This window comes from Leucobacter sp. 7(1), assembly GCF_900163635.1.
Lineage (GTDB): Bacteria > Actinomycetota > Actinomycetes > Actinomycetales > Microbacteriaceae > Leucobacter.
On sequence record NZ_FUID01000030.1, the window covers coordinates 1 to 40,471 of the forward strand.

Here is a 40,471-nt window from a genome sequence, read left to right on the forward strand (position 1 = left end):
GGAGAGCATGGGGCGGGAGGCGGGGGGCGAGTACCCGGACCCGGGAAACCGCGGGCGCGCTAGGGCTCGGCGATGCCGGCGAGGAGAGCCCGCATTGCCTGGAGAGCGAACGCGACCTCCTCGTGCGCAAGGACCCGCTCCTCGTTCGGCTCGGCCTGCACCCCAGACTCGGCCTGCGCTTCCGTAGCGGCCTGTTCAGACGCGTGGGCGAGCGCGGGGATGAGCTCGGCGATCAGTGTTCGTACCTCGGCCCGGTGCTCGGGGACGCGGCGCCCGAAGAGCAGAGCCTCCACGCCAAGCGTTGCGATCCCCCCGAGATCGGGAGTGGTCCCCGCGGGAGCGCTGCCCACGGGAGCGCCCTCCCCCGGCTCAGCTGCCCCGTCCCACGCGTGAAGTCTGTCAATCACGGACCGCACGCTCGCGAGGAACACCTGCTCTTTCGACCCGAAGTGGGTGTAGACCGCGCCCTTCGTGAAGCCGGCGGCCTGCGCGATGTCCACGAGGGAGACTCCGGCGAAGCCGCGCTCCGCGAACAGCCGCGCCGCCTGCACGAGCAGCTGCTCGCGGGTGCTGAGCGGTTTGGCGCGCTGCTCAACCCAGGCGGAGGCCTGGGCAAGCGCCTCGGCGGCCGCGAGCAGTCCCTTCGTGACGCCGCTCTCAGCTGAGCTGCTCGCGGACAGGAAGCTCTGCCCCAGCTGACCAGCCGCGTCAGCAAGGGCTTGCGCAGCGTCCCGCAGTTGCTGTTCACCGCTGTCACCGCGGTCGTTGCGTGCTCGTCCAGCCATGCGGACAGTGTAGCCGCAAATTCTTCCGGGTATCCATATTGTTTTCAAACATACCCGTGGGTATGTTGATCCCGATGGGTATGACCGGGAGAGCCCGGCCGACGAAAGGACCACACATGCCCCACAGTAGGAACTCTGTTCCATTACCGCGCGACCCCGTGCTCCGCATCGAGCAGCTCACCAAGCGCTATCGCGGGAAACACGTCCCCGCGAACGCGGAAGTCTCCCTCACCGCTCACGCCGGACAGGTACTCGGCGTGCTCGGACACAACGGCGCCGGGAAGACGACACTGGTGAACCAGATCACGGGGCTCCTCAAGCCCGACTCAGGGTCGATCTCGCTCGCGGGCGTGGACGCCGTTGCCCACCCCGCGCGGGCGCGCGAGCTTGTGTCGGTGCAGGCACAGGCCAATGTACCGATCACGGGCCTCACACCCCGGGCCGCAATTGAGCTCGTCGGCCGGATCCGTGGCGGCCGCGCCGCAGAAATCCGCAGGCGCACCGGAGAGCTCCTTGAAGCACTGGATCTTGGCCCCTGGGCCGATACCCCGGCCCAGAAGATCTCCGGCGGTGTGGCGCGGCTCACCGCGTTCTGCATGGCTGCGGTCCGCCCGGGCGCGCTGGTCATCCTGGACGAGCCCACCAACGATGTCGACCCGGCTCGTCGCCGGCTGCTGTGGTCGGCGATCCGCGCGATGGCGACCCAGGGACCCGCAGTGCTCTTGGTCACTCACAACGTACGCGAGGCGGAGCACGCTGTTGACGAACTCGTGATCCTCGACAGGGGCGCAGTACGTGCCGCCGGCACCCCGGCACAACTCACGGCGCACCTGCGCACACAGCTTCTCCTCACGCTCGATGGCTCTACCTCGCCTGCACTGCCACCCGGGCTGCACGCGGAGCGGACCGGCCCGGCGCAGACAAGTGTCACGGTGCCGTCTGCGCGCGGCGCCGAGGTCGTGGCCTGGGCGCACGCAGCGGTGGACCGAGGGGAGCTCGAGCGGTTTGCACTCACACCGGCTTCCCTGGAGGACGCCTACCTCGAACTTGTTGCCGAAGAAACTGCCGATTCACACCGGGAGAACGCCGCATGAGCACAATTGCAACTGACCCCACCCCTACCGCGCTCACGACCGGTGGACGCACCTCCCTCGGCCTGCGCGCCACGTGGTTCCTGCTCGTCTGGCAGGTGCGCCGCCAGGCGCAGAATCTCCCACTCATGATCATCGTGCAGACCGCACTCGCCGTGTCCACTGTGCTCGGCTATGGAATTCTCATCGGCGACGTCTCCCCCGAGGCCGCGCTGTTCCTCGCGACCGGGGCACCGACGATCACCCTGATCACCGTCGGTCTGGTGATGACCCCGCAGCAGATGTCCCAGTCACGGCTTGAGGGCAGCGCCGAATGGCTGCGCACGCTCCCAGTTCCTCGGGCTGCGTTTCTCGCGTCGGATCTCAGCGTGTGGACCATCCTCGCGCTGCCCGGACTCGTGCTGGGCGCGGTGGTGGGTGCGATCCGATACGACATCAGCTATGAACTCCAGTGGTGGATCGTTCCAGTCGCACTTCTCGTGTCGCTCACCGCGGCATCGATCGGCTACGCCTTCGCGGTGCTGCTGCCACCAATGATCGCGATGCTACTCACGCAGCTCCTCATCTTCCTGCTGCTATTGTTCTCGCCCATCAGTTTCCCCGCGGCGAACCTCCCGCAGTGGCTCCAGAATGCACACGATGTGCTCCCCATTGAGCCGATGGCAAACCTCATGCGCGCGGGGCTCGCCGGGCAGACCTTCAGCGCGAGCGGGCGAGACCTCCTGCTTGTCCTGCTGTGGTGCGCGGGATCGGTGGCCGTCGCGCTATTCACCCTGCGGAAGCGAGGCTAAGGCACACGTCTGCGCTACGGCGCTTCAAACACAGTCACGGGTTCAGTGTCGACCTCTTCGTCAAGTTCGGAGAGGTCGATGCCGGCCGCCTGGACACTGCCCGTGTCGATCACGTCGCCAACCGCGTGGACGTCGATCACGATCGCGGTGACGTTGTCACGCCCGGCGTTCTCCACGGCCTGCTGCACGAGCATTGTCGCTGCCTCTTCGGCGGTGGGCTGGGTCGCCAGGAAATGCTGGATCCCGATGTCAGTGAGTTCCTTGGTCAGCCCGTCTGAGCAGATCAAGAGTCGCTGCCCCGGGATCAACGCCAGCGACGTGTACTCGGGAACCGGGGCCTCGTTGAAGCCAACGGCGCGCGTGATGACGTTCGCGTGGGGATGCGTCTCCGCTTCCTCCTCGGTGATCGCGCCGGTATCGATCAGGTGCTGCACGACTGAGTGGTCCACGGTGATCTGGCTCAGCGCGCCCTTGAAGTACTGGTACACGCGGGAGTCGCCAATATTGAAGACCTTCCACGTCGGCTGGTCATCGGTGCTCAGGCAGACCCCGGTCACCGTGGTTCCCGCACCGAGTTCGGTCTCGCCCGCGTCAAGTTCAATATCGTCGACGGCATCCGCGAGGACTTCGTCGATGTCGCTCTCGGCAACACGGGCGCTCCCGCCGAGCTCCGCGAGTCGCCGGACGACCGCGGCGGAAGCAATTTCTCCGGCGGAATGGCCGCCCATTCCGTCAGCGACCGCAAAAATCGGGGGCAGCGTGACATAGCTGTCCTGGTTGGTCTCGCGACGCCGGCCGACATCGGTCAGCCCAAACCAGGAGAGCTCGATCTCAAGGTCGCAGTCGGTGCGGTACCGCAAACGTCGCCGAGACGCGTTCTCGCCGCGCACGGTCACCGGTTCCACCTCTTAGACACCTGGATATCCTACCGTGCCTGCCCAGCAGTCGCAGACACCCCTCACGACTTCCGCACCGGGGCGCCCAGTCGCGTGATCAGGGTCAGCTCGCGGCGGGCGCTGTCCTGAACGATTTCCAGGTCTTCCGTGTCGGCCCACTCGATCAGGTCTTCGACCCGCGCGTGGACGAGCCCGGCACTCGCGAGCCGCCGCGCAAAGTCGCCCTTTGCCGCCTTGTTGAAGTGATTCAGCGCCCGCACCACCCCGTCATCACCGCGCTGCGAGACGTTGACAAACCACCCACGCCCAGCCGGAAGCGGAGCGAGCGCGACATAGTCGAGCGAGCGCAGGTCGAGGATCAGCCCGGCGTGATCCCAGTCCAGCTCCGCGTGGGCGTCAGACCAGAGCCGCTTCAGCGGCAGGCCGAGCTCGGGAAGCCGCGAACCCGCCGACACTCGGTACGCAGGGATCTCCTCCCCCAACCCCAACATGCCGAACAGCGCCGATTGCACAACGACGTGAGCAGCCAGCCAGTCCCGGGCTCCTGGATCGAGCGAGGCCGCGTCGAGCGCGTCATAGAGCACACCCGTGTAGCGGTCCATAGCCGGCAACGTGCCACTCGAACTGAGCGCGAGATTGTGTGTCCGCTCCCCCCGGTTCTTCGTCCCCAGCTTCAGGGCCCGCACGGCGGCTTCCTCGTCGGCACTCACAGCTTCAAGAGCCGCCCGAACCTTCGCGCGCGGAGCACCCAAGGTTGTGTCTCGCGAAAGCTCGACGGGGTCAAACCGACCCGTGCCTCCGGGCCGCTTCGTTTCGGACGGGGGAAGCAGAACAAGCATGCGGGAGTCCTTTCCAGTACAGCGGGAAAAACGGCGTGAGGCCGGCTCGACACCCAGATGGGTGCGAGCCGGCCTCACGCGCGGTTACGGCAGGACACAGGGCCCCAGCCGCGAGAATCTCGCTAAGCGAGACCTGCCTTACCAGCGACGATGGTCACCGTGTCGTGATCGACAGAGAGGAACCCGCCCTCAGCGTCGACAGTCACGTTCTCACCGTCAGGAGTGGTCACCTTCACTTCACCCTCTCCGAGGAGAGCGAGCAGCGGTTCGTGACCAGCGAGGATGCCGATCGAGCCCTCGACCGTGCGCGCAACCACCTGGGTTGCTGCGCCGGCCCAGACCTCGCGGTCCGCCGAGACGACACTCACGTTGAGCTGGCTCATGCTTAGCCCAGTTCCTTCTGCATCTGTGCCCACTTCTCTTCCACATCACCGATACCGCCGACGTTGAAGAACGCCTGCTCTGCGACGTGGTCGAACTCGCCCTTAGCGATCGCATCGAAGGACTCGATGGTCTCCTTGAGCGGAACCGTGGAACCCTCAACACCGGTGAACTTCTTCGCCATGTAGGTGTTCTGCGACAGGAACTGCTGGATGCGGCGTGCGCGCGCTACCGTGATCTTGTCCTCTTCGGAAAGCTCATCGACACCGAGGATGGCGATGATCTCCTGCAGTTCCTTGTTCTTCTGCAGGATCTGCTTGACCGTGGTGGCGACGCGGTAGTGGTCCGCACCTAAGTACCGGGGGTCCATGATCCGGCTGGACGAGGTCAGCGGGTCGATAGCCGGGTACAGGCCCTTCGATGCGATCTCACGGGAGAGCTCCGTGGTGGCGTCGAGGTGCGCGAACGTTGTCGCGGGAGCCGGGTCGGTGTAATCGTCTGCGGGGACGTAGATCGCCTGCAGCGAGGTAATCGAGTGGCCACGCGTCGAGGTGATGCGCTCCTGCAGGATGCCCATCTCGTCGGCGAGGTTCGGCTGGTAGCCCACAGCGGAGGGCATACGGCCGAGCAGCGTCGAGACCTCGGAACCGGCCTGCGTGAAACGGAAGATGTTGTCGATGAAGAGCAGCACGTCCTGCTTCTGCACATCGCGGAAGTATTCCGCCATTGTCAGAGCGGACAGTGCGACGCGGAGACGGGTCCCCGGCGGCTCATCCATCTGGCCGAAGACAAGTGCGGTCTTGTCGAACACACCCGCCTCGTCCATCTCGTGGATGAGGTCGTTGCCCTCACGGGTACGCTCACCGACACCGGCGAACACCGACACACCACCGTGATCCTGCGCAACACGCTGGATCATTTCCTGGATCAGGACGGTCTTGCCGACACCGGCACCACCGAACAGACCGATCTTGCCACCCTGCACGTACGGCGTCAGGAGGTCGATCGACTTGATGCCGGTTTCGAAGAGCTGAGTCTTGGACTCGAGCTGATCGAAGGCGGGCGGCGTGCGGTGGATGCTCCAACGCTCGTTCACCTCAATGGTCTCGCCCTCGGGGAGGTTGAGCACATCACCGGTGACGTTGAAGACCTTGCCCTTGGTGATGTCACCGACGGGAACGGTGATCGAGTCACCGGTGTCGAAGACTTCCTGGCCACGAACGAGACCGTCGGTGGGCTTCAGGGCGATAGCACGGACCACGTTGTCACCGAGGTGCTGCGCAACCTCGAGGACAAGCTTCAGCGGCTCTTCGCCATCACCGAAGTTGATCGTGGTCTGGAGCGCGTTGTAGACAGCGGGGATCGCGTCGTGCGGGAACTCGATGTCGACGACGGGGCCGGTCACGCGGGCGATGCGCCCGGCAACCTGTGCGGTAGCCTCAGTCGCCACAGCGGCGGATTCGGTCATGATTCTCTCTCTTCGTGCTTCCACTTAGCCTGACAGCGCGTCCGCGCCGCCAACAATCTCGGAAATCTGCTGGGTAATCTCTGCCTGGCGAGCGTTGTTCGCGAGGCGGGTGTAGTCGCGGATCAGCGTGTCTGCGTTGTCGCTCGCGGACTTCATCGCCTTCTGCGTCGCTGCGTGCTTTGCAGCAGCGGACTCAAGCATTGCGTTGAAGATGCGCGACTCGATGTAGGCGGGAAGCAGCTGGTCAAGGACCAAGTCAGGCTCGGGCTCGAACGCGTAGAGCGGCGACGGGCCTTCCTCCGGATCGGCCACACCCTCGACGACCTCCAGCGGGAGCAGACGGTGCACCTCGGGAACCTGGCTCACCATGCTGATGAGACGGTTGTACACGAGGTGAATCTCCTGCGCGCCACCCTCGTCTGCCGGGCGACCGAAGACCTCGAGGACCGCGTCAGCGATCTCCGAAGCGACCTCGAACCCGGGGTTCTCGGTGTCGCCAATCCAGACGCGCTCTGACGCGCGCTGACGGAAGGCGAAGTACCCCTGAGCCTTGCGGCCCACCAGGTAGTACACGACTTCCTTACCCTCGGCACGGAGCAGCTCGCTGAGCTCCTCGGCCTCCCGCAGAACCTGCGAGTTGAACGCGCCCGCGAGGCCGCGGTCCGAGGAAAAGATCACGACGGCTGCACGCGTGACCGTGTCGGCCTCGGTGAGCAGCGGGTGATCGGTGTTCGAGTGCGTTGCGACGGCCGAGACCGCGCGCGTAATCGCTGTGGCGTAGGGCGTCGAAGCTTCAACGCGGGCCTTCGCCTTTTGAATGCGAGAGGCCGCGATCAGCTCCATCGCACGGGTGATCTTCTTGGTCGTCTGGGCAGAACGAATCTTCTGCCGGTAGACCCGAAGTTGCGCTCCCATGTCTCTCCTGTGTTGGTAGGTGCTGGCTGGTCGAGTGAACCCGGCGGACGCTCACGCGCCCGCCGGGGAACATCACTACTTCTTGACGACCAGCTGCTCCTGCTTGATCTCGGCCTCGTCGAGCTCACCGAACTGCTCATTCAGGCTCTTGCCCGAAGAGGTGCGGAACTCGCTCTTGAACTTCTCGATCTGCGCGGTGATGTCGGCGACTGTTGCGTCGTCGAGCACGTTGGTCGCGCGGAGCGTGGTGAGCGCCTCGGAGTTGCGTCCGAGGTAGTCAAGGAACTCGCGCTCGAAGCGGAGGATGTCCTCAACGGGCACGTCGTCCATGAAGCCCTTGGTGCCGGCCCAGATGGAAACTGTCTGCTCCTCGACGGGGTACGGCGTGTACTGCGGCTGCTTCAGGAGCTCGGTGAGGCGCGCGCCGCGCTCAAGCTGCTTGCGGCTCGCCGCGTCGAGGTCCGACGCGAACATCGCGAATGCCTCGAGTGCACGGTACTGGGCAAGCTCAAGCTTGAGCGTGCCGGAGACCTTCTTGATCGACTTGACCTGAGCGTCGCCACCCACGCGGGACACCGAGATGCCCACGTCAACCGCGGGACGCTGGTTCGCGTTGAACAGGTCCGACTGGAGGAAGATCTGGCCGTCCGTGATCGAGATCACGTTGGTGGGGATGTACGCCGAGACGTCGTTCGCCTTGGTCTCGATGATCGGGAGACCCGTCATCGAACCCGCGCCGAGCTCGTCCGACAGCTTCGCGCAACGCTCCAGCAGACGGGAGTGCAGGTAGAAGACGTCGCCCGGGTAAGCCTCGCGCCCCGGCGGGCGGCGCAGCAGCAGGGACACAGCGCGGTATGCCTCGGCCTGCTTGGAGAGATCATCAAAGATGATGAGGACGTGCTTGCCGTCGTACATCCAGTGCTGACCGATCGCCGAGCCGGTGTACGGAGCGAGGTACTTGAAGCCTGCGGGATCCGATGCGGGAGACGCCACGATGGTGGTGTACTCCATCGCGCCGGCCTCTTCGAGCGCGCCCTTCACCGAAGCGATGGTCGAACCCTTCTGGCCGATTGCGACGTAGATGCAACGGACCTGCTTGGTCTTGTCGCCCGAAGCCCAGTTGGCCTTCTGGTTAATGATCGTATCGATCGCGAGAGCCGTCTTACCGGTCTGGCGGTCGCCGATGATGAGCTGGCGCTGGCCGCGGCCGACGGGGATCATGGCGTCGATAGCCTTGATGCCGGTCTGGAGCGGCTCGTGCACCGACTTGCGCTGCATAACGCCCGGAGCCTGGAGCTCGAGTGCGCGACGTCCCTCGACGCCAGCGATCTCGCCAAGGCCGTCAATCGGGTTGCCGAGCGGGTCGACCACGCGGCCGAGGTAGCCCTCGCCCACCGCAACCGAGAGAACCTCGCCGGTGCGGGTGACCTGCTGGCCCTCTTCGATGCCGGTGAACTCGCCGAGCACGACGACACCGATCTCGTCCTCTTCAAGGTTCTGTGCGAGTCCGAGCGTGCCGTCCGCAAAGCGAACGAGCTCGTTCGCCATCACGCCGGGGAGACCCGAGACGTGGGCGATGCCGTCAGCGGCGTCCACAACCGAGCCAACCTCGGTCTTACCCGACTGGGTGGGCTCGTACGACGCTGCGAAGTCTTTCAGCGCATTCCGGATCTCGTCCGGGCTGATGGAGATTTCTGCCATTTCGTTTCCTCTGTCTGATCCGGAAGCGCCGCCCCCGGGATGAAAAGTTGTGCGCTAGGCCGCGAGCTTGACGCGGAGATCGTCGAGGCGTGCGCGAACGCTGCCGTCGATGATGTCGTCTGCAATCTGAACTCGGATGCCCCCGACGAGGCTCGGATCCACGACAACCTTGAGGGCAACCGGGCGACCGGCCGAGATCTCAAGTGCGCGGGCGAGTCGAGCCTGCTGATCGGCGGAGAGCGGGGCTGCGACGGTGACCGTCGCGAGCTCGCTGCCGTTCTGATCAGCAACGGTCCGGGCTGCCTGGCGGAGCGCGGAATCGATCTTGCGTCCGCGGGCCGAGGCCACGAGATGCGTCACGATTCGAGCGGCAGAGGCGGAGACCTTGCCGTCGACCAGGCGGGAGATCAGGACGACCTTCCCTGCCGGGTCGGCGAGCTTGCTTGCGAGGCTGAGCTGCAGATCATGGTTTCCCGAGATCACGTCAGCCACAGCAAGCAGTTCGTCCGAGAGTGCCGCGTTGGAGGCAGCCTCGGCACGCAGGCCGAGTTCCTCAACGCCGTCGACGAACTCGTCGACGTTGGACCAGTGGCCCTGCACAGCTGCGGACAGCACGGAACGCGCGCCAGCGGAGAATCCGCCGAAGAGCCGCTCGATGAGCTGGGTCTTCGCCTCAGCCGGAGCTGAGACGTCGCTGAAGGCCGCGGCCAGGGCCGGGCTCTCAGCGATGCGACTCGCGGCCTGCAGCAACTCGGCACCCGCGGCCTGAGCGAGTCGCCCAGTGATCGCGGTCTGTGCCTGAGCCAGTGCTTCGCGTGACGCGCTGCCCATTACTGAGCCGCCTTTTCGGACGCCTCGAGATCAGCGAGGAAGCGATCCACAAGCGCGGATGCCTTCTGGTCGTCGGTCAGGCTCTCGCCGACCACGCTCGAAGCGAGATCGATCGCGAGCGAGCCCACGTCCTTGCGCAGGGAGACAACAGCGCTCTGGCGCTCTGCCTCGATCTGCACCTGTGCGGCCTGTGCGATGCGAGCGGACTCAGTCACCGCATCGTCCTTGGCCTTGGCGACGATCTTCGTGGCATCGGCGCGAGCCGAGTCACGGATTTCGCCGGCCTCCAGGCGAGCACTCGCGAGCTGCGCGGTGTACTCCTGCAGGGCCGCTTCGGCCTTCGCCTGAGCCTCATCGGCCTTGGCGATATTGCCCTCGATCGCTTCTGCGCGGGCATCAAGCATTGCCTGCACCTTCGGAAGGAAAACCTTCCAGAATGCGATGAGGATGATGATGAACGCAATCGCCGACCAGACGATGTCGTACGTCGCTGGGAGCAGCGGGTTTCGGGCCGCGCCCTCGGCAGCGAGCTGCACTGCGGGATTCATCGTGCCTCCCTTTCGAGACTCAGGAAAGGATGGGGGTTACGCGAAGATGAAGTACGTCGCGACGCCGATGAGGGCGAGCATCTCGGTGAAGGCGATGCCGATCCACATCATGCCCTGGAGCTTGCCAGCGAGCTCCGGCTGGCGAGCGGTGCTCTCGATGGTCTTGCCGACCACGATGGCCACACCGATTGCCGGGCCGATAGCTGCGAGGCCGTAGCCGACGGTTGCAATGTTGCCCGAGATTTCAGCGAGAACAGACACGTTATGTGTTTCCTTCCGTAAAGGTGCGCGGCGGGAACCGCGCCCAGGGGTTTTTTCTTAGTGCTCTTCAGCCAGCGCGAGCTGGATGTAGAGCGCGGTGAGCAGAGTAAAGACGTAGGCCTGCAGTGCGGACACGAAGATCTCGAAGAGCGTGAACGCGAAGCCGAAGACAAACGTTCCAGCCCCAAGCGCGGGGAACAGGCCGCCCGCTTCGAGGATGAAGAAGTTCGTCGCGGCCCAGAGCAGCACGAGGATCATGTGACCCACGAGCATGTTCATGAGGAGTCGCAGCGCGAGCGTCACCGGACGCATCACGAAGGTCGAGAGGAACTCGACGGGCGTCACCAGCAGGTACATGACCTTCGGGACGCCTGCAGGGAAGAGCGAGTTCTTGAGGAACTTGCCCGGGTGCTTCTTCAGGCCCGCGTAAATGAACGCGATGTACGCGACCACGGCCATGAAGATCGGGAATCCGACAACCGACGAAACGCCGATGTTGAAGCCCGGGATCACGCCGGTGATGTTAAACGCGAAGACAAGGAAGAAGATTGTCATCAGCAGCGGCTGGAACCGGCGGCCTTCCTTGACGCCGAGCTGCTCTTCGATCACGTTCTTCTGAACGAAACCGAGGGCGAACTCGAGTACGCCCTGGCCACGGCCGGGGATCACGCGCAGCTTGCGCGTGCCGAGCCAGAACAGCAGCAGGAGTACGCAGACCATGATCACGCGAATGATCATGATGCGGTTCATCTCGAAAGGAGTGCCCTCGAAGAGCACCGCCGCCGGGAAGAAGTCGTCAAGAGTGGGGCCGTGGAAGCCGCCCTCTTCGGTGCGGACAAGTCCGGGGGCAACGAAGTGCATAGGGTTAGCGAACAGCGCCATTCTCCTGATTCGGGGTGCGGCATGCCGCACGGCTTCGAACGATGGTCGTGCCCCGGCACCGGCAGGCACACAGGAGTGGTGCGGCCCAGCAGGGAACGAACTTATCCTAGCAAGATTTCACTCTGAGCAAAACCCGGCGCTCGGCGTGGGAGCCGCCATTTTCTGGATCATCGGGTTTTCTTCTCCGCCATCGGGCCGAGATTCCCCCGGCTACGGCGTGTCGGCAACGTAGGGAACGCGAGCCTTCGCCACGATAATCGCGTCAATCACGATCGAGACAAGGACCGTCGCGACGAGCGCGATGAAGAGCAGCTTCGGGTCCAACCAAGGCTGATCACGCAGCAGAAATGCCGCGACAACAAAGCCCACAAGCTTCACAACCCAGGCCCCCAGCACGATGCTGAAAAAGATCTGGAGATACAGCGGGCTCTGCACAAATCGATTCGCGAACGCAATGCTCCCGACAGTGATGAGCAGGAGCACGCCGCCAATTGCCGCACCGATCAGTCCACCCACGAGTCCGCGGTTCGCGCTCACGGCGAAGCCCACACCCGCGAACACGATCATCGACGTGAGTGTGGCGATGATGCCCCACTTGACGCCGCGCAGCAGCATCGGCTGCGAGGTCGGCATCGGGAACGCCTCGGGTGCCGCGGAGTTCGGGCTTCGGGGGCTCTCGGGCTGTGCGGGAGAACTCACTCGGAGGTCCTTTCGGTAGACGGGCCTCCGGCCTCAGCGGGAGATTCGGGGGCTGCGACGGGAGCGCCCCGTCCCGTCAACGCTACCGCGCCGCGCTGCGCGAGGGCTGCACGCACCCGGCTCGCGGGAAAAAACAGCAACAGCGCGCACAGCGTCCCGCCGACAACAAGCACAATCGCGGGGAGCACGAGACTCTGCTGCGTAAATGCGAGCAGCAGGGCGACCGAGAGGACCGCGGTGCCAAGATAGAAGATGCAGACTGCTTGCAGCGGTGAGTGACCCATATCGAGCAGTCGATGGTGCAGGTGCATCCGGTCCGCGGTGAAGGGGCTCTTCCCGGCCCGCATCCGCCGCAGCACGGCAAGCGTAAAGTCGGCGAGCGGGAGGGCAAGTACCGCGATGGGGAGCAGGATCGGGATAAAGCTCGGGAGCACGAGGTTCACGTCGAGGGCGGCGGGGTTCAGCTGACCCGTCACCGAGACCGTCGAAGTTGCCATCAGGAGCCCCACGAGCAGCGCACCCGTGTCCCCCATGAACATCTTCGCGCGGTGCCAGTTGAAGGGCAGGAAGCCGATGCAAATCCCGAGCAGCACCGCCGCGATCAGACTCGCGAGCGTCACGGAATCCACGCGCCCGATTTGTTCGTGCAGGAGGCGGGTGTAGATGAAGAAGACCGCGTTTGCGATGATCGCCACCCCGGCGACAAGTCCGTCGAGCCCGTCAACGAAGTTCACCGCGTTCATCACGAGCGTCATCAGGAACACCGTGAGGATGAAGTTCAGTGCGGGCGAACCGACAATCAGCGTATTCCCGAAGGGCAGCGAGATGATCTGCACCCCGCTCCAGGCAAGCAGCCCCGCGGCCGCGAGTTGCGCGGCGAGCTTGATCATCCAGTCCAAATCGAAGAGATCATCAAGAATGCCGACCGCCGCGATGATGGCGCAGGCCCCCAGCAACGCCCACATCTCTGAGCCCTGTGTGAAGAGTTCCGCGAACTCGCGTTGCGATCCCGCGACCGCGAATGCCGCGAGCACGCCGATGAACATGGCTATCCCGCCGAGGCGGGGCGTGGGCGTGCTATGGACGTCCCGCGCCCGGACCTCCGGTGCGAGTTTGTACCGTCGACTCAGCCGCAGCACAACAAATGACGCGGCAGCGGTCACCGCTGCCGCGACAAGCGCCACCACGAGATACGGAAACACGACTACGCCTCGACGGTGACCTGCGGCAGCAGTTCAGCGATGGCGTCACGGGTGACACCGCCTGCGCGGAGGATCCGGATAGTTCCGCCCTCGGCGGTGAGACCCGTGGCGTCGATGATCGTCGACGCCACCCCGTCCCCATCGCCCTCGCCGACTTCCAAGTACACGGCGACGCTGTCACCGAGCATCTCCTGGGCCGCGGCCGCAGTGCGCGCCGCGGGTTCGCCGGTCTTGTTTGCCGAGGACACCGCGAGCGGGCCAGTCTCCTGCAGGAGCTCGAGCGCGAGCGGATGGCCCGGGATCCGAAGTGCCACAGTCCCACCCGTATCACCCAGGTCCCAGCTGAGGGCAGGGTTGGCCTGGGTGATGATTGTCAGCGGTCCGGGCCAGAAGGCCCCAGCAAGCGCCTCCAAGGGCTCGGTGACCTCAACCGCGAGAGCCGCGAGCGTGCCCGTGTTCGGGATCAGCACGGGTGGCGGGGACTGCCGGCCCCGCCCCTTTGCGTCGAGCAACCGCTGCACGGCCTCCGGCGAAAAGGCGTCGGCGGCGACGCCGTAGACGGTGTCTGTGGGCATCACAATGAGCTCACCCCGACCGATCGCGCGGCGTGCGGTTCGGGTGCCGCTGAGCAGCTCGGAACTATCGGTGCAATCAAAGACCTCGGCCATAGCGATCAATGCTACTCCTGCGGGCCTGGACGTGGGGCACTCCAGCCCGAGAACCCGCCTGCGCCCCTGCTACCGCAGGGCGGTGGTGGCGCGATCCCGGCCCGTGAGATCCTGGTGGGTCGCGGCGGCGCGCCAGCCATCGGCAGCGAGCAACTCGCGGATCGCCGCGCCCTGCAGCTCCGCATGCTCAAGCACGAGCAGACCGCCGGGTCGCACGAGATCACGCGCAGCCCGGCTAATGATCCGGACTACGTCAAGTCCGTCGACACCCCCGTAGAGCGCGAGTTCCGGGTCGTGATCACGCACCTCGGGATCCCGCGGCACCATATCTGCGGGCACATACGGTGGATTTGAAATCAGCACGTCAACGGTGCCCGCGAGCTGCGCAATCTCGGAGATCGCACCGAGCCTGGCTACATCGCCGCGGAGCAGTGTGACCCGCCCGTCGCCCCACTCGGCGACGTTGCGCTCCGCCCAGGCGTGCGCTTCACGACTCTTTTCAACGGCCCACACACGCGCCGTCGGTACCTCTCGCGCAAGCGCGAGAGCGATCGCGCCACTCCCCGTGCACAGATCGACAGCAATTGGTTCGGCGGACGGGACAAGCTGCAGCGCATCAATCGCGAATTGTGCGACGGTCTCTGTCTCGGGGCGGGGCACGAACACGCCGGGACCGACCGAGAGCTCGATCGTGCGGAATGGCGCGCGCCCGGTGAGGTGCTGGAGCGGGGTGCGACGCGCCCGCTCCTCCGACAGCTCCAGTGCGGCGTCCCACTGTTCCGTCGTGAGCGACTCACCCATAACGGCGAGGGCCTGCACGCGTCCGCGACTGACGCCCAACACGTGGGCGAGGATCAGCTCAACATCGGTACCCGGATCCTCGATCCCACCCGCGGCGAGTGTCGCCTGCAACTGCGCGATTGCCGCGCTCATCTGTGTGTGTTCCTGTGCCTGCACTCCCCCACTCTCCCACAGCGGCCGCCGCCTGCCGTCCGCCGCTGCGTCACACGCCGCAACATCCCATAACTCCCACAAACTTCTGGAATAAGGTGGAGCTATAGTTTGAGTGGACCAACCGACCCGAGGAGGACCCTGGCTCATGGCACGGACGTACGACAACATCACGCAGGCTTTTGGCAACACCCCGCTCGTCCGACTCAATCGAGTCACCGGGGACGCCGGCGCCGAGGTGCTCGCAAAGCTCGAGTTCTACAACCCCGCCGGCTCCGTGAAGGACCGCATCGGCATCGCCATCATCGACGCGGCTGAGCAGTCGGGCGCACTCGCGCCGGGCGGCACCATCGTCGAGGGGACCAGTGGCAACACCGGAATCGCACTCGCGTTTGTTGGAGCTGCCCGCGGCTACCGCGTGATCCTGACGATGCCCGAGACAATGAGCGTGGAGCGCCGCAAGCTCCTCGCCGCCTACGGTGCCGAGATCGTGCTCACCGAGGGCCCCCTCGGCATGAAGGGCGCCGTAGCCAAGGCCGAGGAGATCGCGGCGCACACCCCGGGTGCGGTCCTCGCACAGCAGTTCGCGAACCCCGCGAACCCGGCGATCCACCGCGCAACGACGGGCCCCGAGATCTGGGCTGACACCGACGGCAAGGTCGACATCTTCGTCGCGGGCATCGGCACGGGCGGCACAATCACCGGTGCCGGCGGCTACCTGAAGTCGCAGAACCCGGGCGTGCAGGTCGTCGCGGTCGAGCCCATCGATTCCCCGCTGCTGACCGAGGGCACCGCCGGCCCCCACAAGATCCAGGGACTGGGTGCCAACTTCGTCCCTGACATCCTTGACCGCGATGTCTACGACGAGGTCATTGATGTCGCGCTCGCTGACTCGATCTCCACTGCGCGTGCGCTCGGCACCGACGAGGGCATCCTCGCGGGCATTTCCGGCGGGGCCGCGGTGTGGGCCGCCACCGAGCTGGCCAAGCGTCCCGAAAACGCCGGGAAGAAGATCGTCGTCATTATTCCGGACTTCGGTGAGCGATACTTCTCGACAGTGCTCTACGAGGATCTCGCGGTCTAGTCTCGAGCCGCCGCGTGCACTGCGGCACCTCACACTCCGGGTCCGGGCATATTCTGCCCGGACCCGCTGTTGCACCCGAGACGGCACCTCTGCAGCCACCCACAATGAGCACCGACAGGAGACGCGCGGCGTGAGCATCTTTTCCCGGATCCGCGAGGACATCGCAGCAGCACGCGCCCACGATCCCGCGGCGCGCGGCAGCGCCGAGGTGTTTTTTGTGTACTCGGGCCTGCACGCGGTCTGGTGGCACCGCGTCTCGCACGCACTGTGGCAGCGAGGCATGCGCTTTCTCCCCCGCGCGATCTCGCAGTTCACCAGGTTCTTCACGGGTATCGAGATCCACCCGGGCGCGCGGATCGGCCGCCGCCTCTTCATCGATCACGGTATGGGCGTCGTGATCGGGGAGACCGCGGAGATCGGCGACGACGTGCTGATTTACCACGGCGTGACACTCGGCGGCACCGGACACGGTACCGGCAAGCGCCACCCCACGCTCGGCGACCGCGTAATCGTCGGAGCGGGCGCGAAGCTCCTCGGTGCGATCGAGCTCGAACATGATTCCGCGGTGGGGGCGAACGCGGTGGTGGTGCGCTCGGCACCGCCCTGGACCACGCTCACCGGGATCCCGGCGCAGGCGCGGCCGCGCCGCGGTGCCCCCCGAGCGGAGCAGCCCGATATGGCCGATTTCTACGTGATCTAGTTCCCGCGTCCGCATCGGCGGCCACACCGGCCGCTCCCCCACAGAACCGACCCGCAATTGCAGAAGCGACCCGCTACGTGCACGAATTCGGTGCACGCACGCACCGTTCTGCAAGCTGCGGGTCGGTTCTGTGTGCGGCCCATCGGGCGCGGCGCCCGCGGAGCCCGCGACGCCCGCGGAGCCCGCGGAGCCCGCGGGGCCTATCGGAGGCTTCGACCGTGCTTGCGCATCCAGCGGCCGGTGCGGCGCTGCTCGACAAGAATCATGATAATTCCGAGCGCCCAGAACGGAATCTGCACGGCAAACGCGACTCGGAACGCGGTCAGCGAGTAGTCCTCCGGAGAGCCGGCACCCTGCATATCAAGCACGAGCCCGACAAGCAGGATCACGATGAGCGACGCGGTAAAGCCCGCCGTATTCACGAGGCCTGTCGCGAAGCCCGTAAAGCTGCGCGGCGTGTGCGATCGCAGCACTTCAAAGGCGATCATCGACGCGGGGCCACCGAGCGGCATCACGACGAGCAGCACAACAAGGAGCCAGGTGGGCGGCGTTCCCGGCCATACGAGCACCGCGATCCATGCCGCCGCGATACCGATCACGATTCCGAAGTACACCCACACGCGACGCTCCAGGAACCGGGAGCTGATCGGCCCGAGCACAAGGCCGGCGAACATCGACGAGAGCACGGTCAGGCTCAGCAGACCGCTCGCCGCTGGCTGCGAGAGCCCCACGCCCCCGACGAGGAACGGGGTGCCCCAGAGCAGCAGGAAGACGTTCAGCGCGAACGGAGACGTGAAGTGCATCCAGTACGCCAGGCGAACGCCCGGGATCTTCAGAAGGCGCCGTGCGCGGGTCCAGAGGCTCTTTTCGCTCCGCGGTGAGCGCTCCCCCACGATCTGGATCAGCTCGGTGCTCGGCGGGGGCATCTGGAATGCCCCGGTCGCGAGACCACCGCCCAGGCCCCGGGCGTTTCGGGTGGTCTTGCCGGTCCGCCCGATCAGGCGCTCCGCGAATGTCCCCGCTCCGGGCCGATCCCGCACCACGAGCGCGCCCAAGAGTGTCGTGAGTAGCCCGAGCGCGGCGAGACCCAAAAACCCGCTGGTCCACCCGGCAACACTGACAAACAGCGCGAGCGGAGCCACTGAAACAAGCTGGCCTGCCTGGCCGATCAGGCCGGTGAGTTGACTCACGATCGGGAGCTGGCGCACGGCAAACCACTCCGGCAAGAGCCGCATCACACTAATAAAGGTGCAGGCGTCACCGGCCCCGACGAGCACACGAGCCAAGATCGCAAGCTCAACGTTGTGCACCGTGGCCATGAGCACCTGCCCCAGCACCATGAGCACTGAACCGGCAAGCAGCATCGAGGTCGCGCTCAAGCGATCGAGCAACACCCCGACGGGGATCTGCAACGCCGCGTACACGATGAGCTGAATCATCGGAAACAACGACAGTGTGGTGGCGTCGATCCCAAAGTGTTCCTGCGCGGCGGGCCCGAGCGCGGCGAGCGAGGAGCGGTTGATCACCGCGACGGAGTACAGGAGGGCGGCGACCCCCCACACGATCCAGGGCAGGAGAGGACGTGCGGATCGCATATCGTCCATGCTACTCCTGGCCGGGGTGCCAGCGTCGCGGGAAACGCGCGCCGGGCACCCCGATCAGCGTTGCGTGCTAGTCGCGCGGCGGGAGCGGCGGGCCGTCAGGGAAGTCGCTGCGGGTGAGATCCAGGAACATGGCGTCCTCGAGGTGGCCGCCGGGGCGCACCTGGTAATCGCGGAACACTCCCACGCGCTTGAAGCCGAGACGCTCGTAGCTCCGAATCACACCCTCGTTATTGATGTTCGGGTCGAGCGTGATGCGGCTGATCCCCGCCGCGAACTCGGCCCGGATGCCGAGCGCGAGAGCCTCTTCGCCGATGCGGCGACCGCGGAAACGCGTGCCGATGAAGATGTGCATCACTGTCGTCGGGTATTCGGGGTCTGCGCCACGCAGCACCACGAGCACGCCCGCGCACTCCCCCTCGACCTCAATAACGCGTGTCGTACCGGGTTCATCGATGAACTCGGACTGGATCCGTTCCGGGGTGTAGCCGACCCACCAGAGCGCGACCTCGGGCTCTGCCAGGATCGCGGTGAGCGGTGCGAGGTCGTCCTGCCGAGGGGCGCGGAGCGTGACAAGGGGGCCCACGATGGGCAGCTGAGTTTCGGTCATTCCCTCAGCGTACTGCGCAGTCGTGGGTCCCCGCACCACCTACTGCTGGCCGAGTGCCGCCAGTCGCGATTCCTCGTCCATACGGATGCAGGACTCGATCACGGGATCGAGTGCGCCGTTCATCACGTGGTCGAGGTTGTAGGCCTTGAACCCGGTCCGGTGATCCGCAATGCGGTTTTCCGGGAAGTTGTACGTGCGGATGCGCTCTGAGCGATCCATCGTACGGATCTGGCTGGAGCGGTGGGCGCTCGCTTCAGCGGCCTTCTCCTCCTGCTGCCGCGCGAGGATCCGCGCGCGGAGCACGCGCATGCCGGCCTCGCGGTTCTGCAGCTGCGACTTCTCGTTCTGCATGGCCACGACGATACCGGTGGGCAGGTGAGTGATGCGCACGGCGGAGTCTGTGGTGTTCACCGACTGGCCGCCGGGGCCCGAGGACCGGTAGACGTCGATCTTCAGATCGTTCTGGTGGATCTCGACCTCTTCGGGTTCGTCGACCTCGGGGTAGACGAGCACACCGGTGGTCGAGGTGTGGATCCGACCCTGTGATTCGGTGACGGGGACGCGCTGCACGCGGTGCACACCGCCCTCGTACTTGAGGTGCGCCCAGGCACCCTGCGACGGATCGCTCGGGTTCGCTTTGATCGCGACCTGCACGTTTTTGTACCCACCGAGGTCGCTTTCGTCCTTCTCGAGGATCTCGGTTTTCCAGCCCTTGGACTCCGCGTAGTACATGTACATGCGAAGCAGGTCGGCACCGAACAGCGCCGATTCGGCCCCGCCCTCGCCGCCTTTGATTTCGAGGATGACGTCTCGGGCGTCGTCGGGGTCGCGCGGGATCAGGAGCCGGCGCACCTTTTCTTGTGCTTCGGCGAGGCCCGCTTCGAGGTCCGGGATTTCTTCGGCAAATGCCTCGTCTTCACGCGCGAGTTCGCGAGCGGCTTCGAGATCGCTCCCGAGCTGGATCCAGTGCTCGTGCGCAGCCTTGATCTTGCTGAGTTCGGCGTAGCGCCGGTTCACCTTCTTGGCGCGCGCCGCATCGGCGTGCAGCGCCGGATCGGCGAGGTCTTCCTGCAACTGCGCGTGCTCTGCGAGCAGTCCCGCGACCTGTTCGAACATGTTTCCTCCGGGTGATCAAAAACTCAGCATCCTGCGCTCCGGCCGTGAAGTGGCCGAATCCGCGGAGCCCGGCCCACTGGCCAGACTCCGCGGAAAGCTCCGCGCGCGCAGGATGACGGGACAGACCCGTGACAAGTCGCGGAGCGCGGGGATGCGGTTAGGAGAGGCCGCCGGCGCGCTGCACCTCGGCGAGGAGGGCGGCGTTCGACGCGGTCTCACGGATGCGCTTCGTCAGCTTATGCTCGGCGTCGTCGTCCTGCAGCGCCTCGCGCAGCAGGCCCAGCACGTTCGCCTCGTCAGCGCTCAGCATGGCGGTTGTGTTCGCCGTGCGCGACTTCGCGAGTGTGACGATCGGGGCGACGCCCGCGCGGGTCTTACCGATGCGGATCTCGCTGTTCGCGACGCGGCGCGCTTCGCGGAGCAGGGTCTGATCCGCGGGCAATCCGGTGCCGTGCTGCGCGGTCGCGAGGATGGTGAGCGAGCCACCGTTCTCCACGTTCCGAGCCGCGGCGAGCAGCTTCATGATCTGACCGAGCGCGAACTCATCGATTTCGTCGTGAGCCGGTCGTGCCTGACCGTGCTGTGCCTGCGCGTACGCACGAGCGAAGCGGTTGAGCGAATCGATCAGCACGACAACGTCGTGGCCCAATTCCAGCATCCGCTTCGCACGCTCAATCGAGAGCTCGGCGACAGTGGCCTGGTCCTCGGCCGGACGGTCGAAGGAGGCCGCGACGACCTCGCCGCGCACCGTGCGCTCAAGGTGGGTGACGTCCTCGGGCTGTGCGTCAGCGAGCACGAGCATCAGGTGTGCCTCGGGCGCGTTCGCCCGGACCGCTTCGGCAAGCTCGGTGAGGATCGGGGCACCCGCGGTGCGTGCGGGGAGGACGATCAGTCCGCGCTGGCCCAGTCCGATCGGCGCCACGAGGTCGATCGCGCGACCGAGCGCCGCGGTGGGCGTGCCCTCGAGGCGCAGGCGCGTGTCGGGGTAGATCGGCGTCAGATCAGCGGCCTCAACCCGGTTCTCGGTCTCCTCGAGCGTGCGCCCGTTGACGGCATCGATCTTCACGATGGCGTTGTACTTCTGGCGGCTGCCCGACTCGCCCTCGCGGGGCTGGCGGATCGCGCCAACAACCGCGTCACCGCGGCGCAGGCCGTACTTCTTCACCTGACCGAGCGATACGTACACATCGCTCGTACCCGGGAGGTAGCCGCTGGTGCGCACAAAAGCGTAGTTGTCGAGCACGTCGAGGATGCCAGCGATGGGCAACAGGACGTCGTCCTCGGTGAGCTCCGGCTCGAGATCATCGCCGGATCCGCGACGCTTACGGTCGCGCTGCCGGGTGCGGCTCGAGCGGCTCGAGTTTTCCGCGCCATTCTTGTCTGCCGGGCCGTTCTGCGAGCCCTGACCGTTCTGCCCGTTGTTCTGGCCGTTCTGGCCATTGTTCTGGCGGTTCTTCTCGCCGTTCTGCGACTGACCACGACCGCGACCGGACTCCTCGGAGTCCGTGTCCTGCTCGGTCTGTTCTGCGGCCTCAGAGGTCTCGGCCTTTGCGCCACGGCCGCGTGCACGGCGGTTGCGGTTCGGCTTCTCGGACTCGCCAGCTGCGTCGCTCTTCGTGGCGTCGGCATCGGGCTTCACGGCGTCCGCCTGGGCAGCACCTGCTGCGGCCGTCTCGCCCTGGGCAGCGGTTGCCGACGCGTCGACGGCGGTCTCAGCCTGAGCAGCGGGAGCCTGGTCCGTGCTCGCCGAGGCCGCTGCGGCATCCGTGGGCTCGGTCTTGGCACGGCGGCTCCGGGTGCGCTTCACCGGCTCGGCGGGGGCCTCAACGGGGGCCTCGGCGGCGGGGGCTTCGGTCGTTGTGGCGTCAGCCGCGGGCACCTCGGTGCTCTCAGCGACGGCTACCTCGACAGGCTCAGCCTTCTTGCGGCTCCGAGTCGCGCGCTTCTTCGGCGCAGCCTCGGCTTCAGCAGCGGGTGCCTCAGCGACAGCGGTGTCTGCGGCGGGTGCCTCGGTGCCCTCAGCAGCGGGCGCCTCAGCAGGCTCAGCCTTCTTGCGGCTCCGAGTCGCGCGCTTCTTCGGCGCGGCCTCGGCTTCGGCAACGGGTGCCTCGGCAACGGCTGCCTCAACAGCAGGGGCCTCAGCAGCAGGGGCCACTGTGGTCTCAGGGGCGGGTGTCTCCGCTGCGGGTGCAGCGAGGACGGCCGCCGCCTCCGCCGTTGCGCCAGCGGCTGCGCTGACACGACGCGAGGCGCGACGGCGCGGAGCCGGCGTTTCCTCGCTTGCGGCGGGAGTGTTCTGGTCTTCTACGTTGGATTCCACGTTTCTTCCTTTCGGAACTCCGCAGGAACCGCGGGCACTCAAGGCCACGCGCTCCCGAGAGGGTGCACATCATGTGCGTCGGGATCACCGGACACTCGCGTCACGGTGAGGAAAACGATCCACACTCCGCGGCCACAAAGGTGTGACGGTTGCGAGCTCCGAGGAACTCACACCGAAACCATCCCGGCCGCGGGCATCCGACGCACTCGATGAGTGCGCCGACTACGCGGGGATCTCCTCCACTGTAGCACCCTTGGTGTCCACTGCGAGGAGGAGCACACGCCAATCCGGGTGTGCCTGAGCGACAAGATCCGCCGCAGCCTGCCGCTCCGCGGGGCCCGGCGAAAGCACCAGGATCGACGGGCCAGCACCGGAAACGACAGCCGGATGGCCGGCGGCGCGCAGCTCACGGATCAGGTCACGCGTGGCGGGCATCGCATCACCGCGGTAGTCCTGGTGCAGCCGGTCCTCGGTGGCCTGCATGAGGAGTTCCGGGCTCTGGGTCAACGCTGCAATGAGCAACGCCGAGCGCGACACGTTGAATACGGCATCCTCGTGCGGCACCTGCTCCGGCTGCAAGCTGCGTGCGAGCTCCGTGGACATCGTAAAGCTCGGCACAAGCACAAGCGGTGCAACACCGCGGTGCACAAGAAGGCGCTTAAACTGCGGGCCGTCATCGGTCGACCACGCGATCGTGAGCCCGCCGAAGAGCGCGGGGGCCACGTTATCGGGATGACCCTCAAGCTCGGTCGCAAACGCAAGCAGCTGTGCCTCGGTGAGTTCGACGGGCGATGCAGGGTCGCTCGCGAGCAGGCCCGCGGCGATCATCACGCCCGCGACGATTGCAGAACCCGAGGACCCCATGCCTCGGCCGTGCGGGATCCGGTTGGTGGCGTCGAGGTTGAGGCCGGGCAGTTCCCGGCCCAGGCGCTCGTACACGTGCGCGGCGGAGCGCACCACGAGGTTCGAGGCATCCGTCGGGACCTCCCCCGCGCCAACGCCGGTCACGCTGACGGTCGCGCCGGGCTCCGGGCGCGTCACCGCGGTCAGGTCGTCGCCGTAGGCGAGGGCGATACCGAGCGTGTCGAAGCCGGGGCCGAGGTTGGCGCTCGTCGACGGGACGTGAACGCGGACGGCGCGAGTCGCTGCGCCGCTCATGCGTTGCCCTCGAGCCGCAGCACGCTGGTGACCTCGAGCACGAGGTCCGAGGCGCGCAGGGCCTCGACCATCGCAGCCAAGTCGGCTTCGCGAGCCACGTGGGTGCCGATGACGAGGGCGGCGCGGCCCTCCTGGTCCTGAGACACTGTCTGTTCAACGCTTGCCGCCGATACCCCGTGCTCGGCGAGAATGCCCGCGATACCCGCGAGAACACCCGGCTGATCGTGCACGTCAAGCATCACCTGATAGGCCGTGTTGACCTCGCCCACGGGGAGAATCGGGAGCTCCGCGTGCAGCGAGCCCGGGATCCCGGGGCCGCCGATGACGTGGCGGCGCGCGGCCGACACAAGATCACCGAGCACGGCTGACGCGGTCTCTGCCCCGCCCGCGCCCGCGCCGTAGAACATGAGTTCGCCGGCGGCTTCCGCCTCCACGAACACCGCGTTCTTCCCGCCATAGACCGCGGCGAGCGGGTGATCGCGGCGGATCAGCGCCGGGTAGACTCGGGCCGACACTCCCGCGACGCCGTCACTCGACGTGATGCGCTCGGCGATCGCGAGCAGCTTGATGACGTAGCCCGCGTGCTTCGCGGCCTCAATCTGCGCGAGTGTGATGTTCGAGATACCTTCGCGGTGGACCGACTCGACCGGCATCTCGGTGTGGAAAGCGATGCTCGCGAGGATCGTCGCTTTCTGCGCGGCATCGAAGCCCTCAACATCGAGCGTGGGATCGGCTTCCAAGTAGCCGAGCTCCGCGGCGACCCGCATGGCATCTTCGGCGCTATCGCCGAAGCGGTCCATCCGGTCGAGGATGTAGTTCGTGGAACCGTTCACGATCCCCAGCACGCGCGTGATGTGGTCTCCCGCGAGGCTTTCGCGCAGCGGGCGCAGGATCGGGATGGCGGCAGCGACGGCAGCTTCGTAGGACAGCTGGGCACCCACCTGCTCGGCGGCGTCCGCGAGCTCGCGGCCATGCTCGGCGATGAGAGCCTTGTTCGCGGTGACCACGTCGGCACCGCCCTGCAGCGCCTGCAGGATCAGCGTGCGGGCCGGCTCAATGCCACCCATCAGCTCAATCACGATGTCGGCGCTCTGCACGAGACGCTCGGCGTCGGTCGTGAAGAGTTCCTGCGGCAGCTCGACGTCGCGCTTCGCGTTCACGTCGCGCACCGCGATGCCGGCGAGCGTCAGCCGCGCCCCGATGCGGGCGGCAAGTTCCTCCCCGTGTTCGAGGATGAGTCTGGCCGTCTGCGCGCCGACCGAGCCGCAGCCCAGCAGCGCAACGCGGAGATCGCGGTATCCGTTCACTTGGTTGCTCCGTTCGTGGTGGGGGTAAATACGGGTGCGTCCTGGACACTCTTCGCGAGGAGTTCCGCCTCAGTGTCACCGCGCACGATGATGCGGGCTGAGCCGCCAGAAATCGCCACGACCGGGGGCCGGGGCACGTAGTTGTAGTTGCTCGCGAGCGCCCAGCAGTAGGCGCCTGTCGCGGCGACCGCGAGGGTGTCGCCGGGCCGGACATCGCCCGGGAGCACATCGCGCTGCACGACGATGTCGCCAGACTCGCAGTGCTTGCCGACGACGCGCACCAGCGCCGGAGCCGCGTCGCTCGCCCGGTTCGCGATGCGGACCTGGTAGTCGGCACCGTAGAGGGCGGGGCGTGCGTTGTCGCTCATGCCGCCGTCGACGCTCACGTAGAGCCGCTCGCTGAAGCCGAGATCCGCCGGATCCGCCGCTGCATCGCTGCCCGCGAGTTGCACGGTCTTCGTGGTGCCGACTGTGTACAGCGTCACTCCCGCCTGCCCGATGATGCCGCGGCCCGGCTCGAAGGCCAGGTGTGGCACTGCGATCCCGGCCTCAGCCGCGGTCTCAGCGACGATGTCCGCGAGCTCGCGTGCCACGTCCGCGATCGCGGGGGCCTCGTCCGCGGCGGCGCTCGTATAGGCGATGCCGAAGCCACCGCCGAGGTTCAACTCCGGAATGTCGCGCCCGGTGAGGCGTGCGAGCTCCGGGTACACACCGAGCAGCCGACGGGCGGACTCGCGGAAACCGTCGGTCGCAAAGATCTGCGAGCCGATGTGGCAGTGCAGACCAACGAAATCGAGCGACTCGTGCTGCAAAATGTCACTCACGAGGCGCGGGGCCTCCGCGAGCGGCTGCCCAAACTTCTGGTCCTCGTGCGAGGTGGCGAGGAAATCGTGGGTGGAAGCGTGCACGCCGCTGTTCACCCGGAGGCGCACCCGCTGCTGCACCCCGGCCGCCGCGGCGGCACGCGCCACGCGCTCGGTTTCCCACTCGCTGTCGAGGATGATTGTGCCCACGCCCGCGGCGACAGCTCGCGCGATCTCGGCCTCGGACTTGTTGTTGCCGTGGAAGCCGATCAGGGCGGGGTCGACGCCCGCGGCGAGCGCCACCGCGAGCTCTCCCCCGCTGGCCACATCAATCGCGAGCCCCTCTTCGGCCATCCAGCGCGCCACTTCGATGCAGAGGAACGCCTTGGTCGCGTAGTAGACGGTGGCGGCTGTGCCGATGCGCGCGGCCTCGCGCTGCAGGGCGGTGCGCACCTCAACGGCGCGGGCGCGAGCGGCGTCCTCGTCAACCACATAGAGCGGGGAGCCGAACTCCGCCGTCAGCGCAGTGGCCCGGATCTCGCCGAGCTTGAGCTCGCCGCAGGAACTGCCGCGGCGGGCGGTCGGGGGAAAGACGCGCGGGTCGATCGTGTTGGTGGTGTCCATCTGGGGCTCCTGGGGTGGGATACGTCGTGGTCGTCTGCGCTCGCGGCGCTGCAACGGGCAGCGCGTGGCGAGCGGACCCGGATTGGGCCCTGAAGCCGTGCGAACGGAGCATGCTGCTCAGAACGAACCCGTCCAGCTTAGCGTGCGGCGTATGCCCGTTGCGCAGTGTGACAGGCTGAAATTCCCACACAGCAAACCCCCAGATTTTTCTAATTCTGTGCGACGATCGGTCTCAGGAGACGCCGGGGTACTCTGCTCGGGCGCTCCCGCAGGAACCGATGCGTAAAGGGGAACGAGTCATGGACGGTTTCATCGAAGACTTCTTCAAGGGGCGCGACACCGGTCTGGTCATTGACTGGACGCAGATGCCGACGTACAACACAATCATGGCCATCGCTGCCGGTGCGGGCCTCATCTTCATGTTCATGCTGGGGCGCGCCCTGATCAAGGACACGGACTTCCGGGCCGAGGGCTGGGCGCTGACCGCCGGAGTACTCGGCTTCATTCTCACCACGACCGGCCTGCACATGACACTCGTGTGGCCGTTCGCGATGTACTTCCCGTTCGACAACATCGTCTTCGGGGAGACGAGCCTCGGGCTCGGCGTTCTCCTCCTGGCGGCAGCGCTCTTCCTGTGGAAGCGCGGAGATCAGATCGTCAACGCGGAGGATCGCGCCGCCGAGGCCGCCGCCATTGCCAAGCCACTTGGCATCTTTATCGTCGGACTGGGGCTCGCGCTCTTTGGTATTGCGCTCGCCGGGCTCCTATTCCAGCTCTTTGCCGCACCGGCGGATGAGCCGATCTCAGGCATCGTTGCAGACTTCCCCGCGATCGAGGCGACCTTCATGTCCCTGCTCTTCGCGCTCATCGGCCTCGGGGCAGTACTCTTCCCCGCGGCACTCCGCGGATTCTCCTCCCAGCGGCCGCTCTCCGGTGCCGCGAAGCTCGTTGGCTGGCTGTGGCTGATCACCGGCATCATCTTCCTGCTGTTCGGCGCGATGAACTTCTACACTCACATCGGCCTGATTGTGAACACGATGCAGTAATTCCGGTCGGATACACCGCAACGGCGGGTCGGCCACACAGTGTGTGGCCGACCCGCCGTTGTGACTGATGCGGGGAACGCGGTTACCCCACGCCCTCCAGCATCTCGGTGTGCGTGTTGCCCACGCGCGCCAGGACCTCAGGGCGATTTCGCTTCACCCACCAAAAGCGCAGGAACGCCGCCAGCATTGTCGCCGCGAACAGGTACGGGATCACGTTGATCGGGAACACCGGGACAGGCCACACGTTTGCGAAGAACACGTATCCCATTGCCACGACGGCGACGACGGCACAGAGCCACACGAGTCGGTTCGGGATCCCGGCCCGCGTCGTGTACACCACTCCGGCGATGGCGACGAGGGCGTACGCGACCATGTACCCGTAGGTGCCGTAGGTGTCCACCCACACCACGATGTCCATCGGGTGTGTGCCAGCGAGCAGCAGGATGACATCGAGCACAATCGCGGCGGGGCCGGCGATCAGCAAAACGCGGTGCGGCGTGAGGTGCTGCTCGTGCGTGCGGCCAAAGCGCTCGGGCATGATGCCCTCCTTGCCCATCACGTACACGATGCGCCCCACAACGTTCAGCGGCGCAACAACTACGGCGAAGAACGAAGCTGCAACGCCGAACACAAGCACGGGGGCAAACCAGCCCGGCATACCGATGCGCTCGTTGATTGCCTGCAGCGGGCTCGCCACAGTGCCGAGGTCATCGCCGAGCACCGCGATCTGGGTGTACGCCGCGAACACGTAGAGCACGCCCACAACAACGGCGCTCCACATGATGGCGCGCGGGATCGCGGTGTGCGGGTTGCGCGCCTCGCGGCCGAGCGCATCCGCGGAAGAGAACCCGACAAAGCCGAGAATACCGAGCACCATACCCGCGGCAACGCCCTGGAACGGCACGCCCTCAAACGAGAACTGGGCGGGATCCCACGCGTCCGGGCCGAGCCACACAAGCGCGGTCACCAGCAGCACCAGGATGATCGCGACAGAGGCAAGCTCCAGCACCAACGAAACTCGGGCGGAGATCCGGATCCCGCGAATTGTGAAGAAGGTCGCGAGGCCACCGATGACAACCGCGAGGCCGATCAGCCAACCCGTGCTGTCGGCGCTGTGAATGCCGAAGATCCGCAGCAGATCCGACATATAGGACACGGCGCCGCCGAGCGAACCGGCTGCGATGCCCCAGGATCCGATGAGCAGCGCCGTTCCCGCGGCGAATGCGCCTGTCGGCCCCAGCCCCTTCGACACGTACGTGTAGAGCGATCCGGCGGAGGCGTGACGGCGCGCAAACATCGAGATGATGTAGCCGACACAGAGGATCACGATTGTGGCGAGCACAAATGCGAACATCGTGCCGTTGCCTGCCCCGAGGAAAATCGAGGCGGCGGTGAAGGCGATGACGGCGCTCGGCGCGATGTTGGCGATTGCCTGGGCCGCAAGTTCGGGCCCGGACATCACCCCCTCGCGGAGGCCGGCGTCGACCTTGCGTTCGGTTGTCTGAGTCATGTCAGTTCAAGGGTCTTTTCTCTGCGTTGAGTGATGGATTACGGGATCAGGAGGGTGCGAAGCACTCCGCCGGCCTCGAGGTCGTCGAGTGCCTCGGCCGCTTCGTCGAGCGGGCGGCGGCCCGAAATGAGCGGATCCAGTTTGAGCTGGCCGTCCATGTAGCGGTCAACAAGCGCGGGGATGTCAATCGAGGGCCGCACCGAGCCGTAGTTGGACCCTAGGATGCGCTGATCCGCCTCCGCGAGCACGAGCGGTTCGAAGGAGGCGCGCGCACCTGTCGGGGGCAGCCCCACGATCACCGCGGCACCGCCGAGCCCAAGCATCTGAATCGCCTGCTCGGTGGTGATTGTGCGGCCGATCGCGTCGAACGCGTAGTCAACGCCATCCGGGATGAGCTCGAACAGCTGCTCCACTGCATCGCGCTCAGACGCGTCGATCCGGTCGGTGGCGCCGAACTGCAGCGCCATCGTCGTCTTCTCCGCCACAACGTCGATCGCGATGATGCGCTCGGCACCCGCGAGCTTGGCGCCCTGCACCACGTTGAGGCCCACGCCGCCACAGCCGATCACTGCGACGGTGGCACCGGGCTCGACCGCCGCGGTGTTCAGCACAGCACCGACGCCGGTGGCAACTGCGCACCCCACAACGGCGATGACGTCGAGCGGCGCGTCATCGCGCACCTTGATTGCGCCGGAGGCCGGCACCACGACCTCCTCCGCGAAGGACGAGACGCCGAGGTAGTGATGGATCTGTTCCTCGCCCAGCGAAAGCCGCGAGGTGCCGTCAAACAGCACGCCCTGGGGCGCTACGACCGTGGCGACCTTCTGGCACCGCGCTTCGTGGCCCTGCAGGCAGTGCCGGCACTCGCCACACGGCGGTACCCAGCTCAGTACGACATGGTCGCCGACGGCCAGGGAGGTGACACCCTCGCCCAGCTCGACGACGACGCCCGAGCCCTCGTGCCCCATCACCATCGGTGCGGGGGCTTCCCACTCGCCACGCTTGACATGCAGATCAGAGTGGCAGACACCAGCGGCGGCAATCTTGACGCGAACCTCTCCGGCCTTGGGGGCAGCAAGGTCGACCTGAGCGACCTCGACGCGGGTCTCCGGATCGCGGAACACCACAGCCTTCATGGGAAAACTCCTTCGTTGTTCGAGTTACTCGGGTCGCGCGGCCAACCGGCTGTTGCTCGTGCGGCGCACGCGACTGAAGCGATGCTACGGACGAAACCGGCCCGTGTCACCGGACCAGGCGATGAATCCCAGATACCCAGATCACCACTTGGTACACTCGATGGATGGCTTTGGATCTTGCTGCCGTGGTCCGCGCTGTCGGCGGGGAGTGTGCCGAGGCGCGCTTGGACGCCCGCACGCCCGTCGACGGCGTCACGGATATCTCCTCCTACGTTGTCGTCGGCAACCCCAACTACGCCACCCTTATTACGGGGTCTGATCAGGAGCTTCTTGCACGACTTGACGCTGGCGGCCCCGCGAGCGAGGCGCTGACCGGAGCGGTGTTCGTGACGCCACTCACGGACGATCACCTCCGCGCCGCACTTGCAGCGTCCGGCATGACCGCGATCCTGGGCACCCGGCTCTCCGGCGTCGCCCTCCACGCCACCCTGACCACCCTGATCGCAGAAGACCGCGGTGCGGCGGACCGTCTGGTCACCGCGGGTATGAACGTGCTGACGCAGGTTGCCCGCCGCGGCGGCCTCACCGCCGTCATCGCCGAGCTCGCCCGCCGCATCGACGGCTGGGCGGTGCTTCTCGACCCGGAAGCACAAGTGATCGCGAGCGCCGGTGCCGGCCGGCTCCACGTGTCCGACGCGATCGCCGTGGCCACGGGACGGCCCGTGCGCGTGCGCCACCACGGGCTCCAAACCCATCAGGTCGGCTCCGATCAGGATCTCGCCGGCCGGCTCGTCATCGCGACACGCTCCAGTCGCACGAGCCACGCACGCGATCTCGCCTCGCTCGCCGCAGCGCTCTTCGACCTCCTCCTGCGCACGCACGACCCGTCACTCACGGAGCACCTCGGCAGAGAAGCGCTGCTCGATACGCTGCTCGCGGGCGGACCTGAGGCCCCCGCGCTGCTGCACCGCTGGGGCGTCCACGAGTCCCACCTCACCGCGTTCGAACTGGGCGCGAAGACCCGAACGATTGACACGGAACGCTTGATCCGGCGCTGGTGCGATGAGCTCGGTGCGGAACACGTGTTCGCGAGCATCCAGGGTCGCGTCCGCGGCTTTGTGCGCACCGAGCTCGCACCCGAACTCGCCGCACGGGTCCACGGTTTCGACCCCGTTGCCGGGCGCCGCCTGCACCTCGGAATCGGCACCCCCGCCCCCGCGGACGCTCTCGCGCCGAGCGCCACCCAAGCCCACCAAGCCATCGAGTCCGCGTTCACGGACGATCTCCCGGTCGTGGACTTCGCCGAGTTATCGACAGTCAGCCTCGTCTTCTCCGCGCTCGACGACCGCGCCGGATCAGAGATCGCGCGGGTACTCGACCCACTCCGCGACCACACCGGATCGCACGGCGAGCTCGGGGCCACCCTGCAGGTGTTTCTCGCAACCCACGGTGCGCACCGCGCAAGCGCGGATCAGCTCGGTATCCATCGGCAGACGCTCGCCTCCCGGATCCGGCGGATCGAGGAGTTGACCGGGCTCGCCATGCACCGCGCTGACGACCGCGCCGCCGCCTGGCTTGCCCTGCGCGCCGCGGGGCTCTAGCTCAGGCCCTGCTCGGCGCGGGCGCCGTTACTCGCAGCTGCCCTTCGTGCGCTGTGCGGGATCCGACACGATTCCGGGCGAGAGCGAGGCGTCGATCATCGCGGAGCCGGTGCTCGAGAGCGTGATCTCAGTGATCGTCACTCCCGCGGGGAGCTGATCCCGCACACACACAGGTTCCGGGTGCAGCACCGGGTCCAAGAGTGTTCCCGTCGCCTGGGTGATCTGTTCGGCGGTGAGATCGAGCCCGGCCGCGCTCACCTGAGTGGGCTCAAGCACAATGTTTCCGTCGCTCACGCTGACCGCGAGCGAGATCGTCAGCGGGATCTCCTGCCCCAGGAAGGAAATGCTCCGCCCGATCACGAAGTTCCCATCACGCACCTCACCGGTCGTCGCGACCCCCTTGGTGAGCAGGCTCACAAACGGACCGAGCTGATCCTGCGGCACCGTGAGGCGCACGTCGCCATCCCGGATCTCCCCGTTCAGTGGATTGAACGGAACGAGGCCGGCAGTCAGCTCGGCGTCCGCAACGATGCCGTCGCGGATCGGGGCCTCCGGCACGCCAACCCGAACGTCACCGATCCCGCCCCGCAGGGCGTTGAGTAGCGCGGAGCCGCCCAGCGACACATCAACGGGGTGGTCACCGGAGAGTTTCAGTTGCGTGCGGACCGTGTTCTCGATCACGCCGGGAACGATCAGCCGGAGCGCGAGCTCCCCGGCCCCTGCGAGCACCGCGAGCGCGACAAGCACGCCCAGCAACTTCTTCCACCAGCGAGGGGTACCGCGTGCCATGAGCGCTCCTTCGGGACTGATCGTGCGCCGAGCCTACCGGGAAATCCGGCTACATCCGCTCGGGCGCGCTCACTCCCAGCAGGTCGAGGCCGTTGCGCAACACCTGACCCGCAGCGTCGTTCAGCCACAGGCGCGTCCGGTGCAGATCCGTGATCGGGTCTTCACCCTGGGGCAGCACACGGCAGTTGTCGTACCAGCGGTTGAACGCAGCAGCGAGTTCCTCCAGGAAGCGCGCAACGCGGTGCGGTTCGCGCAGCTCAGCCGCACCCGCAACGATGCCCGGGTACTGCTGCAGTTTGCCGAGCAGATCCGTCTCCGTCTCGTGGGTGAGCAGCTCGGGAGCGAACGCGCTGCGCTCCAAGCCTGCTGTGGCCGCATTGCGATCCACCGCGCAGGTGCGCGCGTGGGCGTACTGCACGTAGAACACGGGGTTGTCGTTTGTACGACTGCGCAGCTTCTCACCGTCGAGTGCGAGCGGCGAATCTGCAGGGTAGCGTGCAAGCCAGTAGCGGAGTGCGTCCGCGCCGAGCCACTCGAGCAGGTCATCGAGCTCGATGATGTTGCCAGCACGCTTCGACAGGCGAGCGCCGTCGAGATTCACGAGCTGGCCGATCAGCACGGAAATGCCGGTCTCGATGTCGTCACCCGCGGCACCGGCGATTGCCGTGAGGCGCCCGATGTAACCGTGGTGGTCTGCACCCAGCAGATAGATCTTTTCGGTGAAGCCGCGATCCATCTTGTCGAGGTAATAGGCGGCGTCCGCAGCGAAATACGTGTAGATGCCGTTGCCGCGAGTAAAGACGCGATCCTTGTCGTCACCAAAGGTTGTGGTGCGCACCCAGATCGCATCGTCTTCCTCAAAGACGTGGCCCTGTGCGCGCAGGCGATCCACCGCAGCCTCAATCGGGCTCGGGGTCCCGTCCGGGCCGGGCGTGTGCAGCGTGCGCTCGGAGTAGTAGACGTCGAAGTGCACGTTGAAGCGCTCCAGCGAATCCTTGATCTCCGCCAGCTGCAGCTGATAGGCGAGTTCCTGCGCCTGCTCGAGCGCGGCCTCGCGGTCGGCGGCGGCTAGCTCGGGCAGGTTCGGGATCTGCTCCCGCACGCGCTCCCCGAGCGACTGAATATACGCACCCGGGTACGCGTCCTCGGGCGCGTCCTCGCCGAGCGCTGCGGCGAACACGGAGCGACCAAACTTGTTCATCTGCGCGCCGGCATCGTTGATGTAGTACTCGTTTGTGACCTCGGCACCTGCGGCACGCAGCACACGTGCCGTCGAATCACCGAGTGCGGCCCAGCGGGTGTGACCCATGTGGAGCGGGCCGGTCGGGTTCGCGGACACGAATTCGAGGTTGATCCGGTGACCCGCGAGCACGTCCGTGCGGCCGTAGTTCTCGCCCTGCTCGACGACGCGGCGGGCGGTCTCCCCCGCGCTTGCCGCGTCAAGGGTGAGGTTAATGAAGCCGGGCCCTGCAACCTCGGCCTTGGCAACGCCATCGATCCCCTCGGCGGCGGCCGCGATCTCCTGCGCAAGCTCGCGGGGGTTAACACCCAGGCGCTTGGCGAATTTCATCGCGACGTTCGAGGCCCAATCGCCGTGATCTCGGTTCTTGGGTCGGTCCACCTGCGTGTCGGCTTCCGTGACAACGAGGTCGAGGCCGCGGGCCCCAACAATGTCGGTCACGATGCGGGCAAGGGCGGAGGCGAGTTCTTGTGGCGTCACAACACCACAGTCTAGCGGCGCGAACCGCCCGGCTCTGCGCACAGTGCGCAAGCGACCCCGTCATATGCGCTAGGCTGGCGGGGTTGCAATTGCTCGCCTCCGTAGCTCAGGGGATAGAGCGCCGGTTTCCGGTACCGTAGGTCGGGGGTTCGAATCCCTCCGGGGGCACTGCAACACTGGCTTCCATCGCTTTGGCGGTGGGAGCCTTTTTCTTTGCCCTGAGGTGCTCGGGGCAACGATCATCGTCAGTCTCGCCGAGTTCGGGGCCGAGCCGATCGGTCCGTGATGTCGAGTTCTGCAAGCAGATCGCCACTAGTGATGCTGACAGCTATGGCGTCTACGGAGTCCAGAAAGCACTATCGCGCTCCGCTGCACGGGCGACGGGGCTGCAAACCACAAATCCTGCCCCGGAAACGAGCAGGCCTATGGATCTGGTGAATCGGCAGTTCGCTGCTACTCTGCCGAGCGAGCAGTGGTGTGCGGATTTCGCCTACGTTCGCACGTTCCCCGGCTGTGCATACGTCACATGTGTGCGCGACGCGTGCTCACGCATGATCGTCGCTCGGCTGGTCTCCACCAAACCCGACATGTGGCAAAAGCGTTCTGGCCTACGGTTTGGCTTCCCGACCTTGCGAACTGTGCGCGCTTTTCCCTCGCGCGTACATGCCCCTCGAACACGCGTAGCTATGTCGGTTCTGCTGCGTAGATCACGCGCTAAACCGTGAGGCCTCTGGTCCTCGCCGCTTGAGTAGGAGTATCTGAAAGGGGCTCCCTCATGTCACAGAACGCACGCACTGCTCTCCAGGGGGTGGTGGGCCCCGGACACGCGCGTCGCCTCACCGTCCGATCCGCGTTTGCGCTCGCGCTAGTTGCAGCGGTCATGCTCTCTGCACTGGGGGTTTCGTCGACCATGGTCGGTGCTGTCACGACGGACTCGTCAATCGTGACTGGGAACAGTTTCTTGGTTGCGGATCGAGTCGAAGCTGGGCCGTATGGACTCGCGGCGGTCCCTTCCACCGGCGCGAGCTTTGGGCCGGGCGATGATTCTGGCACCGTTCACTTCTTAATGCAGCCCGATGACGTGACGCCCCTGACCGCAGAGCAAGGCGAGGAATTTGCACTCGAAGTACTGCTCCCCCTCGGGGCGCGGCCAAGTTCGCTTCCTGCGAACGATTCAGGCAACGGGTTTCACCGCACATGGTCGTCACAGGCAAAGAACGGGCAATGGGTTGTTCGCAGCGTAGTTACCGCCGAAACAGCTGGAGCACTCCTCCTCCCTGCTGGAGCGTTTGATATCGTCACCGAGTTCCCGGGCGTACGTTCTGAGGATGAGCTCACGCTTCAGGCAACAATCCAGTTGCCTGAGCGGTTCGTCAGCACTCACCCGAAGGACTCAGCGGTCCTTCCCGCAGTCTGGAATGTCACAGCTGGCGCATACGGGCTCGGGCTCAAGGCTCGCACCGCTACGAATGCCACGGTGAACGTGTCAAGCCACCCGGGCACCGACGGAGAGACGCTCCATCTTCGCATCGGGGATGTCGTCACTACGACAGTTTCGCTCCCGTCTTCGGTCACACCCGGTCGCCTCCCTGATCCCACGGCAGAGGCAGGAATCACCACATCGTGGACCAGTGTCCGCACCGAGACTGGGTGGGATGTGACCATAACGGAAACGGTGACCGCCCCCATCGCGACAGTCCCGAAACGTACCGCGCAGTTCCCGGTGACCTTGAATCAACAAGCGTGGACGTCAGGTTTCACCCTGAGCGCGCACACGATCCTCCCTGAGCGTTTCTCAAGCGCACAATCACGGACAGAAACCAAGGTGCCAGGACGAATCGCGAAACCGGGACTCGGCAAGATCTCTGCCGGCGCTGGCCAGTCGATGGCCCTTACTAACAAGTGGCTGACCTACGGATGGGGCCACAATTCCAACGGTCAAGTAGGAAATGGAACAACTACCAATGTCTTGACACCGACATGGCTCGGTTACGCCGGAGCACAGGACTTCGTCCAGGTTTCGGCCGGAGGAAACCACACGGTTGCGCTCAGCGGCGACTTGAAGATCTACGGTTGGGGTGCTCGGCAGTGGTCTATACATGGAGGGACTCAAGCGCAGAACCCAGTTCAGATAAGCCCTCCCGCCTCCGGGGCCTTCAGCCAGGTATCCGCGGGCTTCAATCACTCGCTGGCGCTCGGCCCCAACGGACGTGCGCACGGGTGGGGGGCCGCCTGGAACGGAGAACTCGGCACCAGTTCGTCGATCAGTAGGCCCACGCAGCTACAAAACCCGGCTGGCATCCAGTTTGTCCAGGTAGAGGCCGGCGCCTCCACCTCCTATGGCCTTGCCGCTGACGGAACCGTTTGGGGCATGGGGTCGAACGCAAATGGACGGCTCGGGCTCGGGCCCAACGTGTCAGAAGTATCGAAATTTACCCAGATTCCGATGCCTGGCGATGCACGGATCGTGCAGCTTGTATCAAACAGTTCCACCTCCGACTCCCATACGCTCGCGCTCACGGATTCTGGTGAAGTGATCGCGTGGGGATCAAATTCAAGCGGGCAAGGCGGCACCGCCTCTGATGGCTCAACCCCCGCTACTTTTCTCGTTCCTACACGCATTGAGCTACCAGAGGGCGTGGGATTCACCCGGCTTGCTGCCGGTAGTGGTGTATCCCTCGGACTCAGCTATGACGGCTCCGTGTATTCCTGGGGCGGCAGAACGCTTGGCTATGCAGCTTCGGGAAAAGTAGCTATCCCACATCAGGTGCCATCGCTCACAGCGAATGGTGGGTACATCGATGTCACAGCAGGCGACCAGCATGCGTTCGCCCTAGGTACAGACGGCAAGCTATATGGGTGGGGCTCTGGCCAATCAGGACGACTTGGCAACAACAGCACAGCCTTCCAAACAGTCCCGGTCCCGATTCCTCTGCCCGTCAACCGCCACGCAGAATCCTCGGAAGCAGCCAGCGGGACAGATGCCCTGACAGACACTGACGCTGGAACGGAAACCGAGGGTACAGATTCCGGCATCTCCGAAGACACGGCCGATACCGATACCGAGACCGATGCCGAGACCGAGACCGATGCCGAGACCGAGACCGAGACCGAGACCCCGGACCAGGAAAACGCTGACCCGGATGCCGAGGATGACTCCATTGCTGACTACCAGCTCCCTTCCGAAATTGACGCAGGTAGCGTCGGCCAAGGAGGCGTGAAGCCTGGCACAGTTGTATTGGCCGCTGAAAACGAGAATTACAAAGTGTGGACGGCGCGTGACCAAAGCGAGGCGATTTGCGTCATTGTTCTGGCCCTTCCAGACGGGCCGTCGAGCTCCTACTGTGCCGAGCAGAAGGTGTTCGAGTCAGCCGGGATTTCGGGGTCAATCGATCTTCGACCTGCGCCCGGTAGCGAGGAACCCACGCAATCACTACAGACCTATTTGTTGCCAGACGCAGTCGACGCGGAGAGGGCGGCGAAGATGATCCCCGGTTCAAAGGCGTACGGGCAAATGTTGGTACGGTTCGGAGATTTTCGCCAGGATGGCAGCCACGTGATCACGCTCCCATCGGGTGACAGCGAGGTCGAGCTACTCCTGTTGCGGGCCAGCTAACTGAAAGGCCGTATTTGCGTGATACGCCTTGTGCGTGTTGCCGGTTCCAGAGTCGCGGATGATGAATGGAGCCATGTCCCAACACGGAAGCACGTGTCGCCGCCACTCAGTTGAGGAGAAAGCTGCAGCGGTCCGGGTTTTGCGCTTCCTCCTCGCCGGGCTTGGCACCAGCCAAGGGACGACCACGCGCGGATCCAAGCAACTCGGATACGGGCTTGAGCCGGTGCGTGACGGGGTCCGGCAGACCGATATCAATGACGGATTGAAGGCCGGATTCACCACCGACGAGCAGGCGCGAATGCGCTGATCCGCGAGCTTGAGCATGAGAACCGTAAGCTCAAACTCGCGAATGAAATCTTGAAACCGCCGCGTCGTTCTTCGGGACGGAGCTCGACCGCAAACACCGCAACTCGTTCTATTCATCGCCCAGAACAAGGACGACGCTGTCGTCGGCCGACGCCTCGGGATCAGGCGTGACCGGGTCGCCGGGCTCGTGCAGATCCTCGAGGTTGCGGGGGTGCGCCGCGAGAAACACTGCAAGGCCACGAAGCCTGATCGACAGATACCGCGGCACTCTGACCACGGCTACGACAACACGCTCGCCGAGACTGTGAACGTCTATTGCCAGGCCCAGCAGGTGCGCGGGCCAGTGAAATCAGGACGGTCGGAGAGGTTTGATGATCTGGAGCTTGTGACGGCGGGATGAGTGCACTGGGACCACACAAGACGAGTCGAGGGCTATCTCGGAGATGCACCTTCGTTTGAGCAGGAGGAGACGTTCTTTGTTGGCGTTGCCAGCACCGAAGATCTTGTAGAAATCTTCTGAGTTGAGTCTCCAGGAAACCCAGGGGGATACATAGGCGACTGGTGACGCTTGGAGTATTTCGGGGGAGCGCGGTGCTGCGCGGCACGAGTGTGCGCGATCTGCGCGTCATAGCGGGTATGGCTGCGTGTAGACAGTTGCGCGCGTTGGATCTCGCGAGACACTGTTGAGGGGGCGGCCATAACGATCTGCGCGATCCGCCGGATCGAGAGTCCTTCTTCAATGCCGACTTGGATACGGGCCCGGTCCATCTGGGAGAGCCGGCGCCCGTGTCCTGTGGTCGGGAACTCCTCAGGGGTTCAGCTTTCGAAGCTCGCCTCGTCGCCCGATACTGCAAGTCCTGCCTGACAGTGTTGCCCATACCCCGACACGGTTTGATACCAGCCCGAGCATGGCCCCGATTTGCTGGGTGGTGTGGCCTTGCGCGAGGAGGCGGAGTGCTCTCACTCAGGTATCGATGGGGTGGATGATCAACAGTGGTGAGTGCTTCCTGCTCGAGATTGGGCAGGTGTTGCACTCACCACCTAAACCGCTCCTAACTGGTGCATGCGCTCCAAGCCCGCTGAGGCCCCACGCACTCAGACTCGGTTTCCCACGAGGACTTTCATCAACAACCGCGAGAATCCACCTGCATCAGGCCGGGGCTACCCGTCGCAGCGTGAGGCACCCCAGAACCACTGGTCGTCATCCTCCACCCAGCACGGGCGAGACCCCGGCTGCGAGGATTGAGCGGGAGTCACCGTGCCCGCGCTGTGAGTTCCGTCCATAGGGTCATCGGTTTCCGGCAGCTGCTCGACTTGTTCGGGGTCCAACAACCAATCTGCACTCGCAACCCAGTCTGCCGACGGTCCGAATTCCTTGAGGTGGGAGATCTTGCCCTTGTGCCGGAGCTCCGCCACTTCCAACACCCCCCGACTTCCCAGAGGAATAGGCCCAAGGAAGACAAAAGAAGTCAACAGACGATTGAAATTGAACGCGGACTCCAGTCGACTGAGAGACCGCGGAAACGTCACCGTAGTCAGTTCATTGTCGTTGAAGGCCGACTGCCCAATTGTCGAGAGACCCTCTGGAAACTCGATCGAGGTCAATCGATTTTGGGAAAATGCGACGAACCCGATCTCAGAAAGGGTGTCGGGAAGCGCGACTGATGTCAGCTGGTTGAACTGAAACGCGTAGTCGCCCACACTCGTGACGCCCTCAGGAATCTGCACGGAGGTGAGCTTGTTCCCGACAAACGCAGAGTCCGGGACCTCGGTGAGGCCGTCCGACAAGACTGCTGACTTCAGCTGGGAATAACTGAATGCGTTGACCCCGAGCGAAGTCACGCTGTCAGGAAGAACAATCTCTTCCAAGTGAGTCCGATTAAACGCGTAATCTCCAATTGTGGTGACACCGTCAGGGATTGTCACGGAACTGATGGGTTGCGATGCGAATGCAAAGCGGCCGATTGTCTTCAGGTTCGTGGCATCGCTGAGTTCAATATGCCACAGGGGCTGCATGAACGCGTGTGGGCCGATATCCGTCACGTCGTACGTCTGACCACCGAAGGTCACAGTTGGAGGAACACGCTGAATGAAGTAGCCCTCTTCGAGCACCACTCCGGTGACCGCAACGGTGCCAGGGGATGCCTCATTGACACGGTAGCTCAGAGTTCCGACAGCGAACTCATCGTCCGCATAGGCAGGCGTCGGGAACGCCAGCATCCCGAATAGCGATGAAAGCGTGAGGAGAACAGCCACGAATGACTGACTCCGCCGCCAGCCGAAGGAGCGCCGCACTCCAGCAATTCCGTGACGCATATCGCCCCAACTCCCCCTAAAAAGATCAATCTACTCCGACAAGCATCGACGCCTGATTCACCAATAGCTCGAAGCTACACCGTGCCGTACGAACAATCAAAACTTTCTGGACCCTGGCCAGACTTGACCGCTGTCCTCAACTCCTCCACCCATCCACCCATCCACCCCTCCACCCGGGGAGGAGGGGTGGATGTGAGGA

Annotated in this window: 36 protein-coding genes, 1 tRNA gene and 1 pseudogene; 9 read left to right on the plus strand and 29 right to left on the minus strand. The window is 65.4% G+C overall.

The annotated features are described in order from the left end of the window. Positions 1–59: 59 nt before the first annotated feature. Positions 60–785 (minus strand): TetR/AcrR family transcriptional regulator, encoded by a 726-nt coding sequence (locus tag FM113_RS07020; protein WP_087012944.1) that lies wholly within the window; start codon positions 783–785, stop codon positions 60–62. A 116-nt stretch (positions 786–901) separates the two neighbouring features. On the opposite strand from FM113_RS07020, the gene FM113_RS07025 reads away from it, so the two are divergent. Then, positions 902–1,879 carry an ABC transporter ATP-binding protein gene (locus FM113_RS07025; RefSeq protein WP_087012946.1) on the plus strand — a complete coding sequence of 326 codons (978 nt, stop codon included), beginning with the start codon at positions 902–904 and terminating at the stop codon, positions 1,877–1,879. Beyond that, positions 1,876–2,667, plus strand: a complete 792-nt coding sequence (locus FM113_RS07030) for an ABC transporter permease (RefSeq protein WP_087012948.1) — start codon at positions 1,876–1,878, stop codon at positions 2,665–2,667. Before FM113_RS07025 ends, FM113_RS07030 begins: the two co-directional genes overlap by 4 nt. 14 nt (positions 2,668–2,681) lie before the next feature. On the opposite strand, the gene FM113_RS07035 is transcribed toward FM113_RS07030, so the two are convergent. The 14 genes from FM113_RS07035 to prmC all read right to left on the minus strand — a co-directional run bounded on the left by FM113_RS07035 (position 2,682) and on the right by prmC (position 14,891). Then, a complete protein-coding gene (locus FM113_RS07035; protein WP_087013007.1) occupies positions 2,682–3,563 on the minus strand; it encodes a PP2C family serine/threonine-protein phosphatase in 882 nt (293 codons plus the stop codon). A 62-nt stretch (positions 3,564–3,625) separates the two neighbouring features. Continuing rightward, positions 3,626–4,402 (minus strand): YaaA family protein, encoded by a 777-nt coding sequence (locus FM113_RS07040; RefSeq protein ID WP_087012950.1) that lies wholly within the window; start codon positions 4,400–4,402, stop codon positions 3,626–3,628. Positions 4,403–4,524: 122 nt separating this feature from the next. Beyond that, complete coding sequence (locus FM113_RS07045) at positions 4,525–4,785, minus strand: F0F1 ATP synthase subunit epsilon (RefSeq protein ID WP_087012952.1); 261 nt, start codon at positions 4,783–4,785, stop codon at positions 4,525–4,527. Positions 4,786–4,787: 2 nt separating this feature from the next. After that, positions 4,788–6,251 (minus strand): F0F1 ATP synthase subunit beta, encoded by a 1,464-nt coding sequence (gene atpD / locus FM113_RS07050; RefSeq protein ID WP_087012954.1) that lies wholly within the window; start codon positions 6,249–6,251, stop codon positions 4,788–4,790. Between the two features lie 24 nt (positions 6,252–6,275). Then, a complete protein-coding gene (locus FM113_RS07055) occupies positions 6,276–7,166 on the minus strand; it encodes a F0F1 ATP synthase subunit gamma (protein WP_087012956.1) in 891 nt (296 codons plus the stop codon). A gap of 75 nt (positions 7,167–7,241) precedes the next feature. Next, positions 7,242–8,867, minus strand: a complete 1,626-nt coding sequence (gene atpA, locus FM113_RS07060; protein WP_087012957.1) for a F0F1 ATP synthase subunit alpha — start codon at positions 8,865–8,867, stop codon at positions 7,242–7,244. A gap of 54 nt (positions 8,868–8,921) precedes the next feature. Beyond that, positions 8,922–9,698 carry a F0F1 ATP synthase subunit delta gene (locus FM113_RS07065; RefSeq protein ID WP_087012959.1) on the minus strand — a complete coding sequence of 259 codons (777 nt, stop codon included), beginning with the start codon at positions 9,696–9,698 and terminating at the stop codon, positions 8,922–8,924. Continuing rightward, on the minus strand, positions 9,698–10,246 hold the full coding sequence (locus FM113_RS07070; protein WP_087012961.1) for a F0F1 ATP synthase subunit B: 549 nt from the start codon (positions 10,244–10,246) through the stop codon (positions 9,698–9,700). The genes FM113_RS07065 and FM113_RS07070 overlap by 1 nt, the downstream gene beginning before the upstream one ends. Before the next feature lie 36 nt (positions 10,247–10,282). Further along, positions 10,283–10,507 (minus strand): ATP synthase F0 subunit C, encoded by a 225-nt coding sequence (gene atpE, locus FM113_RS07075; protein WP_025133963.1) that lies wholly within the window; start codon positions 10,505–10,507, stop codon positions 10,283–10,285. Between the two features lie 57 nt (positions 10,508–10,564). After that, positions 10,565–11,368: a F0F1 ATP synthase subunit A gene (gene atpB, locus FM113_RS07080; protein ID WP_087012963.1), complete on the minus strand. Its 804-nt coding sequence runs from the start codon at positions 11,366–11,368 to the stop codon at positions 10,565–10,567. Positions 11,369–11,599: 231 nt separating this feature from the next. Further along, the gene (locus FM113_RS07085) at positions 11,600–12,088 is read right to left on the minus strand and encodes a 3-oxoacyl-ACP reductase (protein WP_254908911.1); all 489 of its coding nucleotides are present in this window, start codon (positions 12,086–12,088) and stop codon (positions 11,600–11,602) included. Further along, positions 12,085–13,290, minus strand: coding sequence for an MraY family glycosyltransferase (locus FM113_RS07090; RefSeq protein WP_087012965.1), 1,206 nt, complete (start codon positions 13,288–13,290; stop codon positions 12,085–12,087). Before FM113_RS07090 ends, FM113_RS07085 begins: the two co-directional genes overlap by 4 nt. Positions 13,291–13,292: 2 nt before the next feature. After that, a complete protein-coding gene (locus tag FM113_RS07095) occupies positions 13,293–13,958 on the minus strand; it encodes an L-threonylcarbamoyladenylate synthase (RefSeq protein ID WP_087012967.1) in 666 nt (221 codons plus the stop codon). Between the two features lie 69 nt (positions 13,959–14,027). Next, positions 14,028–14,891 (minus strand): peptide chain release factor N(5)-glutamine methyltransferase, encoded by an 864-nt coding sequence (gene prmC, locus FM113_RS07100; protein ID WP_087012969.1) that lies wholly within the window; start codon positions 14,889–14,891, stop codon positions 14,028–14,030. Between the two features lie 166 nt (positions 14,892–15,057). On the opposite strand from prmC, the gene cysK reads away from it, so the two are divergent. Together cysK and epsC are read left to right on the plus strand one after the other, a co-directional pair. After that, positions 15,058–15,993, plus strand: a complete 936-nt coding sequence (gene cysK / locus FM113_RS07105; RefSeq protein WP_087012971.1) for a cysteine synthase A — start codon at positions 15,058–15,060, stop codon at positions 15,991–15,993. 130 nt (positions 15,994–16,123) lie between these two features. Next, complete coding sequence (epsC, locus tag FM113_RS07110) at positions 16,124–16,693, plus strand: serine O-acetyltransferase EpsC (RefSeq protein WP_087012973.1); 570 nt, start codon at positions 16,124–16,126, stop codon at positions 16,691–16,693. Positions 16,694–16,893: 200 nt separating this feature from the next. On the opposite strand, the gene FM113_RS07115 is transcribed toward epsC, so the two are convergent. The 7 genes from FM113_RS07115 to lysA all read right to left on the minus strand — a co-directional run bounded on the left by FM113_RS07115 (position 16,894) and on the right by lysA (position 26,232). Further along, positions 16,894–18,297: a nitrate/nitrite transporter gene (locus FM113_RS07115; RefSeq protein ID WP_254908912.1), complete on the minus strand. Its 1,404-nt coding sequence runs from the start codon at positions 18,295–18,297 to the stop codon at positions 16,894–16,896. Between the two features lie 67 nt (positions 18,298–18,364). After that, on the minus strand, positions 18,365–18,904 hold the full coding sequence (locus FM113_RS07120; protein WP_087013014.1) for a GNAT family N-acetyltransferase: 540 nt from the start codon (positions 18,902–18,904) through the stop codon (positions 18,365–18,367). A 39-nt stretch (positions 18,905–18,943) separates the two neighbouring features. Further along, positions 18,944–20,020, minus strand: coding sequence for a peptide chain release factor 1 (prfA, locus tag FM113_RS07125; protein ID WP_087012975.1), 1,077 nt, complete (start codon positions 20,018–20,020; stop codon positions 18,944–18,946). Between the two features lie 157 nt (positions 20,021–20,177). Further along, a complete protein-coding gene (locus FM113_RS07130) occupies positions 20,178–22,340 on the minus strand; it encodes a transcription termination factor Rho (RefSeq protein WP_087012977.1) in 2,163 nt (720 codons plus the stop codon). Positions 22,341–22,562: 222 nt separating this feature from the next. Next, the gene (thrB, locus tag FM113_RS07135; RefSeq protein WP_087012980.1) at positions 22,563–23,498 is read right to left on the minus strand and encodes a homoserine kinase; all 936 of its coding nucleotides are present in this window, start codon (positions 23,496–23,498) and stop codon (positions 22,563–22,565) included. Beyond that, positions 23,495–24,805 (minus strand): homoserine dehydrogenase, encoded by a 1,311-nt coding sequence (locus FM113_RS07140; protein WP_087012982.1) that lies wholly within the window; start codon positions 24,803–24,805, stop codon positions 23,495–23,497. Before FM113_RS07140 ends, thrB begins: the two co-directional genes overlap by 4 nt. Next, positions 24,802–26,232 carry a diaminopimelate decarboxylase gene (lysA, locus tag FM113_RS07145; protein WP_087012984.1) on the minus strand — a complete coding sequence of 477 codons (1,431 nt, stop codon included), beginning with the start codon at positions 26,230–26,232 and terminating at the stop codon, positions 24,802–24,804. The genes FM113_RS07140 and lysA overlap by 4 nt, the downstream gene beginning before the upstream one ends. 299 nt (positions 26,233–26,531) lie before the next feature. Between lysA and FM113_RS07150 the strand changes: the two genes are divergently transcribed. Next, entirely contained in the window at positions 26,532–27,278 is a 747-nt protein-coding gene (locus tag FM113_RS07150; RefSeq protein ID WP_087012986.1) for a DUF981 family protein, read from the plus strand. 82 nt (positions 27,279–27,360) lie between these two features. On the opposite strand, the gene FM113_RS07155 is transcribed toward FM113_RS07150, so the two are convergent. Together FM113_RS07155 and FM113_RS07160 are read right to left on the minus strand one after the other, a co-directional pair. Further along, entirely contained in the window at positions 27,361–28,788 is a 1,428-nt protein-coding gene (locus FM113_RS07155) for an APC family permease (RefSeq protein WP_087012988.1), read from the minus strand. Between the two features lie 38 nt (positions 28,789–28,826). Further along, complete coding sequence (locus FM113_RS07160) at positions 28,827–29,924, minus strand: alcohol dehydrogenase catalytic domain-containing protein (protein WP_087012990.1); 1,098 nt, start codon at positions 29,922–29,924, stop codon at positions 28,827–28,829. Positions 29,925–30,088: 164 nt separating this feature from the next. Between FM113_RS07160 and FM113_RS07165 the strand changes: the two genes are divergently transcribed. Beyond that, positions 30,089–31,525: a CdaR family transcriptional regulator gene (locus FM113_RS07165; protein WP_087012992.1), complete on the plus strand. Its 1,437-nt coding sequence runs from the start codon at positions 30,089–30,091 to the stop codon at positions 31,523–31,525. A gap of 27 nt (positions 31,526–31,552) precedes the next feature. On the opposite strand, the gene FM113_RS07170 is transcribed toward FM113_RS07165, so the two are convergent. Together FM113_RS07170 and argS are read right to left on the minus strand one after the other, a co-directional pair. Continuing rightward, positions 31,553–32,314, minus strand: a complete 762-nt coding sequence (locus FM113_RS07170) for a DUF2993 domain-containing protein (protein WP_087012995.1) — start codon at positions 32,312–32,314, stop codon at positions 31,553–31,555. A 49-nt stretch (positions 32,315–32,363) separates the two neighbouring features. Continuing rightward, the gene (gene argS / locus FM113_RS07175; RefSeq protein ID WP_087012997.1) at positions 32,364–34,034 is read right to left on the minus strand and encodes an arginine--tRNA ligase; all 1,671 of its coding nucleotides are present in this window, start codon (positions 34,032–34,034) and stop codon (positions 32,364–32,366) included. A gap of 95 nt (positions 34,035–34,129) precedes the next feature. Here argS and FM113_RS07180 point away from each other — a divergent pair. The 3 genes from FM113_RS07180 (at position 34,130) to FM113_RS07190 (ending at position 37,957) form a co-directional block, all read left to right on the plus strand. Next, a tRNA-Arg gene (locus FM113_RS07180) sits at positions 34,130–34,202 on the plus strand. 1,489 nt (positions 34,203–35,691) lie between these two features. After that, positions 35,692–37,650 carry an RCC1 domain-containing protein gene (locus FM113_RS07185; RefSeq protein WP_176387106.1) on the plus strand — a complete coding sequence of 653 codons (1,959 nt, stop codon included), beginning with the start codon at positions 35,692–35,694 and terminating at the stop codon, positions 37,648–37,650. A 73-nt stretch (positions 37,651–37,723) separates the two neighbouring features. Next, positions 37,724–37,957 (plus strand): hypothetical protein, encoded by a 234-nt coding sequence (locus tag FM113_RS07190; protein ID WP_087013001.1) that lies wholly within the window; start codon positions 37,724–37,726, stop codon positions 37,955–37,957. A 108-nt stretch (positions 37,958–38,065) separates the two neighbouring features. On the opposite strand, the gene FM113_RS18085 is transcribed toward FM113_RS07190, so the two are convergent. From FM113_RS18085 to FM113_RS07200, 3 genes and pseudogenes are all read right to left on the minus strand, one after another. Then, positions 38,066–38,233: a hypothetical protein gene (locus FM113_RS18085; RefSeq protein ID WP_176387107.1), complete on the minus strand. Its 168-nt coding sequence runs from the start codon at positions 38,231–38,233 to the stop codon at positions 38,066–38,068. 155 nt (positions 38,234–38,388) lie between these two features. Continuing rightward, positions 38,389–38,730, minus strand: a pseudogene (locus tag FM113_RS18605) (helix-turn-helix domain-containing protein); the annotation flags it as partial. 387 nt (positions 38,731–39,117) lie between these two features. Further along, positions 39,118–40,212, minus strand: a complete 1,095-nt coding sequence (locus FM113_RS07200) for a leucine-rich repeat domain-containing protein (RefSeq protein ID WP_176387108.1) — start codon at positions 40,210–40,212, stop codon at positions 39,118–39,120. Between the last annotated feature and the right edge of the window lie 259 nt (positions 40,213–40,471).

Coding starts and splice junctions, on each gene's coding strand:
- FM113_RS07020 (WP_087012944.1), bottom strand. CDS start 785: ATGGCTGGACGAGCACGCAACGACCGCGGTGACAGCGGTGAACAGCAA.
- FM113_RS07025 (WP_087012946.1), top strand. CDS start 902: ATGCCCCACAGTAGGAACTCTGTTCCATTACCGCGCGACCCCGTGCTC.
- FM113_RS07030 (WP_087012948.1), top strand. CDS start 1,876: ATGAGCACAATTGCAACTGACCCCACCCCTACCGCGCTCACGACCGGT.
- FM113_RS07040 (WP_087012950.1), bottom strand. CDS start 4,402: ATGCTTGTTCTGCTTCCCCCGTCCGAAACGAAGCGGCCCGGAGGCACG.
- FM113_RS07045 (WP_087012952.1), bottom strand. CDS start 4,785: ATGAGCCAGCTCAACGTGAGTGTCGTCTCGGCGGACCGCGAGGTCTGG.
- atpD (WP_087012954.1), bottom strand. CDS start 6,251: ATGACCGAATCCGCCGCTGTGGCGACTGAGGCTACCGCACAGGTTGCC.
- FM113_RS07055 (WP_087012956.1), bottom strand. CDS start 7,166: ATGGGAGCGCAACTTCGGGTCTACCGGCAGAAGATTCGTTCTGCCCAG.
- atpA (WP_087012957.1), bottom strand. CDS start 8,867: ATGGCAGAAATCTCCATCAGCCCGGACGAGATCCGGAATGCGCTGAAA.
- FM113_RS07065 (WP_087012959.1), bottom strand. CDS start 9,698: ATGGGCAGCGCGTCACGCGAAGCACTGGCTCAGGCACAGACCGCGATC.
- FM113_RS07070 (WP_087012961.1), bottom strand. CDS start 10,246: ATGAATCCCGCAGTGCAGCTCGCTGCCGAGGGCGCGGCCCGAAACCCG.
- atpB (WP_087012963.1), bottom strand. CDS start 11,368: ATGCACTTCGTTGCCCCCGGACTTGTCCGCACCGAAGAGGGCGGCTTC.
- FM113_RS07095 (WP_087012967.1), bottom strand. CDS start 13,958: ATGGCCGAGGTCTTTGATTGCACCGATAGTTCCGAGCTGCTCAGCGGC.
- prmC (WP_087012969.1), bottom strand. CDS start 14,891: ATGAGCGCGGCAATCGCGCAGTTGCAGGCGACACTCGCCGCGGGTGGG.
- cysK (WP_087012971.1), top strand. CDS start 15,058: ATGGCACGGACGTACGACAACATCACGCAGGCTTTTGGCAACACCCCG.
- FM113_RS07115 (WP_254908912.1), bottom strand. CDS start 18,297: ATGGACGATATGCGATCCGCACGTCCTCTCCTGCCCTGGATCGTGTGG.
- FM113_RS07120 (WP_087013014.1), bottom strand. CDS start 18,904: ATGACCGAAACTCAGCTGCCCATCGTGGGCCCCCTTGTCACGCTCCGC.
- prfA (WP_087012975.1), bottom strand. CDS start 20,020: ATGTTCGAACAGGTCGCGGGACTGCTCGCAGAGCACGCGCAGTTGCAG.
- thrB (WP_087012980.1), bottom strand. CDS start 23,498: ATGAGCGGCGCAGCGACTCGCGCCGTCCGCGTTCACGTCCCGTCGACG.
- lysA (WP_087012984.1), bottom strand. CDS start 26,232: ATGGACACCACCAACACGATCGACCCGCGCGTCTTTCCCCCGACCGCC.
- FM113_RS07150 (WP_087012986.1), top strand. CDS start 26,532: ATGGACGGTTTCATCGAAGACTTCTTCAAGGGGCGCGACACCGGTCTG.
- FM113_RS07155 (WP_087012988.1), bottom strand. CDS start 28,788: ATGACTCAGACAACCGAACGCAAGGTCGACGCCGGCCTCCGCGAGGGG.
- FM113_RS07160 (WP_087012990.1), bottom strand. CDS start 29,924: ATGAAGGCTGTGGTGTTCCGCGATCCGGAGACCCGCGTCGAGGTCGCT.
- FM113_RS07165 (WP_087012992.1), top strand. CDS start 30,089: ATGGCTTTGGATCTTGCTGCCGTGGTCCGCGCTGTCGGCGGGGAGTGT.
- FM113_RS07170 (WP_087012995.1), bottom strand. CDS start 32,314: ATGGCACGCGGTACCCCTCGCTGGTGGAAGAAGTTGCTGGGCGTGCTT.
- FM113_RS07190 (WP_087013001.1), top strand. CDS start 37,724: ATGTCCCAACACGGAAGCACGTGTCGCCGCCACTCAGTTGAGGAGAAA.